The sequence below is a fragment of the Pseudomonas sp. UBA3149 genome (genome assembly GCF_002364655.1).
GTDB lineage: Bacteria > Pseudomonadota > Gammaproteobacteria > Pseudomonadales > Pseudomonadaceae > Chryseomonas > Chryseomonas luteola.
The window spans coordinates 228,692-286,362 of the sequence record NZ_DEYV01000030.1 but is presented as its reverse complement, the minus strand read 5'-3'; the positions used below and the strand labels follow the sequence as shown (position 1 = coordinate 286,362).

Sequence of the window (57,671 nt, the reverse complement as noted above, 5' to 3'; positions counted from 1 at the left end):
CTTGAGTTTTCTGCCTCGACTGATTGTCACGTTGTTGACGCTGATTGTCCTAGGGCCTTGGCTCACCCGTGAGCTGATGGAGTTCATGCGCAACATGATCACCAATGTTCCGATGTTGATTGGTTAAATCATGCTTGAGCTGAGTGATGCGCAGATTGGCGGCTGGGTCGGTACGTTCCTGCTACCTCTGTTCCGTATTGCTGCCGTCTTTATGACGATGCCTATCATCGGGACCAACATGGTTCCCGCGCGCGTAAAGCTCTATATGGCACTGGCCTTTACCGCTCTGCTGGTGCCTACGCTGCCCCCCATGCCGCAGGTCGATGCCGTGAGCGTACAGGCCTTGCCGCTGATTGCAGAGCAGATCCTGATTGGCGCTCTTATGGGTTTTAGCCTTCAGCTGTTCTTTCACGTCTTCGTGATTGCTGGGCAACTGCTCTCCACCCAGGCAGGACTTAGCTTTGCATCAATGGTCGATCCGGCCAATGGCATTTCGGTGCCGGTGCTGGGGCAGTTCTTCAACGTACTGGTGACGCTGCTGTTCCTGTCCATGAACGGACACCTGATCGTCATGGAAATCCTGGCAGAAAGCTTTACCACGCTACCGGTTGGTCAGTTGCTGTCTGTTGATCATTTTTGGGAGCTGGCCGGTAAATTGAGTTGGGTGCTTGGTGCTGGCGTATTACTGGTCTTGCCTGCTATTACGGCACTGCTGGTCGTGAACCTTGCTTTTGGCGTAATGACCCGCGCAGCGCCTCAACTCAACATTTTTTCCATTGGCATGCCCTTAACCGTAACGCTGGGTCTGATCATTATCTGGATTGGCACAGCGGATATCTTTTCGCACTACGAATCATTAGTCACTGAAGCGCTGCAATGGCTCCGAGAGCTGGTGCGAGCGCGATAGGCAGGAGGTCGCCATGTCGGACGAATCCAGCAGTGAAGACCGTACAGAGGAACCTACCGACAAACGTAAGCGGGAAGCGCGCGAGGAGGGGCAGTTACCCCGATCCCGTGAGCTTGGCACGCTGACGGTTGTGATGGGGGGGCTCATAGCGCTTCTGGCGTTTGGGTCGATCCTGGGAGATGCGTTACTGGATTTGATGCGTGGCAGTTTTTCACTAAACCGTGAAGCCGTTCTGGATGAGCGGAACATGGGGATCATGCTGCTAACATCCGGCAAGGCCGCCATGCTGGGCATGATGCCGGTTTTTCTCGTCCTTGTGCTGGCTGCCGTTATTGGCCCGATTGCACTGGGAGGCTTCTTGTTTTCCAGCAAATCCCTTCAGCCCAAGTTCAGTCGAATGAACCCTCTTTCAGGACTCAAGCGCATGTTTTCGACCCATGCGCTGATGGAGTTGGGCAAGGCGCTGGCCAAGTTCGTTCTGCTGCTCACCATTGCGATCATGGTGCTCTTGTCCGAGCGTGATGCGTTGCTGTCCATTGCAAAGGAGCCTTTGGGCAGTGCCATTATCCACAGTATAAAAGTGGCAGGGCATGCAGCGTTGATGGTGTCTTTAGGGCTATTACTTATCGCAGCTATTGACGTACCGTTCCAATGGTATAGCAACAAGAAAAAGCTGATGATGACCAAGCAGCAGATCAAGGATGAATACAAGGACAGCGAAGGCAAGCCCGAAGTAAAAGGGCGGATGCGCCAGATGCAGCGCGAAATGGCGCAACGTCGCATGATGACCGCCGTGCCAGAGGCCGACGTCATTATCACCAACCCAACACATTATGCTGTGGCGCTAAAGTATGACGCTGCCACCGGTGGGGCGCCGATCCTGGTAGCCAAGGGTAGCGACTTTGTGGCATTGAAGATTCGTGAGCTTGCCCAGGAGCACGCCGTTACGACGCTTGAATCACCCGCCCTGGCGCGAGCAGTGTACTATTCTACTGATATCGATAGAGAGATTCCGGCAGGGCTTTACATCGCTGTGGCGCAAGTACTGGCCTACGTTTATCAGCTCAAGCAGTACAAGGCCGGTCAAGGCCGGCGTCCAGAACAGCCGCATGAGCCACCTATCCCGCCGGATTTACGGCGTGATGAGTAGGTAAAGAGGGCCCCGCTGAACGGGGCCTTCTTGTTACTTGATAACCCCGCACGCCATCCGGGCTCCACCACCGCCTAGCGGTTTGGGATGATCCGAGTGGTTATCGCCACCTACGTGAACCATCAGAGCGTGGCCTTTGATTTCATTCAAGTCCTTCAGGCGCGGCGCCAGCACGGGCTGAGAGGCTGTTCCGTCGCTTGTGACATAAAGGGCGGGCAGATCACCTTTATGGCCGTCGCCCCAGGGAGCGTCATGCTTGCCGGTATTCTCAGGGTCCCAGTGACCGCCTGCGGCGCCTGCCGGCGTGTTCTTGCCATCGACTTCTGCAGCGTCACAGCTGGGTTTGGCATGAATATGGAATCCATGTGTCCCTGGCTCCAGCCCTTTTAGCTCAGGTGTAAATACCAAGCCGTAGTCAGTCTTTACGATGGTGACGCTGCCTACACTTTCGCCCGGACCTTTCTCTGTTGCGATATTTAATGGAACAGTCACGGCGTCATCCGCCTGGGCCATACCAGCGAGTCCTGCTGACATCAGCGTTACGGCAATCCATTTTTTCATCGGGTTCTCCTGTTATCCACTTTATGCGCGTCTTGTGAAGGGACCTCATATGCGTGTTCAGGTTTCCTTATTACGGTGCTCGTATCAACAGTGGCTAAAGGCCGGCCTCAAGAAAACAGTCGTGCAGGCCGATATAACAGGCGCAAACGCAACAAATTCAAACAAAAAAGGAACTTGGCCCGTTGCTTGCTGAATAGCCTGCATCAAGACGCTCTGACGTCAAAAGATTGATATGCAAGGCATTCAAGAGGAACGACTGTGAAAGTTAATCACGGGCAAATGTTGACCAATGTTCGCAGCCTGAGCCGCGGTAACCTGGCTGTACCGATATTGGTTCTGGCCATGCTCGGCATGATGACATTGCCGATCCCGCCGTTTCTGCTGGACGTGCTGTTTACCTTCAATATCGCGCTGTCGATCGTGGTATTGCTGGTAAGCGTTTATGCGCTACGGCCTTTGGACTTTGCGGTGTTTCCGACGATCCTGCTCGTGGCCACGTTGCTGCGCTTGGCATTGAACGTGGCGTCTACACGTGTCGTTCTTTTGCATGGTCATGATGGCCATGCCGCTGCCGGTAAGGTGATTCAGGCCTTTGGTGACGTAGTGGTGGGTGGTAACTACGTTGTCGGTGCGGTCGTGTTCGCCATCCTGATGATCATCAACTTTGTGGTAGTGACCAAGGGTGCTGGTCGTATCTCCGAAGTATCCGCGCGTTTCACCCTGGACGCCATGCCTGGTAAGCAGATGGCCATCGACGCTGACCTGAACGCCGGTGTGATCGATCAGGCCGAAGCAAAGAAGCGTCGTGCCGAGGTAGGTCAGGAAGCTGACTTCTACGGCTCAATGGATGGTGCCAGCAAATTCGTTCGCGGTGATGCGGTTGCCGGTCTGCTGGTACTGTTCATTAACCTGCTCGGTGGTATCGCGATCGGGATGATGCAGCATAACCTGAGCATTGCCGATGCAGGCCGTATCTATGCACTGCTGACTATTGGTGACGGTCTGGTTGCCCAGGTGCCTTCGCTGTTGCTGTCTGTTGCGGCTGCCATCATGGTAACGCGTGTGTCTTCTTCCGAAGACATGGGGCAGCAGGTCAACCGTCAAATGTTCGCCTCGCCAAAGGCGCTTGCTGTCTCTGCGGCCATCATCATTGCCATGGGTCTGGTGCCCGGCATGCCGCACGTGCCGTTCTTGGGTTTGGGCTTCATGGCTGCTGCCGGTGCCTATTTCATCTGGGATCGCCAGCGCAAGGTCAAGCAAGTGGCCGAGCAGGAAGCTCAGCGTCAGCAGGAGCTGGCCCCCGTACAGCGCCCCGCTGAAACCAAGGAGCTGGGCTGGGATGACGTAACGCCTGTCGACATGGTTGGCCTGGAAGTAGGTTATCGCCTGATTCCTTTGGTGGATCGCAACCAGGGCGGTGAGCTGCTAACGCGTATCAAGGGTGTTCGCAAGAAGTTGTCCCAGGATCTTGGCTTCCTTATGCCCGCTGTACATATTCGCGACAACCTGGAACTGATGCCCAATGCTTATCGTTTGACGTTGATGGGCGTGAATGTTGCGGAAGCCGAAATCTATCCGGACCGCGAACTGGCTATCAACCCGGGTCAGGTATTCGGCACGTTGAATGGTGTGATTGCCAAAGATCCGGCGTTTGGCCTTGATGCGGTTTGGATTGACGTCAGTCAGCGTGATCAGGCGCAGTCCCTGGGCTATACCGTGGTCGATGCCAGCACGGTCGTTGCGACCCACCTCAACCAGGTTCTCCAAAAGCATGCCCACGAGCTGTTGGGGCATGAAGAAGTGCAGCAATTACTGCAGCTTCTGGCCAAGAGTTCGCCCAAGTTGGCCGAAGAACTGGTGCCAGGCATGATTTCCTTGTCTACGCTTCTTAAGGTATTGCAGCAATTGCTGCAGGAGCAGGTCTCGGTACGTGATGTTCGTACGATTGCTGAGGCTATTGCGAATGTGGCGCCGCGTAGTCAAGATCCCGCCGTCATGGTTTCGTCGGTTCGTGTGGCGCTGTCCCGTGCAATCGTCCAGAACATCATTGGACTGGAGCCCGAGCTGCCTGTTATTACGCTGGAACCGAGATTGGAACAGATGTTGCTTAATGGTATGCAGAAGGCCGGACAGGGTGTTGAAGATGGCATGTTCCTGGAACCAGGAATGGCCGAGAAATTGCAACGCTCTCTGGTAGATGCAGCACAGCGTCAAGAAATGATGGGTAAGCCAGTCGTGTTACTGGTAGCCGGTGCGATTCGCGGGATGATGTCCCGCTTCGCGAGAATGGCAGTTCCCACGATGTCTGTGCTGGCTTATCAGGAAATTCCGGATAACAAACAAGTCACCATTATCGCAACGGTTGGCCAGAACGGCTGAGGTTTGAACCATGCAAGTTAAACGCTTTTTTGCTGCTGATATGCGTCAAGCCATGAAAATGGTTCGTGACGAACTGGGTGCAGATGCCGCGATCCTGAGCAATCGCCGTGTTGCCGGTGGCATTGAGCTGACCGCTGCCCTAGATTATCAAGCGCCGACTCCCACTGCGCCGAATGCTGCGCTGGAAGCCGAGCTGCGTAAAACCCAAGTGCGTATCGCCGAAGCCCACGCTGAACTGGCCATTCGCTCGCCTAACCAGGGTGTCGCTGCGCCGCAAGCCAACGCTAGTCAACTCTTTGGCAGTGAGCAGATCAGCGCTCGCCAGGAACCTGTTATCTCCGAGCCCAAAGTTGCCCAGCCAGCACCTGCCGTTGCCGCCGCGCCTTCTGCCGAAGAGCGCCGTGCGCTGGATGCCATGCGCTCCGAGATCACCGGGCTACGTGAATTGATTGAAGTGCAGCTGGGCTCTATCGCCTGGGGCCAGATGCAGGACAAGCGTCCTGATGAAGCAAACTTCTGGCGCCGCCTGCAACGCATGGGACTTCCGGCTGATCTGTGCCGTGACCTGATGGCGCGTGTGGCAAGTGTGAACGAGCCCCGTCAGGCCTGGCGTATGCTGTTGGCCCACCTGACCCAGGCAATCGACACGCCCCAGGTTGATCTGCTGGAAGAGGGCGGTATCGTCGCGTTCGTCGGTCCCGCCGGATCGGGTAAGACCACTACGCTGTCCAAAATGGCAGCGAGCTATGTTCTGAAGTATGGCGCGCAAAGTCTTGCGCTGGTCACCATGGATAGCCATCGCATCGGCGCCCAAGAGCAAATCAAGACGTTGGGTCATATTCTCGATGTGCCGGTTACCGTTGTAGATCCACGTCAGTCGCTGGCTCAGGCGCTTGAGCCACTGGCTCGCAAGCGCATGGTCCTGATCGATACGGCAGGTATCCCGGCCAATGACCCCGCCCTGCGTCTGCAACTGGAAGCGCTGGCTAATGAGAAACTGAAGATTCGCAACTATCTGGTCATGGCAGTAACCAGCCAGAGCCAGGTGCTAAAAGCGGCTTATCACAACTACAAGGGGTGCGGTCTGGCTGGTTGTGTTCTGACCAAACTGGATGAGTCCGCGACGTTGGGTGAAGCGCTCGGTATAGCCATTAGCCATCATATCCCGGTAGCCTATCTCTCCGACGGTCCTCGCATCCCTGACGACCTGCATATTGCGCGCAAGCATCAGCTGGTTAGCCGTGCAGTCAATCGTCAGCTGACCGAGGAGCCTGCAGAGGAAACCATGGCGGATATGTTTGCCGAGCTCTATCAAAAGCCGGCCAAGCGCGTCGGTTAAGTTACAGTTTTTTGCAAGTTGGGTAAGGTTTTTGCAATAGAAGGTTTACAGGCGTCGTAGTGTCAGAAAGCAGTACACGCTTCAGGTTTAGTGCCAGCTGGCTCGTTAGCACAACGATCTGGCTACACCATAAGTGCCCTCTACGGGCTGGCTGGTTTTTCATAGGTGTACAGCAATGGGTATGCATCCCGTACAGGTAATTGCAGTGACAGGCGGCAAGGGAGGCGTTGGGAAAACCAACGTTTCGGTAAACCTTTCGCTAGCGTTGGCTGAACTGGGCCGACGTGTCATGTTGCTCGATGCCGACTTGGGCTTGGCAAACGTCGACGTTTTGCTCGGGTTGACTCCGAAGCAGACACTCGCCGATGTGATCGAAGGTAAATGTGATCTTCGCGACGTGATTTTGCAAGGCCCTGGCGGTATCCGGGTCGTTCCGGCCGCTTCCGGTGCGCAAGCCATGGTGCAGTTGTCGTCTCTTCAACATGCCGGTCTGATCCAGGCATTCAGTGACATCAGCAACGATATCGATGTGCTTGTTGTCGATACGGCTGCTGGCATCGGTGATTCGGTTGTGAGCTTTGTACGGGCTGCCCAGGAGGTGCTTCTGGTGGTCTGTGATGAGCCTACTTCGATCACGGACGCTTATGCGCTTATCAAGATGTTCAACCGCGATCATGGAATCACGCGGTTTCGCGTACTGGCGAATATGGCATTGACGCCCCAGGAAGGTCGCAATCTCTTTGCTAAGCTGACCAAGGTAACTGACCGTTTCTTGGATGTGGCTCTGCAGTATGTGGGTGCGGTTCCTTTTGATGAATGTGTACGGAAAGCCGTCCAGAAGCAGCGGTCCGTATACGAAGCATACCCGCGCTCCAAAGCCGCTCTGGCTTTCCGGGCCATTGCCCAGAAGGTGGATGCTTGGCCCTTGCCGGCCAACCCACGCGGTCACTTGGAGTTTTTCGTCGAACGATTGGTGCAACCCACTGTAGGGCCAAATGTATGACAGCGTCCAGCGGTCTCCGTATGTACAGTAAATCTCAGACCCATTCACAGCAGGAGCAACTGATCAATCAGTATGCGCCGCTGGTCAAGCGCATTGCCTATCACCTGTTGGCGCGTCTGCCTGCCAATGTACAGGTGGAAGATCTCATGCAGGCCGGCATGATCGGCCTGCTCGAGGCCTCCAAGAAGTACGATGCCGGCAAAGGTGCAAGCTTTGAAACCTATGCCGGTATCCGTATCCGCGGAGCCATGCTGGACGAGGTTCGCAAAGGTGATTGGGCACCTCGTTCGGTGCATCGTAACAGCCGTATGGTGGCCGATGCGATTCGTGCTGTTGAAGCAAGAACGGGTCGTGACGCTAAAGATCCTGAAGTTGCTGCCGAACTTGGTGTAAGCCTTGAAGAATATTACGGCATTCTCAATGACACATTGGGAAGTCGCCTGTTCAGCTTCGATGACTTGATGGAAGAGGGTGAGCACGGTCTCGAAGAGAGCGGAGCCCATGATTTCGAGCCAGGTCGAGGACTGGAAGATGATCGTTTCAAGCAGGCCCTGGCGGAAGCCATTGCCAATCTTCCAGAGCGTGAGCGTCTCGTCTTGTCGCTGTATTACGACGAGGAGTTGAACCTAAAGGAAATCGGAGAGGTGCTTGGGGTAAGTGAATCCCGAGTCTGTCAACTGCACAGTCAGTGCGCAGCACGTCTGCGGGCTCGTCTGGCTGAATGGCGTTCGCGCTAAGGCAAAACACTAAGCATGTATGGCATGCCTTTGAAAAGGCATGTCTGGGGTAAGGATGGAGGTCGACTTGGACAAAGATATGAAAATTCTCATCGTGGACGATTTTTCCACCATGAGACGCATCATCAAGAATCTGCTGCGAGATCTGGGGTTCACCAATACTACCGAGGCCGACGACGGCTTGACGGCGTTGCCGATGCTGCAAAGCGGCAACTTCGACTTCCTGGTAACGGACTGGAACATGCCGGGTATGACCGGTATCGACCTGCTACGGGAAGTCCGTGCCGATGCACGCCTGAAGAACCTGCCTGTTCTGATGGTAACGGCCGAAGCCAAGCGCGAACAAATTGTCGAGGCAGCTCAAGCGGGTGTGAATGGTTACGTTGTGAAGCCGTTTACTGCCCAGGTGCTCAAAGAAAAGATCGACAAGATCTTTGAGCGGGTCAACGGCTGATAACCATCTCGAGGATGTTATGGACCTTGGCAGTAAATCATTCGAAGACCTGGAATCGACCCTGAAAAAGCATGCCCAAGAGCTGGTTGCCAGCCTTGAAGATGGCAATTTCAGCCAGGCAGTGCAGCTCATCAATGAGCTCAATCAGGTGCGAGATCGTGGTCTGTATCAGGAAATCGGCAAGCTGACGCGTGAGTTGCACAACGCGATCGTCAACTTCCAGATCGATCCCCAGGCGTCCTATGCCAATGAAGTCACAAACATTGCAGACGCCACCGATCGCCTAAGCTACGTTGTGGAAATGACGGAGCGTGCTGCCAACCGTACCATGGACTTGGTCGATGCCAGCACACCGCTTATCGAATCATTTGGTAAGGACGCTCATGACCTCCACGCCGAGTGGGGCCGCTTTATGCGGCGCGAGCTCAGTGCCGAGGAGTTCCGCGAGCTGGCCAAGCGAGTCGGTGCGTTTCTGGGGCGCAGCGATGAGGACGCCCACAAGCTGTCTTCGTTGCTGAACGATATCCTGTTGGCGCAGGACTATCAGGATCTTACCGGTCAAGTCATCAAGCGTGTGACGAACCTTGTTACACAAGTCGAGCGCGATCTCGTCAAGCTGGTCCGTATGGCCGGTCAGGTGGATCGTTATGCAGGAATTAGCCACGACCACGTCAAGGCCATCGAAGAAATTCAAAAAGAAAAGTCTTCGAAGGGTGAAGGTCCGCAGATTCATGCCGATAAAAGAGAAGACGTCGTATCCAGCCAGGATGACGTAGATGACCTTCTGTCCAGCCTTGGTTTCTAAACCTGGCCTTTTTGGAGAGTGCATGAATGAGCTTCGACGCCGATGAAGAAATCCTCCAGGATTTCCTGGTAGAGGCCGGCGAGATTCTCGAATTGTTGTCCGAGCAATTGGTGGAACTCGAAAGCCGCCCGGATGATATGAATCTTCTCAACGCCATCTTCCGTGGATTCCACACGGTAAAGGGAGGGGCAGGCTTCCTCCAGCTGCACGCCCTTGTTGAGTGCTGCCACATTGCCGAAAACGTGTTCGACATCCTGCGTAAGGGTGAGCGCCGCGTTGATGCCGAGCTGATGGACGTTGTCCTTCAAGCTCTGGATACGGTAAACGAAATGTTCGGCCAGGTACGTGAGCGTACTGAGCCGACACCGGCTACTCCTGAGCTGCTGGCTGCCTTGGCACGTCTGGCGGAGCCTGAAGGCGCCGAACCTGCTCCCGCTGCTGTGGAGCCGGTTCAGGTCCCTGTGGTTGCTGTCCAGGCACCTGCTGCCAGTGATGTAAGCGACGATGAGTTTGACCGACTCCTCGATGCAATCGGGAATGAGCCGGCACCTGTGGCAGCCGTTGGCTCGGCCGTACCTGCATCTGGCGACGAAATCACTGATGACGAGTTTGAATCTCTGCTGGATCAGCTGCACGGCAAAGGTAAGTTTGATGCTGCTGTTGCAGCGCCGTCCGAGCCTGCCAAGGCTGCTGCTCCGGTAGCCAAGTCAGGTGACGAGATCACGGATGACGAGTTTGAATCTCTGCTGGATCAGCTGCACGGCAAAGGTAAGTTTGATGCTGCTGTTGCAGCGCCGTCCGAGCTTGCCAAGGCTGCTGCTCCGGTAGCCAAGTCAGGTGATGAAATCACGGATGACGAGTTCGAATCTCTGCTGGATGAGCTGCATGGAAAAGGCCGTTTCGATGGTGGTGTTGCGGCTGCTCCTGTAGCACCTGCACCCGCTCCGGTTGCCAAGGCGGCATCTGCTCCTGTGGCGAAGCCCCAGCCTGCAGCGGCCCCAGCACCGGCGGTCAGCGCAGCACCGAAGGCTGAACCGCGTGCGGCGGCTGCCCCGGCAGGCGAGAAGCCGGCCAGCGAAGCTGAAACAACCGTGCGTGTGGACACCGCCCGTCTCGACGAGATCATGAACATGGTCGGCGAGCTGGTGCTGGTGCGTAATCGTCTGGTTCGTCTTGGGCTGAACAGTGGCGATGAGGCCATGGCCAAGGCTGTATCAAACTTGGACGTTGTGACAGCGGATCTTCAGACCTCGGTCATGAAGACGCGCATGCAGCCAATCAAGAAGGTATTCGGACGCTTCCCGCGTCTGGTCCGTGACTTGGCGCGCAACCTGAAGAAAGAAATCAACCTTGAGCTTGTGGGTGAAGAAACCGATCTCGACAAGAACTTGGTAGAGGCCTTGGCTGACCCGCTGGTGCACTTGGTGCGCAACGCGGTCGACCATGGAATCGAGGAGCCTGCCGAGCGCGAGAAGAATGGCAAAGCCCGTGCGGGCCGTGTCGTTCTGTCTGCGGAGCAGGAGGGCGATCATATCCTGTTGGCCATTTCCGACGATGGCAAAGGGATGGATCCCAACGCTCTGCGCGCCAAGGCTGTTGAAAAAGGCCTGCTTGACAAGGACGCGGCGGAACGTTTGACCGATCTTGAATGCTACAACCTGATCTTTGCACCAGGCTTTTCAACCAAGACCGAAATCTCCGATATTTCCGGTCGTGGTGTGGGCATGGACGTGGTGAAGACCAAGATTACACAGCTTAACGGCACGGTAAACGTCTTCTCCAACAAGGGGCAGGGCTCCAAGATTGTGATCAAGGTCCCGCTGACCCTGGCGATCATGCCAACCCTGATGGTAATGCTGGGCGATCAGGCCTTTGCATTCCCATTGGTCAACGTGAACGAGATCTTCCACCTGGATCTCTCGCGCACCAATGTGGTCGACGGTCAGGAAGTGGTCGTGGTTCGCGACAAAGCACTGCCGCTGTTCTACCTCAAGCGCTGGCTGGTCAAGGATGCGGCTTACGATGAGCAGCAGCAGGAAGGTCACGTTGTTATCCTGTCGGTCGGTACGCAACGCATCGGTTTTGTTGTGGATCAACTCGTAGGTCAGGAAGAAGTAGTCATCAAGCCATTAGGCAAGATGTTGCAAGGAACGCCGGGTATGTCGGGAGCCACCATTACAGGTGATGGCCGGATCGCATTGATCCTTGACGTACCGAGCATGCTCAAGCGCTACGCGCGCCGCGGTATTTGAGTCGAAGCCCCGCCGTTAGGAGTGTCATATGGCTGTAAGAGTGTTGGTGGTGGATGATTCGGGTTTCTTCCGCCGCCGTTTGACTGAAATCCTGGCGGGTGATCCCAATATTACGGTCGTCGGTACGGCGACCAATGGGCGTGAAGGGATTGATCAGGTGATGGCGTTGAAACCCGACGTCGTTACCATGGATTATGAGATGCCCTTCATGGATGGCATTACGGCCGTTCGGCACATCATGCAGAAGTGCCCGACGCCTGTTCTGATGTTTTCGTCGCTGACGCATGAAGGCGCTCGGGTTACGCTCGATGCGCTGGATGCGGGTGCGGTAGATTATCTACCCAAGAATTTCGAGGATATTTCCCGCCATCCCGAGAGCGTAAAGCGCTTGTTGTGCGAGAAGATCCATACCATTGCGCGCAGCAACCGCCGGTTGTCGTCTGGAAGTGTGTCGGCCCATGCGCCTGCACCCACCTCAACAACCCCTCGCCCGGCGGCGCGGACTGCTTCGGCACATCCGGCAGGCTCCTCGGCTTCAGCGTCGGTGACCGGTGCTGCGCCACGGCGCAAGAATTACAAGCTGGTGGCCATCGGTACGTCGACCGGTGGTCCTGTGGCGTTGCAACGGGTACTGACCCAATTGCCTGCCAACTTTCCAGCGCCAATCGTGCTGATTCAGCACATGCCTGCCGCCTTTACCAAGGCGTTTGCAGAGCGTCTGGACAAATTGTGCAAGATTTCTGTCAAGGAAGCTGAGGATGGCGATCAGCTTCGTCCTGGGCTGGCGCTACTGGCGCCTGGCGGCAAGCAGATGATGCTGGACGGGCGTGGCGGCGTGAAGATATTGCCGGGCGATGAGCGGCTGAATTACAAGCCCTGCGTCGATATCACCTTTGGCTCGGCGGCCAAGATTTTCCCGGACAAGGTATTGGCGGTGGTGCTGACCGGCATGGGCTCTGATGGCCGTGAGGGTGCTCGCCTGCTCAAGCAGGGTGGTAGCCAGATCTGGGCGCAGGACGAGGCCAGCTGCGTGATTTATGGCATGCCCATGGCCGTGGTCAAGGCAAATCTGGCAGATGCCGTCTACAGTCTTGACGACATCGGTCGACACATTACTGACGCGTGCATGTAATGGTACCGCTCTTGCTAGGCAGGAGCGGCGCCGGATTTGAATTTGACAGGTTTTGGCTTGCTGCCATGCCTTAGGGAGATGATGTGTGGATGTCTTGAGCCTGATTGGCATCCTGTTGGCCTTTATTGCCATCATTGGAGGTAATTTTCTTGAGGGCGGCACCATCGCCGCTCTACTCAACGGGCCTGCTGCCCTGATCGTACTGGGCGGCACATGCGGTGCGGCCATGCTGCAGACGCCTATCCGTGTTCTCAAGCGCTCCCTAACAATGCTCAGTTGGGTTTTCCTGCCGCCAAGAGTCGACATGCCAGCCGGTATCAATCGCATCATTGGCTGGAGCATGTCTGCCCGTAAGGAAGGTCTGCTGGGGCTTGAACCGCTCGTGGATGCCGAACGTGATCCATTCGCTCGCAAAGGCCTGCAGCTGCTGGTCGATGGTGCCGAGCCTGAAGCCATTCGCAGCATTCTGGAAGTCGATATGTATGGCCAGGAAGATCGTGATATCCAGGCGGCCAAGCTGTTCGAGGCCATGGGTGGGTATGCGCCTACCATTGGGATTATCGGTGCCGTGATGGGGCTTATCCATGTCATGCAGAACTTGGCAAACCCTTCCCAGCTGGGTAACGGGATTGCTGTTGCATTCGTAGCCACAATTTATGGGGTTGCATTCGCCAACCTGCTATTACTTCCGATTGCCAACAAGCTCAAAGGCATGGTGCTGCGTCAAACTCGCTATCGGGAGATGCTTCTGGAAGGTTTGCTGTCTATTGGCGAAGGTGAAAACCCTCGTTCCATCGAACTCAAGCTGCAAGGCTTCATGGAGTAACCGATGCGTCGCCGTCGACACGAGGAGCATGAAAATCACGAACGCTGGCTGGTGTCCTACGCGGATTTCATCACCTTGCTGTTTGCCTTCTTTGTTGTGATGTATTCCATCTCATCCATCAATGAGGGCAAGTACAAGATTCTATCCGAGACGCTGACCGGTATCTTTACAGAGCCGGATCGCTCCATGAAACCTATTCCCATTGGAGATCAGGTGCCTCGCAGCGTTCAGCCTACCATCGAGCAGAATACGCCTGCATCGGATAACGCGCCGGCGACTACTCAAGCAGTCGATCCGCTTGAGCAGATAGCAACCAGTATGCAGAACGCCTTTGGCGATCTCATCAATTCAGATCAGATGACTCTAAGGGCAACCGAGACCTGGTTGGAAATCGAGCTGAATTCCAATCTGCTTTTTCCTAGCGGGGATGCCATTCCAGGCGATCCAGCCTTTGGCTTGATGGCGAAGGTTGCCAAAATTCTGGCACCTTACAAGAACCCGATTCAGGTAGAAGGGTTTACTGACAATATTCCCATCAGTACGCCCCAATACCCCACCAACTGGGAGCTTTCAGCGGCGCGATCCGCCAGTATTGCTCGGCTGCTGATTGGTGATGGCGTTACACCCGAACGGCTCGCCGTGGTCGGGTATGGCAGCTATCAACCAATAGCAGATAACTCCACCCCTGAGGGCAGGGCGCGGAACCGTCGGGTGGTGTTGCTCATTTCACGAAATGTCGACATTCACCGTGGCGTGAGTGGTTTTCAGGAGCGCTCCGCTTCCGGCAGAAATGGCACGCAAAGTGCACCTGCTCCCTCCAAGTAAGCGATAGAACCAATCGCTGTCAAATCTTCGCCGCTGGTATATCCAGCGGCTTGGCCTTGGCAATGCAGTACGCTGCCTGGGGAGGGTAGAACGTGAGAGTTTGGGCAATAGCCAATCAAAAGGGCGGAGTAGGCAAGACAACAACGTCTGTTTCGCTGGCAGGGCTTCTGGCTGACTCGGGCAAGCGTGTCCTGATGGTCGATCTTGACCCCCATGGCTCTTTGACGAGTTATTTTGGACAGGACCCGGATCGACTGGAACGCAGCGCCTTCGAACTGTTCCTGCATCAGGGGCAGGTTCCGGACGGGCTACCCAAGCAACTTCTGCTACCGACCAGCCATGAGCGCATCTCAATGCTGCCGGCCAGTACGGCGCTGGCGACCTTGGAGCGGCAATCGCCGGGGCAGAATGGCATGGGGTTGGTGATTTCCAAAAGCCTCGCGCAGTTGTGGAATGATTTTGATTATGCGCTGATCGACAGTCCGCCCTTGTTGGGCATTCTGATGGTCAATGCATTGGCGGCAAGCCAGCAGTTGGTCATTCCTGTGCAAACGGAATTTCTGGCGATCAAAGGATTGGAGCGCATGGTCAATACATTGGCCATGATCAACCGCTCCAGAAAACAGGCGCTTCCTTACACGATCGTACCGACGCTGTTCGACCGGCGTACCCAGGCTTCGCTGGGGACGCTCAAATACCTCCGAGACAATTACGTCGAGCATCTGTGGCAAGCGTTCGTTCCCATTGATACCAAGCTGCGGGATGCCAGCCGTGCAGGGATAACCCCCTCGCAGAACGATGCGAATAGTCGTGGTGTCATTGCATATAGGGCGTTGCTTAAGCATCTGCTTGATATGCAGCCTGCCTCAATGAACGTCGCGTGAAGACGTAGTGATGCAGTACTCAAGTTTTTGCGGTATCCAGCCGATAGTTTCTTCAATCTTGAAGTGTGATACGTGACATGAGCCGTTCTACTAGCACTGAAATTCGTCCACAGCTGGCTTTGCAGTCCTATCTGGATGCGCTGCTGATGGAGGCGACACTCGAGCTGCCGGTAGAGACGCCTGCCGCCCTCCAGCATGAGGCGGTTGTCGTCTCGTTGGTTGAAGTGGTGTCCGTGGCTGCGCCTGATCCTGTTGCGCCTACGGTCCAAAGCGTGTCTTTGGACGAGTTCGAGGCGGCTGTACGTGAGGAGAAGGCACGCGATGCCCAGGTCAGGGAAACGCCTGCCCAGAACAGCCTCCCTGTGGTGCCGGTTGTTAAGCCTGTAGTGGCAGAGCCGGAAAAAGTTGTCGATACCGTTATTCCGTTAAGAACTGTTCAGGCTGTCGAGCAGCAGGTGCAGCCTTTCAAGGTAAGCGACGACGGAAGGCCGGAATGGGCTGAAGAGCCGTTTGAATGTCTGTTGTTCGACGTGGCGGGGCTGACCCTTGCTGTGCCGCTGATATGTTTGGGAACGATTCATTCACTGGAAGGCCGCGAGCTGACGCCATTGTTTGGTCAGCCCGATTGGTTCCTGGGCATCCTGCCCAGCCCGCAGGGTAATTTGAAGGTATTGGATGCCGCGCGCTGGGTCATGCCAGAGCGCTACCGCGAAGACTTCAAGGAAGGCCTCCGGTTCGTTATCTCGGTTGAAGGGTATGACTGGGGAATTGCGGTACACCAGGTCAGCCGTTCGATACGTCTGGACCCTGCCGAGGTCAAATGGCGAACGCAACGATCCCAGCGGCCATGGCTGGCGGGAACGGTAATTGAGCATATGTGTGCCTTGCTGGATGTATCGGCGCTTGCGGCGCTGATTGAAAGCGGTGCTGCAAAGCAAAGGAAACAATAGAAGGGTTGACCTACGCTTAAGGGGTCGATTCTGGATCAACCAAGGCGGGAAGACCGCCAAGACCGCCAAGGCGGTATCAACGAGGCTGGGAAAATGAAGAAAACGTCTGCACAAGGTTCCGAAGATCCAATCCTGCAGTGGGTAACCTTCCGTCTGGACAACGAGACGTACGGTATCAACGTCATGCAGGTTCAGGAAGTGCTGCGCTATACGGAAATAGCTCCGGTGCCAGGTGCTCCAAGCTACGTGCTGGGTATCATCAACCTGCGCGGTAACGTCGTGACGGTAATTGATACACGTCAGCGTTTTGGCCTGGACTCTGCCGAGATCACGGATAACACCCGTATCGTGATTATCGAGGCCGACAAGCAAGTCGTTGGTATTCTTGTCGACAGCGTGGCTGAAGTCGTTTATTTACGTCAATCTGAAATCGAAACCGCGCCAAACGTGGGTAACGATGAGTCCGCCAAGTTTATCCAGGGCGTTTGCAACAAGAACGGCGAGCTGCTGATTCTTGTCGAATTGGATAAGATGATGAGCGAAGAAGAATGGTCTGAGTTGGAAAGTATCTAATGTTGGCAGCGTTGATCGTGCTGGTGTTCATTTGCCTTGGGCTGGCGGGTGCCTGCTTTCTGCTATGGCAGGAGCTTAAACGGCAGGCGTCAAAGCTTGCCCAGCATGAGGAAACAACCGAAAAGCGCTTGAGGGCTCTAGCCAAGCGGCTGGAAACCTATCAGGCCGGCACGGTCCGTATGGGGGAGCAATTGCATGAGATCAATGAGATGGTTGCACCCCTGCCTGACAGGCTGACTCGTATCGAACAAAGCGATCCGGCCAGCCTGTCGTTCAGTCAGGCTGCGCGCCTTGTGGGGTTGGGTGCCAGTGTCGATGATCTGACTCAGTCCTGCGGGCTTTCACGGGCCGAGGCCGAACTGATCAGTAAGATGCATAAGGCGCGTCAGCAATCCTGACAAAGTGCATCTCGCAAGCCTGCCACAGATCTTGTGTCATATCCGGCAGGCCTTGCATTTCTTCATTTCCCGGAAAGCCATCAGTCATGCACTGATGGCTTTTTTGTGCTCTCGATAAGATGTTTCAGCATTTTCCGGATAGCGCCGATAGGATGGGATCATCCTGCCTGCATGACAGGCTCTGCGGATGCTTACCCTTCAGATACCAGGCGAACGCGATGATTTCGGCAATCGTGCGGTACAGCGCTTCAGGAATGGCATCGCCAAGCTCAAGGCGTGCCAGCAGGCGTACCAGGTCAGCGTTCTCATAGATAGGGATTTCGTGCTCTCTGGCCAATGCCAGAATGGCTTCGGCAAGATCTGCATCGCCTTTGGCTGTTAGGGTGGGAGCGGTCTGGCCGTCATAGACCAGTGCGATAGCCTGCTTCGAAGTAGTCATGCGCTTTCATCTATCCAGCGTTCTTCAATGTGCGTGCGTAGTCCACGCACCGGTTTTCCCAGCGTGCATTGCAGCTCGCCTACCAGAAGCCCGGCCTCCAGCAATCGCTCCTTGAAATGCTCCAGCTCATGGGTAATGAGCGCGGCGGTTTCCTTCTGCTCGGCCCAGAACTGGCTCGAAAGCGTACCGCGAGCAAGTTTGGCCTCGACCTGCATATTGCCGAGCGGCTCAAGATCAAAGGCAAGGTCGAGCTTCCAGATGCTGTCACGCAGTTCGCCAGCGCTTTTGGAAGGGCGTTCCTCCTGCAGCTTGTATTGCAGGCAGGTGATGCGCTCACCGTTACGCATGGGGAGTTCCCCTTGCCAGGTAAGCAGCATGGACCCGTCCGAGTAGTGCTGTGTCTGTTCAACGCCAGACAGCTGGTGAGTTTGCAGGCGTGATAGGGCTGCTGTTGCCAACTTGAGCAATTCTTCAAGCTCCATGCCTTCCTGCAGCAGCGAGCTAACTATCCGTGACGGCAGAGGAAAGCTCAACGCAGCATGCTTAGGGTTCCCTTGGCCCAATGCCGTTAGGGCATTGCGCAGGCTTCCTGGCAGGTTTGGCACGCCGGCTTGAGGAGGAAAAGTGGTCGAAGTCGTTGTAGTCTGGCTCAGTTGACTGATTAGGCGGAGCAGGAGCGTCTTGTAATCCTGCGGCAGCCGTTCAGTCTCACCTGAAGTAAGGTGTCGCTCCAGCAAAATGCCGCTTCGCTCGAACAGGGTTTTTACGACATCCGGGTTCTTGAGTTCTTCAACCTCGGGTACGGAGGCGAGCAGCTGACCAAGCGTATCGCGCAACACGCCGGGCGTGGCGGGCGAGTCCGTTAGTAGCGGCAGAGCTTGAAACAACTGGGCCAGCGAGCCTTGTCGTTGGAACTGAGCCGTCAACTGCTGTCCCAGCTCAATCTGATCGAGTCTTCCGCTGGAGGGCACCAGAGCAACCTGCTGTGCATCGCGTACCGCAACCGTTATCAGGCTGCCGGGCTTAAGGGCATTTAGCGATTCGATTATCAGTTGTTTGCCTGCAAGGGCACCGTTGAGCAATGTCACAACGGATTTGAAGGATATCTGCCCCTCAGAGGCGTCGGCTGGTTGACTGCTGACCACTCGCGTCTGCAGCAGGGTGCCTGGCGGAAGCGCTTTGGTATCCAGGCTTTTCAAAGGCGTCTCTGCCTTGGCCTCGATCTGTACAGCCAGGCGGGTAGACGATAACGCCATGATGTTTAGTAGCGAACCGGTTGGCAGGGGTGAAGTGCTTTCCGCCGGTAGGGTAAGTTGACGTCCATTGGCAAGCGTCAACTGCAGCAATAACTGAAAACTCTGCAGGTTCTGCTTAAGGGCAACAACTTGCGCCTGGGCTGTTTCGCCGGGCAGCAGAGGGCTTTCTGTCGGCAAGGTAATCCGCACGGCCGGCTCGGCGGGTAACGCTGCCCGCGTTGGGACAACTGGGGCAGAAGCGGGGCGGATAGTGCCTATGTCAGCCATGTAGCCACTCTGATAGTTTCATGCAGTCGGTCGTCCAGGCTGGCGTGATGTGTATAATGCTGGCCAATTGACGGGCTTGGTCTTGTTTCCAGCCTACTATAGCGGCCGATTCCGTTCCGACTTGATGCCAATGGTTGCGTGTAGTGATACCCCCTTGTCTTGAAGCCGTTGCGCTCACCTGTGAGCGTGACGAGCGCGTGCTGTTCGAGCAGCTGGATCTTGTGCTCGAATCTGGTGAAATGCTGCAGATAATGGGGCCGAATGGCAGCGGTAAAACCAGTCTGCTACGTCTTCTGGCAGGGCTTATGGCTCCAACGGCCGGTGAGGTGCGTCTGGCTGGTAGGCAGCGACACGAGCCGTTCAGGCAGTTACTCTGGCTTGGCCATGCGACTGGAATCAAGGGACTCCTGACTGCCGAGGAAAACCTCACATGGTTGTGCGCCTTAAACAGGCCCGCCACTCGGGAAGCAATCTGGCAGGCTCTGGACAGCGTAGGGCTGTCTGGCTTCGAGGATGTTCCCTGCCATACGCTCTCTGCCGGACAACAGCGTCGTGTCGCATTGGCTCGCCTGTATCTTGGCCCTCCTGCCTTGTGGATACTCGATGAGCCGTTTACGGCTCTCGACCGCCAAGCGGTGGAGCATCTTGAGCGGCATTTGAACCAGCACTGTGAACAGGGTGGAGCAGTGGTGCTTACTACGCATCATCAAATGACGCAAACGCCGACGCGCTATCGCCAGCTAGAGCTAGGGCAGGGGGGCTCATGAGCGGGCTCTTCGTGCTTCTGCTTAAACGTGAAGCGCTACTGCTATGCCGACGCCCGGTGGAGCTGGCCAATCCCTTGGTGTTCTTTGCGATCGTGATTGCCCTGTTTCCCCTGGCGGTGGGACCTGAAAGCCAGCTGTTGAAAGAGCTGTCGCCAGGGTTGATTTGGGTCGCTGCCTTGTTGGCGGTATTGCTTTCACTGGACGGCCTGTTTCGTAGCGATTTTGAGGACGGCTCACTTGAGCAATGGGTGCTCTCGCCGCACCCACTCTTTGTTCTGGTATTGGCCAAGGTGATGGCGCACTGGGTGTTTACCGGGCTGGCGCTAATCGTGCTCTCGCCTGTCCTGGCGCTCATGCTGGGGCTTCCTGTCCAGTGTTTGGGGGTGCTGCTGCTATCGTTGCTGCTCGGTACGCCTGTGTTGAGTTTACTGGGTGCTGTAGGTGCAGCGCTGACTGTAGGGCTCAAGCGGGGCGGGTTGCTGCTGGCTCTGCTTATTCTTCCGCTTTACATTCCGGTGCTCATTCTAGGCAGCGGTGCATTGCAAGCCTCTCTTCATGGAATGCCCGCCGCAGGACAGCTTTTGTGGCTGGGAAGTTTGATGGTTTTATCGCTGACGTTCTCTCCGTTCGCTATTGGCGCTGGGTTACGGATCAGTGTGGGTGAATAATGTGGAACAGTCATGAAGTGGACGTTTTTTCATAAACTGGGCTCGCCCAAATGGTTTTACGAGATCAGTAGCCGGTGGTTGCCCATCCTGGCGTGGGCGGCGGCATGCTTCGTTATAGTAGGCATGGTATGGGGCCTGGTCTTTGCGCCGCAGGATTATCAGCAGGGTAATAGCTTTCGCATCATCTATATCCATGTACCTGCTGCATTTTTGGCGCAGTCGGGGTATCTGCTTCTGGCAATTGCCGGGGTAGTAAGCCTGGTCTGGAAAATGAAGCTGGCCGATGTCGCACTCAAATGCGCAGCGCCCGTAGGCGCCTGGATGACTTTTGTTGCGCTGGTAACCGGGTCGATATGGGGCAAGCCAACCTGGGGTGCCTGGTGGGTGTGGGATGCACGGCTGACTTCCATGTTAATCCTGCTGTTCCTGTATTTCGGCATCATTGCGTTGGGGCAGGCTATTTCCAATCGGGAAAGTTCGGCCAAGGCCTGCGCGGTACTCGCCATCGTAGGTGTTATCAACCTGCCAATCATTAGATACAGCGTTGAATGGTGGAACACCCTACATCAGCCTGCCACGTTCACGCTTACCGAAAAACCGGCAATGCCCATCGAGATGTGGCTTCCGCTTCTAATAATGGTGGTTGGTTTTTATTGTTTCTTCGGCGCTGTTGTCCTGATGCGCATGCGTCTTGAAATCTTACGCCGCGAATCACGAACGTCTTGGGCCAAGGCAGTGGTTGAAGAGAGCCTTGGTAAAAGGGGTAAAGCATGACGTTTCATTCGATAGGCGAGTTTCTGGCCATGGGTCATCACGGACCTTATGTGTGGTCAGCTTACGGAATCACTGCACTGGTCCTGATAATCAATATCGTGATGCCACGGCTGGCACACCGTCGTTATCTGCAGAGCGAAGCACGCCGCCTGCGTCGGGAGATGAACCCGTGAATGCTGTCCGTAAAAAACGTCTTTTGATCATTCTGGCGATTCTGGCTGGCGTTGGGGTCGCCGTGGCCCTGGCTTTGTCGGCATTGCAACAGAACATCAACCTGTTCTACACGCCCAGCCAGATCGTTTCGGGTGAAGCCCCCGTGGGCACTCGTATCAGGGCGGGCGGTATGGTCGAGCGGGGCTCTCTCCAGCGATCGGCCGACTCGCTCGATGTACGCTTCATCGTGAGTGATGGCGTTCAACACATTTCCATCAGGTACCATGGCATCCTGCCGGATCTGTTTCGCGAAGGGCAGGGGATCGTCGCGTTAGGCAAGCTCGATGCATCCGGTGTGCTCAATGCCGACGAAGTGTTGGCAAAGCACGACGAAAATTACATGCCGCCTGAAGTAACCAAGGCCCTCAGGGACAGTGGCGCCTACCAGCAGTTTAGTAACCAGAAGGGCAGCTGATGCTGCCGGGCTCTGCATTTTTGTTTTTAGTGTAATGCGAGAAATTCATGATTCCTGAACTAGGCCACCTGGCTCTGATACTTGCGCTGTGCATGGCTGTGGTCCAGTCGACGTTTCCCTTGCTGGGCACATGGCGAGGCAACCGGCAATGGATGGGGCTTGCGCGGCCGGCGGCCTGGGGACAATTCGCTTTCCTTCTTTTTTCATTTGGCTGCCTGACCTGGTCATTCCTGACGAATGACTTCTCAGTGACCTATGTGGCGGAGAACTCAAACAGTCTATTGCCCTGGTACTACAAATTCAGTGCAGTCTGGGGTGCGCATGAGGGATCGCTGCTGCTATGGGCTCTGATCCTTGGCGGCTGGACGTTTGCTGTTTCCATCTTCTCCCGGCAATTGCCCGAAGACATGCTGACGCGGGTTCTGTCCATCATGGGAATGATCAGCTCAGGCTTCTTATTGTTCCTGATCATGACGTCCAATCCATTCTCACGCCTGCTGCCCCAGTCGCCTGTGGATGGAAATGACCTGAATCCCTTGTTGCAGGATGTTGGGCTGATTGTGCACCCGCCTATGTTGTATATGGGCTACGTGGGATTTTCCGTTGCCTTTGCCTTTGCCATCGCAGCCTTGCTGGGCGGGCGTCTGGACGCGGCATGGGCCCGCTGGTCCCGGCCCTGGACGCTGGTGGCCTGGACATTCCTGGGTATCGGTATTGTCCTGGGTTCCTGGTGGTCCTATTACGAGCTGGGTTGGGGTGGCTGGTGGTTCTGGGACCCGGTAGAAAACGCATCATTCATGCCGTGGCTGGTCGGGACAGCACTTATCCATTCGTTGTCCGTCACGGAAAAACGTGGGGTCTTCAAGAGCTGGACGGTATTGCTGGCAATTGCTGCGTTTTCCTTGAGTCTTCTGGGTACGTTCCTGGTTCGCTCAGGCGTGCTGACCTCTGTCCATGCGTTTGCTTCAGATCCCACCCGTGGGGTGTTTATCCTTGCCTTCCTTCTGGTCGTGGTAGGCAGCTCGTTAACCCTGTTTGCCCTGCGGGCACCTGTTGTTAAAAGTCAGGTTGGATTTGAGTTGTGGTCTCGGGAAACGCTCCTGCTGATCAATAACCTCATTCTGGTCGTAGCGGCGTCCATGATCCTGCTGGGTACGCTGTATCCGCTGATCATTGATGCGCTAAGCGGTGCCAAGCTGTCTGTTGGTCCGCCTTATTTCAATGCCCTGTTTGTACCGCTGATGGTCATACTGATGATTGCACTGGCAATCGGCGTACTGGTGCGCTGGAAAAGCACCCCTGTGCGCTGGTTGCAGGGCATGCTCATGCCAATACTTATTGTCAGCGTTGTTCTCGGCGTGCTGGCAGCGTTCATGCTGGGCGACTTTCATTGGGCGGTGCTGGCGGCGTGCTCGTTGGCGTCTTGGGTTGTACTGGCTGGCCTTCGCGATCTGCAGGACAAGACGCGCCATAAAGGTTGGCTCAAGGGTATTCGCAGCCTCGGTCGCAGTTACTGGGGGATGCAGGCTGCCCATCTGGGGCTTGCGGTGTCGGCATTAGGGATAGTGCTCTCTACCCAGTTCTCCGCTGAGCGCGACCTGCGCATGGCGCCAGGGGAGTCGGTCGAGCTGGCAGGTTATCACTTCATTTTCGATGGCACTCAGCATTTCGAGGGGCCTAACTTCAAGTCGGACTATGGCACTCTGCGGGTCTCGAAAGGCAATCAGAATGTTGCGGTTCTGCATCCGGAAAAGCGTCTTTACGTAGTACAGCGCTCGGTCATGACCGAGGCAGGCATCGATGCAGGGCTTATGCGTGATTTATACGTGGCGCTTGGTGAGCCGTTGGAAGACGGGGCCTGGGCAGTCCGCATCCATATCAAGCCATTCGTACGCTGGATCTGGCTGGGGGGCGTGCTGATGGCGCTAGGTGGACTACTTTCCATGTCGGACAAACGTTATCGACTCAAGGTGCGTCAGCGTGCCAGTCGGTCCCTGGGGCTCAAGGAGGCGCAGGCATGAAGCGTCGCCTGGTTCTGCTGATTCCACTCGTCCTTTTTCTCGCCATGGCTGGCTTTTTGTTCAAGGGCCTGTATCTGAATCCATCTGAGCTACCGTCCGCACTGATCGACAAGCCATTGCCGGGGTTTTCATTGCCCGCTGTTGACGACCCCGGCCGAACCCTGACTCAAGTTGATTTTCAAGGCAAGCCAGCCCTGGTCAATGTATGGGGCACCTGGTGTGTCGCATGCCGGGAGGAGCATCCCGTTCTGAATACGCTCAAAGAGCAGGGCATCGCCATCTACGGTATCAATTACAAGGACGATAATGCCAGCGCATTGAGGTGGCTGAAGGAATTCCACAACCCTTATCAGCTCAACGTTCGCGACGACAAAGGCAGCCTGGGCCTGGACTTGGGTGTATACGGCGCACCAGAAACCTATCTGATCGATAGCAAAGGCGTCATCCGTTACAAGCATGTAGGCATTGTAAGCCAACAGGTGTGGCGTGATGAGCTGGCGCCGCGTTACCAGCAGCTCATGGAGGCGCCATGATCCGCCGGATAGGAGCATCATTATTATTGCTGTTTGTATGGATAGGCGTTGCACAGGCCGCCATCGAAACCTTCGCGTACACAAACGATGCCGAGCGCGAGCGCTTTCAAGCACTGACGCGTGAATTGCGCTGCCCGAAGTGCCAGAACCAGGACCTTGCCGACTCGAATGCACCCATCGCCGCTGATTTGCGAGGAGAGATTCATCGTCTGATGAACGAAGGTAAAAGCGATGAGCAGATCATCAACTATCTGGTGGCGCGATATGGTGAGTTCGTCATGTACAGGCCGCCTGTTGAACAGCGGACCTGGCTGCTCTGGTATGGGCCGGCTGCGTTTTTAATCTTAGGATTCTGTATCATCCTGATCATCGTTCGACGTCGCCAGCAACAAACCTTGCCATCCAATGCTCCATTGTCTGCCGATGAGCAGGCACGCCTTGCATCACTTCTGAAAAAGAAAGATTCCTGATGATCGATTTCTGGCTCGCCATAGGGCTGCTGCTGCTCGTTGCCTTGGGCTTCCTCCTGATTCCTGCGATACGCCGTCAGCACGTTGCCTCTGGTAAAGACCGTGCCGTCGTCAACGTTGAGCTTTACGAGGAGCGACTGACAGAGCTCTCCCAGCAACACGCTGCAGGCTTGCTGACTGCTGAGCAGTGGGAAGAAGCCCGCTCCGAAGCTGCCCGTGAGCTGCTTTCCGACACTCAGCAGGCAGACACTGACGCCACAAGCGCTAAAGGCGGGCGCGCTGCGCCGTTGATCGTGGCGTTAATCGTTCCGCTCGTTGGACTTGGACTTTACCTGCATTGGGGTGCCAGCGACCGGGTCGAGCTCACTCGCGAGTTCAGCCAGCCGCCGCGCTCCATGGATGAAATGACTTCCCGGCTAGAGCGCGCGGTTGCCGTCCAGCCTGAGTCTTTTGAAGGCTGGTATCTGTTGGGTCGTACCTATATGAGCCAGGAGCGTTTCAGCGAGGCTGCTCATGCGTTTACCCAGGCAGTCCGGCAGGCCGGGCGTCAACCTGAGCTGCTAGGGCAGCTGGCGCAGGCGCAGTATTTTGCGGACGGTAAAGTCTTGACCCCGGAGGTCAGGACGTTGGCTGACGAAGCGCTCAAGGCCAATCCCAAGGAGGTGACTACGCTTGGGCTCTTGGGCATAGCGGCGTTCGAGCAGAAGGATTACGCCGGTGCAATCACTCATTGGCAAACCTTGGTCGATCAGCTGCCTACTGGTGATCCGTCCCGTAAGGCTATTCAAAGTGGTATCGAGCGGGCCCGGCGCTATATGGGCGCTAGCGGCGAAGCTGCATCTTCAGCCAGTTCTACTCAATCAGCTACCCTGAGTGTCACGGTAAGTCTTGATCCAGGCGTGAGCTCACATGTCAAGGCGAGTGATACCGTGTTCGTGTTTGCCCGCGCTGTATCAGGGCCACCCATGCCATTGGCAGTAAAGCGTCTGACAGTAGCGGACCTGCCTGCCAGTGTATCGCTGAGTGATGCAGATGCGATGATGCCCCAGCTCAAGCTGTCAGGGTTTGATCAGGTTCAGCTGGTTGCGCGTATCTCTCGGCAGGGAAATCCGACGTCAGGTGAGTGGGTTGCGCTTGGCAAGCCGATTGCGGTGAAAGATGCCCAGCCGCAGCAGTTGAAAATAACGCAGCCCGACGCCAAATAGAATATTTGCATGGCTTCTTGCAGGAGGGGCCATGCCTTGCCGGATGGCTGTACGCAAGCATTCGCCTCCCGCTACACTTAAGCCTTTATTTGCCGGTATTTCTACTTACCAGGAGCGGGAGCATGTCCACACCCTTTGCCCAAATGCTCGATAACATCACGCCGGAAATCTACGAGAACCTAAAACGCGCCGTAGAAATCGGTAAATGGCCGGATGGCCGCAAGCTGACGCGCGAGCAGGTCGAGCTCAGTTTGCAGGCAGTCATTGCCTATGAGGCCAGGCATGTCCCGGAGGACCAGCGAGTCGGCTACATGGGACCACAGGAATGCAGTTCAAAGTCCGAGCCGATTCCCAATCTTCTCTTCAAGTCCGACGCGATTCACTGATCTTCGCATCACCGCAGCTCCAAGCGCCGCGGCCCTACAGCCGTGGCGCTTTCATTTTAAAAGGTAGTGCAACACCATGGCAGAGTTAGGGCGCGGCGCGCTAAGCAAGATGACGGTGCGTCTCGGCGAGCCCGTGCAGTACTCGTTTCGCCTGGGCGAAACAGAGATTCCCGTCAATCCGCTGATTGGCGAAAGAATCCGTCTGGAGTACCTGGGTGAAATCTATTGCACCCATTGTGGCCGCAAGACCAAGAAGAGCTTCGGTCAGGGTTACTGTTATCCCTGTTTTACCTCCCTTGCCCAATGCGATAGCTGCATGATGAGTCCTGAGAAGTGCCATTTCGAGCATGGCACCTGTCGCGAACCGGAGTGGGGAGAGTCTTTTTGCATGACGCCCCATATCGTCTACCTGGCCAATTCCTCAGGGCTTAAGGTCGGTATTACGCGTGCCAATCAGATCCCTACTCGCTGGATTGACCAGGGTGCTCATCAGGCGCTAGCCATCTTGCGTGTGGCTACACGACAGCAATCGGGCTTGGTAGAGGATCTTTTCCGTAGTCAGGTAGGGGATCGCACCAACTGGCGCGCTATGCTGAAAGGCGAGGCTCAGCAAGAGGATCTCATCGCGCTACGTGATCGTATACTGGATGCCTGTGCTGAAGGCATGCAGACTCTTCAGGAGCGTTTTGGCCTGCAGGCAATCCAACCAATAGTCGACATGGAGCCGCTTCAGATTCATTATCCGGTTACGGTGTATCCCACCAAGATTGTCAGCCACGATCTGGAGAAGACGCCTGTAGTAGAAGGCACACTGCTTGGTATCAAGGGTCAATATCTGATGTTTGATACCGGGGTCATTAATATTCGCAAATACACAGCTTACCAGCTGGCCGTGCATCATTAAGCCGCCGCGGTACAACCGCCGTCGTGAATTAGCATAAGGGTTACGTCATGCGCACCGAGCAACCGAAGACGATACATCTCAAGGACTATCAGGCCCCTGAGTACCTCATTGACGAGACGCATCTCACGTTCGAGCTGTTCGATGACCATACGCTCGTTCATGCCGAGTTGCATATGCGGCGTAACCCTGACCGAGGCGCCGGTCTGCCACCCCTTGTTTTGCAGGGGGAAGAGCTTGAGCTGTTGAGCCTGTCGGTCAATGCCGAGCCCCAGACGCCTAATGAGTATCAGGTCGAGTCCGATCACCTGACGATCCAGCCCTGTGGCAACAACTTCACTCTCAGCACCACTGTACGCATCCATCCGGAAACCAATACGGCGCTGGAAGGCCTGTATACCTCTGGCAAGATGTTCTGTACGCAGTGCGAGGCCGAGGGTTTCCGCAAGATCACCTACTACCTCGACCGCCCGGATGTGATGAGCGTATTTACCACAACCATCAAGGCGGACAAGGTCAAGTATCCGATCCTGCTTTCCAATGGCAATCCGATTGCCAGCGGTGAGGAAGAGGGCGGACGTCACTGGGCGACCTGGGAAGATCCCTTCAAGAAGCCGTCTTATCTGTTCGCGCTGGTAGCCGGTGACCTGTGGTGTATTGAGGATACATACACCACAGGAAGCGGATGCGACGTAGCCCTGCGGATCTATGTGGAGCCGGAAAACATCGGCAAGCTGCAGCATGCCATGGACAGCCTCAAGCGCTCCATGCGCTGGGATGAGGAAGTCTATGGCCGCGAGTACGATCTGGATATTTTCATGATCGTTGCGGTGAACGACTTCAACATGGGCGCCATGGAAAACAAAGGGCTGAACATTTTCAATTCCAGCGCTGTTCTGGCAAGCCCGGACACTGCCACAGACGCCGCGCATCAGCGGGTCGAGGCTATCGTTGCCCATGAATACTTCCATAACTGGTCGGGTAACCGTGTCACTTGCCGTGACTGGTTCCAGCTGTCCCTGAAGGAAGGCTTCACCGTATTCCGTGATGCCGGATTCTCCTCCGACATGAACTCGGAAACAGTCAAGCGTATTGAGGACGTGGCTTTTCTGCGGACCAATCAGTTCGCAGAGGACGCCGGTCCGATGGCACACCCGGTGCGCCCGGATTCCTTTATCGAGATCTCCAACTTCTACACCTTGACTGTCTATGAAAAGGGTGCTGAGGTGGTGCGCATGCTGCACACCCTGTTAGGTGCAGATGGTTTCCGCAAGGGGACCGATCTGTACTTCGAGCGCCATGATGGCCAGGCGGTCACTGTCGAGGATTTCGTCAAGGCCTTGGAAGATGCTAACGACGCCGACTTCACTCAGTTCAAACGCTGGTACAGCCAGTCCGGTACACCGCGTCTGGAGGTGGCTGAAGCCTTTGATGAACAGGCCAAAACCTATACGCTGACCTTCCGCCAGAGCTGCCCGCCAACCCCTGGCCAGCCCACCAAGGAGCCGTTCGTAATTCCGGTCAAGTTAGGGCTGTTGGGAGGGCAAGGGCAAGAACTGCCGCTACGCCTTGCTGGTGAGACGGAAGACGCTGTAACAGATCGCGTGATTGCCGTAACCGAGGCTGAGCAGTCCTTTACGTTCGAAGGTATGAAGGAAAAACCGCTGCCCTCATTGCTGCGCGGATTTTCCGCACCGGTCAAGCTTAGCTTCCCCTATACGCGTGAGCAGCTGATGTTCCTCATGCAGCACGATTCCGACGGGTTCAATCGTTGGGACGCTGGTCAGCAACTGGCTGTACAGGTCTTGCAGGAGCTGATCGTTCAACAGCAGAAGGGTGAGGTGATGGTACTCGACCAGCGTCTTGTCGAGGCGCTGCGCACGGTACTAGAAGACGAGCGCCTGGATCAGGCTATGGTGGCAGAAATGCTGGCGCTTCCAACGGAGGCGTATCTGGTCGAGTTGTCTGAGGTCGCCGATATCGATGCTATCCATGCTGCCCGTGACTTCGCTCGTGATGAGTTGGTTAAGGCGTTGTATGAGCCGCTGTGGAAGCGCTATCAGGCGAACCGCGAAACCTCACGCAATACGCCGTATGTTGCCCAGGCGGATCATATTGCCCGCCGCAGTTTGCAGAACATCGCACTAGGCTATCTCATGCTGAGCCGCAAGCCGGAAGTGGTTGCAGCGGCTCAGGAGCAGTTCGACAACTGTGACAACATGACGGAACGCCTGGCGGCGCTGTCAGCCTTGGTAAACTCTGACTTCGAGGCGGAGAAGACCGAGGTGCTGAAGCGCTTTGCCGAGCGCTATAAGAATGATCCGCTTGTCATGGACTCCTGGTTCAGTGTGCAGGCGGCCAGTTACCGTCCGGGTGGTTTGGACCGCGTCAAGGCATTGATGGGGCATCCTGCCTTCACCTTGAAGAACCCCAACAAGGTTCGTGCACTTATCGGAGCCTTCGCCAACCAGAACCTGATCAATTTCCATCAAAAGGACGGCAGCGGTTATCGCTTCCTGGCTGATCAGATCATTACGCTCAATGCCTTGAATCCGCAGATTGCATCCCGCCTGCTAACGCCGTTGACCCGCTGGCGCAAGTACGATGAAACCCGCCAGCAACTCATGCGTGGAGAACTGGAGCGGATCATGGCAAGCGGTCAGCTCTCGAGCGATGTGTATGAAGTGGTAAGCAAGAGCCTGGCATAACGTAAATGCTTGGGTAGCAGGCCTGAAGGATAGGCCTGCTACTTCCGGCTTATTTCTATAGAGTGGTGAGCAGGCGGGCGCTTTTCGTGATAGTTCGGAAGGGGCCGCTGCTTGCACGCTTCTGTCATGAGTGATGTTTGTTCTTTCCTGGCATTCTGGTCGCGCGGACTTTCCCTGGTGTCGCTCCATAACGCTTGGGTATCAACATGAGATACCTTTGCGCCAATCGGCGTACAGCTGACCCGTCAGCGGGGCTGATTGCAATCTGTTCGAAACCGCAAAAACCTGTAGGACATACGTGTAAGAAACGCTTCCTAAAGGAATCGTGCTTCAGTCACTGCTCCCGGATGTGCGCCCAGCGGATAGCCAGACGTTTGAAAAAAATAAAATGATCACGAGTGGCGCTCGGTTCGTGTGAGCGCCACTGGACGGTAATGCCCGGCAGCATGGCTTAGTCAATAAAGCGAGGCGTCGGCCCCTGGATTCTTAACGTACTCAATCCGTTGCCCTGTTTGCATACCTGCACCTGGACAGGAATACGCTCATGCATTTCCTGGACATGGGAAATGACAGCAACCTTGCGGCCTTGAGCTTGAAGTCCGTCTAATGCGTCCATGGCAAGCTGTAGCGAATCAGGGTCAAGGCTGCCAAAGCCCTCATCAATAAACAGCGACTCGATCTTCAGGTTAGTCGACGCCATGGAGGCGAGACCCAGGGCCAGTGCCAGTGAAACGAGAAATGTTTCTCCACCGGACAGAGAATGTACCGAGCGCAGCTCATCGCCCATTTCGGTATCCATAACCAAGAGCCCTAGCGCACTGCCGCCTCGCTTGAGCCGATAGCGGCGGACCAGCTGCTGGAGTTGAGCATTGGCATGCTGGATCAGCAGATCCAGATTGTAGCCTTGAGCAATCTTGCGGAAGGTATGACCATCGGCAGAGCCGATCAGCTCGTCCAGCCTGGCCCAGCGAAGATACTCCGCGCGGGCGCTCTCGATCGCGTTCAGCAACTCAGCGCTTTGTGTGCGCCGACGGTTGTCTTCAGCGATTTCAGCCCGTAGTTCGGCATGGCGTTCCTGAGAGGCCTGGTTGAGTTGGCTCAGCTCTGTCCAGCGCTGCTCCAGCGTCTCCGGCTCAGGAAGGTCGGCCCGCTCGGTCCGGTGGGCTGCCAGACGTTTTTCACGCTCTTGAACGACCACGTCAGCCTCATTGACAGCCCGTTCCAGGGTCTGCAACTGCTGGCGCAAGGCAGTGTGCTCACGGTCATCGATACCCAGCAGTCGAGTCAGCAGTGTCTCGTCAAGCGTACTGTGCTGGACCCGCCAGGCGTCAAGCTCGACGAGAAGTAGACGATGTGCGGAGTCCAGCTTTTGCGCTTCGCCTCGCTTGAGCTCAACAGTATGGCGTAATTGCTCATGGTTCAGATTGACCTCATTCCAGGCTTCCCTGGCTTGACTTTCTGCTTGGCGTGCCTGTTCAACGGATTGGTTCAATGCCTGTTGCCAGGCATGGGGGCTGGCATGTTCACCCAATGTTGTCTGAAGGCGCAGCTGACCGCTCGTCAATTGTTCTTCCAGTGTTGCCAGCAGACTGGAAAGCTTTTCGTGCTGCTGAAGTCTGGTCTGCTGTTGATAACGCTCACGCTCAAGATCGGACGTGCAGGTCGTCAACGTCTTTTCCAGCTCCTGTTTCCGTAGCAGGTGATGGTGTCGGGCTTCTATGAGCGCTTCCAAGCGCGTAAACGTAGGCTGGGGCTGCTGTTGCCAATGTTCCAGCCAGGGTGCAGGCAGTAGTGCAGTGAGTTCAGCCAGCTCCTGAGCGTGTCGAAGCTCATCCTGCTGGATGGCTTTCAGGTGTTCTTCCAACTCCCATGCGGCCTGCTGGCTACGCTCGCGGGCGGTTTGCCAGCGCTCCTGTAAGCCATCGATTTTTTGCTGGTGATTCAATAGGAACTGCAGGCGCGTTTCTTCGGTCTGGATGCGCTTGCTGAGTGCTGTCAATTGTTCGTTCAGCCAGAAAGAGCGATGCTCCTCAGGTTGGGCGAGAAGTGTCTTGCCTTCCGGGTGGCCTCGCAGCTGCTCATGTATTCCCAACTGCTGTGCGGTCAGCTGTTCTTCTTGCTGCTTGAGATCCTTGAGTCGTTCATTCAGACCGGCAACAGCGCTTCGTAGACCAATCAGGCGTTCGTACAGCTGTTGCACATGTAGTCGAGCCTGCTCTTCTTCCCGAGCTTCATGGGAGGCTATAGCCTTTGCCAGAACACTCTCCTGATGAAAAGGATGCTCCTGGCTGCCGCACACAGGGCAGGGCTCGCCTTCTACGAGTTGGGCACGCAGCTTTTCCACGCTTACGCTGCGCATCAGCCGTTGCCGCTCAAGTATGGCAAGGGTGACCTTGAGGTCGCGCTCGGCTTCGGCGTGCTCTGCAGCGGCGCGCTTACCCTCGGCTATGGTGTGGGCCCGCTCCTGCAAGAGCGCTGTCTGCTTTTCCTGATTACTGAGCCAATAGCCTTCGAGCTCTTCTCCTTGTTGCCAGAGATAGATGAGTCGTTCCAGTGAGCTGAGCAGGGGGCGGCTGGCCTGTTGCTGTTGCGTCAGCGCCTGGATTTGCTCGCTCAGGTTGCCTTCCGCGCCGGATTCCTGCTGGAGCGTCTGGATGGCTGTCTGATAAGTATCGGCCTCTTCCTGGGCTTTTTTTACAGCAGCCTGTAACTGGGGAATGCGCAGGCGGGACCCCGCCAAGCGCTCGCCGAGCTGCAGGTTCTGCTGAAGGCGAGGGCGGTAGGCTGACCAGGCATCACATAATGCTGACAGTGCCTCGCTTGCCTGAAGCTGTGTGGCTATCTGCTCCAGTGCCTGACGTTGCTCCACCTCGGTAGCCGCCAAGGCATTGATCCTTGCCAGGGACTCGCGTTGAAACGAGTCTTCTTGACGCCACGCCTCGCGGGTTTGCTGGACATCGATCTTGAGGCGGCTGAGGTCGTTCTCTTCCTGAAAAGCCTGTTGCAGTGAGTCGGCACTTTGATGCAGGGCTTCTTCCGCAGTTTGGCGACGGGTTTGAGCGTGCTGCTGGCGTTCTGTCAGCTCGTCCAGGCGTTGTTCAAGCGCTTGTTTCTGCTGTTCAAGCTGTATGAGGTGGGCCGTCAGCTGGTCCATGTCATGCTCAAGCTGCGCCTTCTGCTGATAGCGATGACGCTGTGGTAGCAACTGATCAAGCCAATGAAGCGTCTGGCGCGCCTCTGTATGCTCATCGTGTTGCTGCCGCACTGTTGTACGCGCTGTCTGGGCCTGAGCAAGTTCCTGCTCCAATCGCTTCAAATCCCTTAACCAGCGCCGCTGCTGTTCGACCTCACCAAGCTCGGCCTGAATGCGGGTCAAGGCTTCCAGCGTGCTCTGGCATTGGGTTTCGAGTGCTGTGCGGCCAGCGTCCTCTAGGGGGCGGATACCACCTGCTTGCTGTTCCAGTTGATTAAGGGACTGCCGAGCCTGTTTCACCCGTTCGAAGGCGCGTCGGCCAAGCTGGCTATAGATCGCAGTATCGGTCAGTTTTTCCAAGAGTTCGCTGCGGCCGTTGTCGTCCGCTTTCAGAAAGGCGCTGAACTCGCTTTGCGCCAGTAGCACTGCGCGGGTGAACTGTTCAAAGGTAAGGCCCAGGCGCTGCTCAAGCTGGGTTTTGAATTCGGCTTTCTTGTCGGCTGCCAACAGCTGCTGCGTGTCCAGGTTCCGCAGGCTCTGGCGGCTGGGCTGAAGTTTTCCATCCGCTCTGTCTCGAGCGCGATTGGCTTCCCAGCGTGCACGGTAGCGATAACCGTCGATACCCAGGAAGTCCACTTCAGCATAGCCTGCACCGCTACCGCGGCGAAGAAGGGTACGTGGATCGCCTGTAGCAATTTCGTTGTCGCCGTCTGGCACCTTGGCTTCCTTGCGCACATTGCTAAGGCGTGGCACTTCACCAAACAGCCCTAGCGAAAGGGCATCCAGCAGTGTGCTCTTGCCTGAACCGGTTGGGCCGGTAATGGCAAACAGGCCGGTGCTGGCAAGGGGTTCAGCGGTGAAGTCCAGCTCATGCGGGCCGGCAAGAGAGGCGAGGTTTTTCAGGCGAACGGCCAGAATCTTCATGCCTGTTCTCCCAGTGCGATGTCTTCAAGCAACTGGGCAAAATCGTCCAGTGTGGACGATTCTGGCATTTGCCCATAGGTATCCTGCCAGGCACGGCTGAAAAGCTCTTGTGGCGTCAGTTGCTCCAGCGCCACCAGCTCCGGCGACTCGTTGGAAGTACTGACGGCTCCCGCGTATTGCACGCCGATCCGTACGAGGCGCAGCGATTTTCTTTCAAGAGCAGACTCCAGCCGCTGCCGTAGATCGGGTTGGGGTGCGTCGAGTATGACTCTGACTTCGAGCCAGGGAGCCAAGTGGCTTTCGGGTGTATTGAAGAGGTCGATTTCGGATTGGCTTTTGAGATGCTCAAGGATATCTGCCAGTGGTGCAGGGCCCAGGCGCACCATGTCCACGGCTCGCGGGATCCGAATGCTCTCGACAGTCTTGAGCGCTTCCCCTTCGAACTGAACATCAAGAATCTGGTGAGGATAGTCCACTTCCGCGAACGAGAGGGGAAGGGGAGATCCGCTGTACCGGATACGCTCCTGCTTGGCTACCTTTTGCGGCTTATGCAAATGACCCAATGCCACGTAGGCAATGCTTGGTGGAAACAGAGAGGCAGGTTGAGCTTCGGCATTACCAACAATAATATTGCGCTCTGAATCCTCCGATACCTGGCCTCCCGCCAAGTGTGCGTGGCTCATGGCAATAAGGGCCTGGCCTGGTGTGCGAAGTGTTTCAGCGTGGACAATCAGCTCTGCGTGTACCTTGGCGATACCCTCCATATAGGTACCATCACTTCCCCCCGTTACTTCTGCCGGTCGTAAAAAAGGCAGGGCTAGGCACCAGGCTCTAATCGCGCCGTTTGCATCGGTAAGCGGAACCATTAGCCGCCTGGCATCCAGCGAGCCGTCATCCAGCCAAAGCACTCGGCCTAACGCATGGGTCCGCAGGCTGCGCATGAGCGGAGCGGGAAGTTCGATCCGGGCTCCGGAGTCATGGTTGCCTGCAATCATCACCACCGTTAGCGTAGGAAGCGCCAGGTGCGCCTGTACGATAAAGTCATAGAGGCGCTCCTGCGCCTTGACCGGCGGGTTGATCGTGTCGAAGACGTCGCCAGCGATGAGCAGGGCATCGGGGCGGCGCGTCTTGAGTTGTGCCAACAGCCAATTGAGAAAACAGGCGTGCTCGAAGTCGCGATCCTGACCATGAAGAGTCTGGCCAAGATGCCAGTCGGAAGTATGAAGAATACGCATGGTGTTCCTGTTCAGGCGTGTGGTCGAGGCGTTGCGCCCGGACCATCAGCGCGGGTATAGCGGTGGCAGTGAGCCAGGCTCCTGTTGTACGGGCTGCGTAGAGGGTGGTAAAGCCTGGAACGCCTGCCACAGTGTCTCGCCTTGCCAATGCTGTCCGCTTTCGCTGTAAAGCGCGCCGTTAAGGTCATCCAGAGCGACAGAAAGCGGATCGAAGCGGGCTGCTATTTCTGCCAGGGTTTCTGGCTGTTGTCGAGCCCAGGCATCGAGCGCCTGACGCGTGGCATGCGGATCGTTAGCCTGGCAAGCGCGTCGCAAATCATCGAGCAGCGTGCGTGGGTTCGGGCCGGCAGGAGCCATTTTAATAATGGCGGGCAGTTGGCGGGCTCGCCACCATAGCCCGAAACCCAACAGTGTGGTCAGAAGCAGAATAAAACTGGCCAGCTGCCATGGCCAGAGAAGTAGTCGCTTCCCGTTCACACTGGTAGAGGCCTGCCCTAGGGACGGTGGCATTAGGGCCGGGTCGGCAGCGACAGTAAGGGTATGGGCAGGTAGCTGTGTACGCTCAAGTTGGTCGTTCCGAGTGTTCCACCAGACAACTTCCAGAGCAGGTAGAGTGATGTCGCCGCTCCGGTTGGGTACGAGCGCCTCCCGCTCCTCGCGACTGCCGACCAGGCTTTGATCCTGCACGTCATTGGTCAGCTTGGCCTGGTCTGGATAGCGGCGAAGCCCGTCTACAATCGGCTGCGGCAGAGGCGGCAGCTGTGCACTGGACAGGCCTTCTGCCTTGAGAAGAAGGTGGCGTGTCAATACGGCGCCCTGGCGCGCTTCTTCCGGCTGGGGATTCCACGCTTCGCTCAGCTCGATATGACGTGCCGGTAGCCAGGGTGCGTCAGCAGGATAATCGGCAGGCTTGGCTTTGACCTGAATGGGAATCTCGCTGGTATCCACGCGTATTACCCGACCCGGCCTTGAGCTGAACGGAGACGACTGCTGACCACTGGTTGAGGTATCAACCGCCGTGGCACTGAACGACAGGCTGGGAATGCGTAATGGACCGCTTTGCTGCGGAAAAATGGCATAGCGGATCTCGATAACACCATGTCTCACGCCGCCGATGGTCTGCTCATACGTCCTGGGCTCCCCCAAAGGCTCGACGCGCGCTGATGGCATGCTCAGCGTACTGAGGTTACTGTCATCGTAAAGCGGTACGGAGTGGAGGATGCGTAGCGTCAGGACCAGCTGCGCCTGCACATAAACGGTTTCCTGATCCACCGTAGCATCGATAAAGACCGGCTCCAGGTTTTGGGCGCTGGGGGTGAGTGTCGAAGTTTCGTTGACATGCAGCGTAATCGGCTGGCTTCGCACCCCACTAAGGGTCAGCGGGGGAATCACTACGATTCCGCGCTGCCGCGGTTGAAGCGTTACGATCCAGCGGGTGATAGGCTCGCTTTGATCGGGACCCGTACTCAACTGGTTGATCTGGCGTGTGCCGAGAATATCGAACTGGGGCTCCAGAGGAGACAGATCCGGTTTGCCGAAAAGCGTCGGATCGCTTGATTCGAGGACAAGCTCGAAGGTCTCGCCAGGTACGAGTTGGGTATGGTCCACGCGAGCCGTAAAGTCTGCCCCCCAGCCAGGCAGACTGACCAGCAGAAGCAGGGTGAGCGCAATACGGACTAGGCTCATGGTGTTCTATTTTCCTGTTTTTGTTGCTGCTGATGCCAGAACTTGCGGCGTAACAGCTCTGCGGGATCGTCTGGTATTTCCCTTAGCCATTGTTCCAGTGACTGCCTGCGTTCCTCGCTCAGTACGTTCGAGTGAGGCTGGGACAGAAGGTCGTCGTTCTCTTCCTCGGTCTCGACGGCCTCGCTATTGCTGGCTTCGCCTGGAGTTTGGCCAACGGGTTGCCCTGATTCGTCATGGTTCGACGCAGCCCTTGGCTCATCAGTGGCGTCACTGTTTTGCGGTGAGGGTTGGGCTTGGGTGTCGGACTGACCGTGCTGGTCGTCACTTCCTGCTTCATTGGGCGTGGCGTCCTGAGCGGTTGCCTGTTCCTGTTGCTGTTTGAGCAAGGCTTCTACCAGGGCTCTGTTATGGAGGGCCTCGGGAAAATTGCTTTGCAGCCTGAGTGCTTGGTCATAAGCTTCCAGCGCGCCAGTCAATTGACCGGCTTTGGCCAGGGCGTTAGCGCGGTTGTAGTGATCTACTGCACTGTTGCCCTGGGCAAAGGTTTTGGCAGCCTCTTCATATTGACCTGCTTCGTATTGGGCGACACCACGCCATTCACGATTCTCGAACCGTCGAGCGGCTTCGTCAGGACGTTGCGCTTCAAGCAAGCGGGCGCCTTGCTGATCCTTGCGCAACCAGAGATCTTCGAACGCAAACGCGTGAGCGGGAGGTGGCATGACAAACAGCAAAAGCGGTATACACAAGAGCCAGCCTTTTCGCCCTGCGCATGCAGCCAGAATCAGCACGGGGATAAGCAGCCAGTAGCCTTGGTCGACCCAGGCATCCAGGCGTACCTGTTCCTGTCGCTCGGCTACAGTGTCCGGTGTGTCGAGCAGACCCAACGCGCGGAGGTCACGCTCATCAGGCTGTTGGCGCTGATACTGCGCACCCACCGATTGAGCGAAGCGGAGCAAGGTAGCCTCATCCAGGCGTGACAGCAGAATATTACCTTGATTGTCGGTCAGATAGCCGCCTTCTTCCCGCGCCATCGGCGCACCTTCAAGTGTCCCCATACCCAGCATAAGCAAGGGAACCCGATAGCTGGACAGCGCTTCACGTATGCCTTTCTGTTCCTGGGTGCTGAGCTGGCTGGTTATCAGTAAGACTCGTCCTCCTGTACCGCTGCCTTGCCGGAGTAGCAGCAGTGCTTGGCGTACCGCTAAGTCCGCACGCTCGCCGGCTTCTGGCATGATCGCCGGACGCACGGCTTCCAGCAGGTTTTGTGCTGTATGCAGATCGTTGGTCAGCGGGACCAAGACATGACTGCTGCCGGCATAGACGACAATGGCAGTTTCAGCATCCCGACGTGCCGCCAACAGGTCCAGAATAGTGTGCTGGGCCTGAATGAGGCGAGAAGGGGAAACGTCCGAAGCCAGCATGTCCGGCGTCATGTCGAGCACGATAACCAGCGGATCGGTACGTATATAAGCCGGCTGCTCTGCGCGCTGCCAGCTGGGGCCGCTCAATGCCAGGATTGCCAGCGCAGCGCCAAGACCAAACAGTAACAACGGCAGGCGTTGGGTATCTCTGGATGGCGTGGTCAGCAGCCATTCGTGAAATGCCGTTGGCAAAAGCCGTTGCCAATGTCCTACGCGACGCGGACGATGCCACAGCTTCCAGAGTAGCCAGAGCAGCACGGGGAACGCCAGAAGCCAGAGAGGACGCGACAGGTGTGGAATCAGCGACATCATGTCTGCCTCCTCCCGCGCGCCTGTGCGTAGGCACGCAGCCGGGGAATACGCCGCCAGGGTTTCGGCCAGATATGCAAGGCAGCGGCGATCAGGCTGGTCAGAAGGGCAAGACTCAGTGGCCAGTAAAAGAGCGCTTTGGCTGGACGTACACGGGTGGGCTGTTGTGCAATCGGCTCGAAGCTGTTGAGTTCATTCGAGATGGCAGACAGCTCTTCCTGCGAACGGGCACGGAAATAGCGGCCTCCGGTTTCCTTGGCAATGGCTTTTAATGTGTCCTCATCCAGATCCAGGCTGCTGAAACCGAATAGGCTCGAGAGACTGGCCTGTTGTGGGTCGGCACCAATCCCGATGGCATAGATCCGTACATGCTCTTCGGCGGCCAGGCGAGCAGCGATCAGTGGATCGACGCGGCCACCGTTATTGGCGCCATCCGTAATCAAGACCATGACTCGACTATTTTCCGGACGCATCCTCAAATGCTTTACCGCCAGGCCAATGGCATCACCGATAGCGGTGTTCTTGCCTGCAATACCTACCAGGGCCTCATCGAGCAGGGCATGAATCGTCCGGCGATCAAAGGTGAGCGGCGCCTGCACATAAGCTTGCGAACCAAAGAGGATAAGACCGATGCGATCACCCGTGCGGCCTTCGATAAAATCGCCGATCAGATGTTTTACCAGGGTGAGGCGGCTGATGTCTTCTCCCTTCCAGGTCATGTCGGGATAATCCATGGAGCCAGACACGTCAACGGCCAGCAAGATGTCTCTGCCACTGGTAGGAAGCGGAAGGGGTGAACCCACCCATTGGGGACGAGCTGTTGCTGCCAGAAGCAGCACCCAGATCAATACAAACGGCAACTGCCGCTTCAGGGCAGGCAGACGTGTATGGGCGCGGTGTCCTGCAAGGTGCTCAAGTTCTTTCAGAAAACTGACCTTGAGTGCTGACTCCTGGCTTTGCGCAGGCGGCAATATCAGCCTGGCCACCCAGGGCAAGGGTGCCAGGAAAAATATCCACGGCCAGGCAAATTCAAACATGTTTGCGAATCCATATGCTGACCGCGGCGTAAAGGCCATCGATGGTCTTGTCGTCCAACCGGCAGTCCGGGCGATAAGCGCCTTCTACCAAGACCATCCAGCGTGTCAGGCCAGCTGCCGTACACCGGGTGTCGAGAAAGGCCAGCCAGGCGCGCCCGCTCAATGTCTGGCAGTGGCTGTCGGGATAGCGGGTCATGCACAGCCGTTTGAGCAGGGCATTGAGACTTTGCAGCCAGGGTCCGGCGGATTCGCCATAGGGACGGGGCATTTGTGCCAGCTCAAGCAGTGCCGCCCGGCGAGGCCCCTCCAGTTGCTCTTCTTCTGAAACAGGCTGCTCCACAGACGTCTGGCGCCGATGCCGCCATACCATGAATGCTGCAGCAGGTACCGCCACTAACATGACCAGCGCTATCCACCAGCCGGGTGCCAACGGCCAGAACGAAACGGGCTCGGGCCTGACTAGAGGGGACAATTGATCGAGCGGGTTCATTGCTGGTAGCCAGGCTGATGCTGGTGCAGATGCTTACGCAGCTGCTCAATCAGGTCGTGGGAAGTAGAAAGCGGAAGCAGCGGGATACCCAGTCGCTGGCTTAGGCGTGTCCAGCGCTCCCGACGCTGCTTTGCCTGCTGCAGGTAGGCGTTCGACAGCGTGCCGTTCAGGGTGTCGATTTCAAGCTCGGTGTCGTGCTGGGCGAAGCGAAGAAATCCGGCTGCTGGCAAACGGTGGTCCAGCGGATCGGAGACCGGTAACAGAACCAGGTCCGTATGGCGAGACGCCAGGGCCAGTTGCTGCTCCGCGGCCTCGCTCAGGCCACGCTCATCGCATAGGATCAATGCCATGCTGCCTGGACGCAGTACTTCACGTGCGCGCCGCAGCACCAATGAAAAGGCGTCGCTCGGAAGTTTGGGTTCGGTCTGGTCCATAAGACTGTGATTGGCCTTGATCAGATGATCGAACAACCTCAGCAGGTTTTGCTTGCTGCGCCGGGGACGCACGTCGTGAAAGCCGTCATCACCAAAAACCATGCCGCCAATGCGGTCACTGTGACCCAGCACGGACCAGCCAATTAGGGCAGCTGCCTGTGCCACCAATACCGATTTGAACACGCGCTCCGAGCCAAAGAACAAGCGCTGGCTCTGTTCAATCAGCAGATAGACAGGGCGCTCACGCTCCTCATGAAACAGCTTGGTATGTGGCTCGCGGCTTCTGGCGGTCACACGCCAGTCAATGGTGCGGACGTCGTCGCCTGGTTGATACACCCGTACCTGATCGAAGTCCACGCCGCGACCCCGCAGGCGTGAATGGTGAACGCCAATGAGCGGGCTGCGTCGCCCGGCGGCCGCGAACAGTTTGACCTCTGGAACGCGGTGTCTCATGTCGATCAGCTCGGTCAGGCTGATACTGACGCTGCGCGGCGTGCCCATGGTGCTATGCAACGGCCACGACGTCGAGAATACGTTGCACAACGCGATCATGGTCGACGCCGGCCGCTTCGGCCTCGAAGGAGAGGATTATGCGGTGTCGCAGAACGTCGAACAGTACCGCCTGGATGTCTTCCGGACTGACGAAATCCCGCCCCGCAAGCCAGGCATGTGCGCGAGAGCAACGATCCAGCGCGATGGAGCCCCGCGGACTCGACCCATAGCTGAGCCACTGTGCCAGTTCGGCATCGAAGCGTGCCGGTGTCCGTGTCGCCATTATGAGCTGGACAAGATACTCCTCGACCGCGTCGGCCATATACAGCGAAACAACCTCCCGTCTGGCCGCAAAGATGGCCTCCTGCGTCACCTGATTAGGCGCCTTCGTTTCCCCGTGTAATGCCTCGCCTCGTGCCTGCGCCAGGATCCGTCGTTCAACGCTGGCATCCGGGTAACCAATCTTGACATGCATGAGGAACCGGTCGAGCTGGGCCTCCGGCAGCGGGTAGGTTCCTTCCTGCTCGATAGGATTTTGTGTAGCCATGACCAGGAACAACGGCGGTAAGTCATAGGTGGTGCGGCCAATACTGACCTGGCGCTCCGCCATGGCTTCCAGCAGGGCGGACTGTACCTTGGCCGGTGCTCGGTTGATCTCGTCTGCCAACACGAGATGGTGAAAGATAGGGCCGCGCTGGAATTCGAAGTTACCGCTGTCGGCTCGATAGATCTCAGTACCGGTAATGTCGGCCGGTAATAGGTCCGGAGTGAACTGGATACGATGAAACTCGGCTTCCAGTCCGTCGGCGAGATCTTTGATTGCCTTGGTTTTCGCAAGTCCGGGAGCGCCTTCTACAAGAAGATGCCCGTCGGCGAGCAGTGCGATCAACAAACGCTCGATAAGCTTTTCCTGGCCCAGGATCTGGCTGGACAGGTAATTGCGTAGCGAGATCAGCGTTTCACGGTGTTCCATTAATACTTCCTGGAAAAATGGCAAGGATGAAAGCCTCGGCAGAGCGTTACTTTAATCCATTCCCATGCACTACACCTAACCTCTAGCGGCGTTTGGCTAGCACACGGAAGATCAATGGTCTTGCAAAGGCTGCAGGCGGTATTTTGACGAAATTTTGATTCCTGATCCGGCATTCTTACGCTTTTTGAACGGGTTGCGTATCAATGACGCTGAATAGGCGCGCCGGAAAGCTGGCTGCTATTGCAGGTATTGCGCTGATTGCAGCGGCCTGCGTTCCACTTTGGAAACACTTCTTCCCTGTCCAGGCCGCTAATGGTTGGGAGTACTCAATTTACCGCCAGGATATTCCTCACGTCAGTGCGCTGATCAGGGATGAGGCAGGCACTCTGTATGTAACGGAAGAGTTCCAGGATGGAAAGGGAAGAATCATGACGCTTTCTCCCGATGGGATGCTAAATCCTTATGTCGAAGGTCTTTCCAAGCCTGATGGTCTGACCTTCTTTCAAGGGGGGGTGGTGTATAGCCAGGAGGCCGACCGACATCCCGTCATCTGGCAAAAGGGCGATCAAAGACGCGAGCTGTTCATGGGTAATGATGTCGAAGAAGTCTCAACCGACGGACACTACCTCTACGCCATCGAAGATTTGCATGGCAACGGGCGATTGCTGCGCTATGACCCAAGCACCCAGGCGGTGACCATTCTGCGGCAGGGCCTTGATCAGGCAGAAGCCGTCGCACCTTGCCCGGACGGTTCGCTGTTCTATCTCGAAAAGCAGAAGGGTGAAATCCACCAATGGCAAGCCGATGGCCAGGACCCTATAGTGCTCACCGGTTTGAATGCGCCTGGCTTCATGGTGTGCACCACGGAGGGTGTTTGGATTACGGAAGACGCCACGCACATGGCCCGGCTGCTGCTACTCGATCGGCAGGGCAGGGAGCATGTAATCCTGAGTCATCTTCGCTCTGCCCAGACCCTTCTGCCATCACCTGACGGCAGTTTTCTGCTATCCGAGCAGGGACGCAACCGCATCCTGAAACTCCAACGCACCAAAGAAGGCGCTTAAACAATGCAACAACCGGACGCCAAACGACCCGCTAATCCAGGACGCAGGCCTATACAGCCAACTATTGTCAGTCATCTGGCCTTTACGCTGGGGAGTGCGCTGGCCTTGCTGGTCATGTTCGCCCTGCTGCGGCTGGCCTTGCTGGCTTACAATCATGAATCCATTGGCGATACGCCTGCCGGCGAGTTCATCGAGGCGTTTATCAACGGTACTCGCTTCGACCTGCGCCTGATTGCATACATCTGTGTGCCGCTACTGCTTTCACTGCTCAGCGTGCGTGCCATGGCGGCTCGCCGTCTGCACTGCGTCTGGCTCACGGTCGCTGCAAGCCTTTGCCTGTTCCTGGGTGTGGTGGAGCTGAACTTCTACCGGGAATTTCATCAGCGCCTGAATGGCTTGGTGTTCCAGTATATGCAGGAAGATCTCAAGACCGTATTCAGTATGATCTGGTACGGCTTTCCTGTTGTTCGCCTTCTGCTGGCCTGGCTGGTAGCAGCGTTATTGCTGGGATGGATGTTTCATCGTATCGAGCGGGCGACGCGGCCGAAGGTTGTCGCTTCGGACAGCACGGGAGCCCGCCCGGTTGCTTCACCTGCCTGGTATGCGCGGGGCGCGGTATTCGTGGTCTGTCTGCTGGTGGCGGTCGTTGCCGTACGTGGCACGCTGCGCCATGGTCCACCGCTGCGCTGGGGGGATGCCTATACAACGGAGTCGATGTTTGCCAATCATCTAGGGCTCAATGGCACTCTGACGCTTATCAATGCGGCAGAGCACTCCTTCTCTGACCATCGGGACAACACCTGGAAAGCGACCCTGCCCGAGGATGAGGCGCTGAAGACCGTACGCAGCATGTTGCTCACACCTCGTGATCAGCTGGTGGATGCTGATACCGCTGCCATTCGTCGCGTCTATACACCGGCGCCCGAAGCCAGGCTGCCGGGTGTACGCAATGTCGTCGTCATTCTGATGGAGAGCATGGCGGGCCGATACATTGGTGCGCTGGGCAGTACGGATAACATCACGCCCAATTTCGATGCGCTAAGCAAGGACGGCCTGCTGTTTACCCGTTTCTTTTCCAACGGCACTCATACTCACCAGGGGATGTTTGCCACCATGGCCTGCTTCCCGAACCTGCCGGCTTTCGAATACCTCATGCGGATGCCGGAGGGCAGTAACAAGTTTTCTGGACTGCCACAGATGCTCAGCCCGCGCGGCTACAACGATGTCTATGTCTACAACGGAAGTTTCGCCTGGGACAATCAGTCTGGCTTCTTTAGCAACCAGGGAATGACCTCATTCGTAGGGCGTGACGACTTTGTCAATCCGGTCTTTATCGATCCGACCTGGGGTGTCTCTGACCAGGACATGTTTGCCCGCTCGGCTGAAGAACTTAGCAAGCTCGAAAAGCAGGGCAAGCCGTTTTATGCTCTGCTGCAAACTCTTTCCAATCACACCCCTTACGCGTTACCCAAAGACCTGCCGGTTGAGCGTGTAGCCGGACACGGTTCGCTGGATGAGCATCTGACAGCGATGCGCTACGCGGACTGGTCGCTGGGTCAGTTCTTTGCCGAGGCGCGCAAGCAGCCCTATTTCAAGGACACGCTGTTCGTCATTGTGGGCGACCACGGTTTCGGTGCGCCGGAACAGTTGACGGAAATGGATCTTTTCCGCTTCAACGTACCGCTGCTGTTGATTGGGCCTGGCGTACAGGAAACCTTTGGCAGCCGCCGCGATACGATTGGTAGCCAGATCGACATAGTGCCCACCATCCTCGGCCGCTTGGGCGAGCCGGCCCGCCATCAATGCTGGGGGCGGGATTTGCTGGACCTGCCAGCAGGCGATCCTGGTGTTGCGGTTATCAAGCCGTCAGGAGGCGAGCAGACCGTGGCCATCGTGTCGGGTGACGATATTCTGGTGAAGCCCAAGGATCTTGACGCACGCCTGTATCGATACGAGTTGGGCGCTATCCGCCGTGTGGAAGTGGTTAATGATGCGGACAAGGCCTCTGCCATGCAGCACAAGCTGGATGCCTTCCTGCAAACCGCAACCGACAGCCTTTTGAATAACACGACCGGTGTGACGCCGGCGACCCAGATTCCCTCCTCGAAGTAATCGCTCTGGCGCAGCGGCAAACGCTGCGCCAGTCCTTTCCCAAACCCCATCTGCAACAGGCATGAACGAAGATGTCGCGGCACCGAATGCAGCGGCGGCAGCTTCGTTTTAAGCTTTTACCCGGCTGAAGTCGCTGCTGCCAAAAATGTCAGGGACTTCAGTTGCAATAAAGTTGAACTCGAGCTGAACACCCTGGGTCCTCGTCCTTGTAGGTAGGCACCAGGCGTGCAAAAAACGAATAAAGCCCAGATGGAGTACAACCATGGCGTTTTTTACCGCTGCCAGCAAAGCGGACTTTCAACACCAGTTACACCTTGCTCTTGCTCAGCATGTGGACGAGCCAACGCTCTCCAGGCTGACACCCTTCGCTGACCAGTTCTTCGGAATTGTCGCGTTGGAAGAACTGACCCAGCGCCGTCTTTCGGACCTTGTTGGTTGTGTACTCTCGGCCTGGCGCTTGTTGGAGCGTTTCAATCCGGCTCAGCCGCAGGTCAATGTATTCAACCCTGAATACGAGCGGCATGGTTGGCAGTCTGCCCACACGGCGGTAGAGGTCCTGCATGCCGATATCCCATTCCTCGTTGACTCGGTCCGCATGCAGATCAATCGATCCGGACACAGCGTACATACCCTGCAGAACAGTGTGCTGAGCGTACGCCGTGATGAGACAGGCCGTCTGCTGGAGGTACTGCCCAAAGGTACCCAGGGAGAAGGAGTCAGCCAGGAATCAGTCATTTTTCTTGAGATCGATCGCTGTGCTTCAGCCAGCGACATGAAGGCGCTTGAATCAGCCCTGCTTGAAGTGCTGGGCGAGGTACGCCTGGCCGTGAACGATTTCAACCCCATGAAACAGCGTGTAGCGCATCTGCTCGATCAGCTGGACACCATGGCGGGGCCAAATGTGGCGGCAGAAGAGCTGGACGAGGTGAAGACCTTCCTGGCCTGGCTCAACGATAACCACTTCACGTTCTTGGGATACGAAGAATTTACCGTCGAGAACGAGGGTGAAGGTGGTCGTATTTTCTATGACGAGTCCTCTCTGCTGGGGCTTTCGCGGCAGCTGCGCATAGGCCTTACTGCCGAAGACGCTCATATCCAGACCGAGTCGCTGCAGTATTTCCGTGAGCCGTTGCTGCTCTCGTTTGCCAAAGCTGCGTTGCCAAGCCGTGTACATCGTCCGGCCTATCCCGATTTTGTCTCTATCCGTCAGTGCGACGAACAAGGGCATGTCATTCGTGAACACCGGTTTATGGGGTTATATACCTCCAATGTCTATAACCAGAGCGTCGAAGCCATTCCCTTTATCCGGCGCAAGGCGGCGGAAGTCAGACGTCGGGCCGATTTCGGTGCCAGTGCGCACTTGGGCAAGGAACTGGCGCAGGTGCTTGAAGCACTGCCTCGTGATGATCTCTTCCAGACACCGGTAGATGATCTTTTCGCTACGGCGATGTCCATTGTGCAGATCCAGGAGCGCAACAAGGTTCGCGTCTTCCTGCGCCGCGATCCCTACGGACGCTTCTATTACTGCCTGGCCTATGTACCGCGCGACATCTATTCCACCGAGGTCCGTCAGCGCATGCAGCAGATCCTTATGGAGCGCTTGCATGGCACCGACTGCGAGTTCTGGACCTATTTCTCCGAATCCGTTCTGGCGCGTGTTCAGTTCATCCTGCGTATCGATCCGGGCCAGAAGCCGGAAATTGATCCTTCGCGTATCGAAAAGGAAATGGTGCAGGCGTGCCGGTCCTGGAAGGACGACTATGCCAGCCTGATCATCGATACCTTGGGCGAGGCGCAGGGTACAGCTGTACTGGCCGATTTCCCTCAGGGTTTCCCGGCCGGTTATCGTGAGCGTTTCGCGCCGCATCTGGCGGTGGTGGACATGCGGCATCTGCTGAACCTGTCGGAAAGCCGCCCGCTGATCATGAGCTTCTATCAGCCGCTCGGTTACAGCGGCGGCGACAATGTCCTGCATTGCAAGCTCTATCATGCGGATACGCCGCTGGCCTTGTCGGATGTGCTGCCAATCCTTGAGAACCTTGGTCTGCGCGTATTGGGTGAGTTTCCTTATCACCTGCGCAAGAAAGATGGGCGCGAATACTGGATCCACGATTTTGCCTTTACCACGGTGGCGGGGTTGCATGTGGACCTGCAACAGCTCAACGACACCTTCCAGGATGCGTTCATCCATATCGTCAATGGCAGCGCCGAGAATGACTCCTTTAACCGGCTGGTCCTGACGGCCGGGCTGCCCTGGCGTGATGTGGCCCTGCTGCGTGCCTACGCGCGTTACCTCAAGCAGATTCGCATTGGGTTCGACGTTGGCTACATTGCCAGTACGCTGAACAATCATGTGGACATTGCACGCGAGCTGACACGCCTGTTCCGTATGCGCTTCTATCTGGCGCGCCGCATGAGTCCGGAAGATCTGGAAGACAAGCAACAGCGTTTGGAACACGCGATCCTTGCAGCACTGGATAACGTGGCAGTGCTCAACGAAGACCGTATCCTGCGTCGTTACCTGGATCTGATCAAGGCAACGCTGCGAACCAACTTCTACCAGCCAGACGAAAATGGCCAGCCCAAGGGCTATTTCAGCTTCAAGTTCAATCCGCGTGCGATCCCCGAACTGCCCAAGCCTGTACCGCGATTTGAGATTTTCGTTTACTCACCACGTGTGGAAGGCGTCCACCTGCGAGGCGGCAAGGTTGCTCGTGGCGGTCTGCGTTGGTCGGATCGGGAAGAGGATTACCGTACAGAAGTGCTGGGTCTGGTAAAGGCGCAGCAGGTCAAGAACTCGGTAATCGTACCCGTAGGGGCAAAAGGTGGATTTGTGCCGCGGCGTCTGCCTGTAGGCGGTAGCCGGGACGAGATCCTGGCCGAGGCAATTGCGTGCTACCGCATCTTCATTTCCGGTTTGCTGGATATCACGGACAACCTGAAAGAGGGTGAAATCGTTCCGCCAGCGGGTGTTGTGCGTCAGGACGATGATGATCCCTATCTGGTCGTGGCAGCCGACAAAGGCACGGCGACCTTTTCGGACATTGCCAATGGTATCGCAGCTGAATACGGCTTCTGGCTGGGTGATGCGTTCGCTTCTGGCGGTTCGGCAGGTTATGACCACAAGAAAATGGGTATCACGTCGCGTGGTGCCTGGGTCAGCGTACAACGGCATTTCCGCGAGCGGGGCATTGACGTCCAGAAAGACCCGGTCACTGTACTAGGGATCGGCGACATGGCCGGCGATGTCTTTGGTAACGGCCTGCTGCGCTCGGAAAGCCTTGAGCTGGTAGCGGCATTCAACCATCTACATATTTTTATCGACCCAAACCCTGATGCTGCCCGCAGCTTCGCCGAGCGCCAGCGTCTGTTTGACCTGCCACGCTCCAGCTGGACGGACTATGACGCCAGCCTGATTTCCGAGGGTGGCGGCATTTTCTCGCGTAGTGCCAAGCGAATTGAAATTTCGCCGCAAATGAAGGAACGCTTCGATATCCAGGCCGATCAGCTGACGCCTAACGAGCTGATTCATGCACTGCTCAAGGCTCCGGTCGATCTTATCTGGAACGGCGGTATCGGTACTTACGTCAAGGCCAGCTTCGAATCCCATGCGGATATCGGAGACAAGGCCAACGATGCGCTACGGGTGAACGGCAACGAGTTGCGCGCCAAGGTGGTAGGTGAGGGCGGTAACCTGGGCATGAGCCAACTGGCACGGGTCGAGTATGGTCTCACTGGTGGCGCATGCAATACCGACTTCATTGATAATGCCGGCGGCGTGGACTGCTCTGACCATGAGGTCAACATCAAGATTCTCTTGGGCGATGTGGTGTCCTCTGGCGACATGACCCTGAAACAGCGTAATCAGCTGATGGGCGAGATGACCGATGAGGTTGGTGAGCTGGTCGTCAACAACAATTACATGCAAACCCAAGCGCTGTCTCTGGCGGAGCGTCGTGCACGGACGCATCTCATGGAGTACAAGCGTCTCATCGTGGACCTGGAAGGTCGTGGCAAGCTTGACCGCGCACTGGAGTTCCTGCCCTCTGATGATGTTCTGGCAGAGCGCGCGAGCCAGGGCATAGGCCTGACCCGTGCCGAGCTTTCGGTGCTGATCTCCTACAGCAAGATCGATTTGAAGGAACAGTTGCTCAAGTCGAGTGTGCCGGACGATGAGTACCTTAGCCGCGACATGCATACTGCGTTCCCGCAGCGCCTGACTGAGGAATTTGGCGAGGCGATGCAGCGGCATCGTCTGAAGCGCGAGATCGTGAGTACCCAGATCGCCAATGATCTGATCAACCATATGGGTATCACCTTTATCCAGCGCCTCAAGGAGTCCACCGCCATGAGCGCGGCGGATATCACGCGTGCCTATGTTGTGATGCGGGATGTCCTGCATCTGCCTCATTGGTGGCGTCAGACCGAAGCGCTGGACTATAAGGTTCCGGCAGATGTTCAGTTGAGTCTGATGGATGAGTTAATGCGCTTGGGGCGTCGTGCGACGCGCTGGTTCCTGCGCAGCCGTCGCGGTGAGCTGGATGCTGCGCGTGATGTTGCTCACTTCGGGCCACGTGTTGCCGCGCTGGGCGTTCGTTTGAACGAACTGCTCGAGGGCGAGCCACGCAGCCAGTGGGAAGGGCGGTATCAACATTACATCGATCAGGGTACGCCGGAGCTACTGGCGCGTGTGGTGGCGGGTACGACGCACATCTATACGCTTTTGCCCATCATTCAGGCGGCTGACGTGACCGGGCATGATCCTATCCAGGTAGCCTCGACCTGGTTCGCTGTTGGCAATGCGCTCGACCTGACCTGGTATCAGCAACAGCTCAACGAGTTGCCGGTTGAAAATGCCTGGCAAGCATTGGCGCGTGAAGCGTTCAGAGATGAACTGGATGCACAGCAGCGCATCATCACGATTGCGGTTTTGCAGATGCCTGAGGCACCTGAAGATAACGCTGCGCGGCTGGCCCTATGGATGGAGCACAACCGTACCATGGTGGAACGCTGGAGAGGTATGCTCAGTGATGTGCGTGCCGCCAGCGGAAAGGATTTCGCCATGTATGCGGTGGCAGCCCGTGAACTAATGGACTTGGCTAGTCTGGGTTCTGCCACGAGTTCGACGATGTAAGTCGCACCATCGATAAAAAACCCCGCCTCGGCGGGGTTTTTTATGAGCTATTTAATTTCAGCCAATCCTTTGAGCAGCGCCTTGTGAAAGCGCTCGGGATCCTGGATTTGTGGTGCATGTCCCATGTCATCAAATTCGATTAGTGTGGCATGGGGAATTGTCTTGGCTGTCTGCTTGCCTAGGGTCGTGTAATCACCCAGCGCCTTCTGCACCTCTGGGGTGGCTGCGTCCTTGCCAATGGCGGTATTGTCCTTGGTGCCTATCATGAGCAGCGTTGGCATGCGCAGCTGATCAAATTCATAGACCACCGGCTGGGTATAGATCATGTCGTACAGCAGGGCCGAATTCCAGGCTACGACCTGCTTGCCTTCACCACGATACAGCCCGGCCAGCATATCGACCCAGCGATCGTATTCAGGCTTCCACTGGCCGGCGTAATAGGTGTTCTGTTCGTACTTGCGAATACCTTCGGCGCTTGTTTTGAGCTCCCGCTCGTACCATTGATCAACACTACGGTAAGGCACACCTTTGGTTTTCCAGTCTTCAAGGCCAATGGGGTTAACCATGACCAGCTGCTCGACCTGGCTGGGGTAGAGCAGGGCATAGCGGGTAGCCAGCATGCCACCGGTGGAATGACCTAAAACTGTGACCTTGTCTACACCCAGATGCTCAAGAAGCGCGTGGGTATTCACCGCCAGCTGCTGAAAGGTATATTGATAGTGTTCAGGTTTGGTGGATTTACAGAAACCAATCTGGTCCGGCGCTACGACCCGATAACCGGCCCCGCTCAGTTGGGCTATGGTCGTTTCCCAGGTTCCGGCACAAAAGTTCTTTCCATGCATCAACACCACGGTACGCCCGTTAGGTGTTGCGGTAGGCTTCACATCGATGTAAGCCATTTGCAGGCGTTGATTTTGGGATGTGAACTCAAACTCACTTACCGGGTAAACGTATTCGAAACCTTCCAGACGTGGACCATAGGCGGCATCGGCAGCCAACGCCGAATGTGTCAGGGTAGCTAGCAGCAAAGCAGGGGCGAGGCGCGCGAACATGGATAACTTGCTCCTTAGGATGATTCAGCCGTTTCGACTTACCCTAGGTAACTAATAGTTCCGCAGTCCACCAGCACTGTTTGACAAGACATGTACAACAGGAAAGCTCTAGCAGGCGGATCACAGATCTTTAGCGCTATCCCGATCAATCACACTTGTACAATAACGTACCTATGCAGGCACAATAGGCATAGATAAATTATCCATACGTAACAACAGGAGAGGATGCTTGGCCGTCGCCGACAATCCCAGTTCCTCGCTTCCAGCCAGCACGCTGACGGAATGTGCGAAAGAACCTATACACATTCCCGGTAGTATCCAGCCACATGGGTTTCTGCTGGCCCTGAGCGAGCCGAGCCTGACGATTACTCAGGTTAGCCAAAACGTACAGGATTATCTGCATGCCAGCCCTGCCGATCTGCTAGGGAAGTGCCTGAGTGATTTTCTGCCAGAAACGAATCTGTCCGAGCGGCTGAAAGAGCTGGTCATCGAGGACCACAATCCCTTCTATCTGGGTGACGTGGCCTTGCGGCTTGGCGATAACGGCTACTGTTTTGCCATGTTCGTGCATCGTTTCGATGATGTATTGATCGCCGAGTTCGAAGCGGCCGGCACGGCGGCAATGGCCTACACAACGATGTATCCGTTGGTGCGTACCTTTGTCGAGCAGCTGCAGCATGCCGAGTCCATTGAGGCGCTTTGCCTGCTGGCGGTACGAGAGGTCAAGCGCATTACGCAGTTTGGCCGAGTACTGGCATATCGCTTCGATCACGACGGCCATGGCCAGGTGATTGCCGAAGAGGCAGACGAGGGTTACGACCGTTACCTTGGCCATGTCTTCCCCGAGTCGGATATCCCGGCTCAAGCGCGTCGGCTTTATCTTGAAAACCGGATTCGTGTCATTCAGGACGCCCATTACGAGCCCTCTATCATCGAGCCTTCCGTCAACCCGGAAACGGGGCGCCCACTGGACTTGAGCTTTGCAATGCTACGCAGCGTATCGCCAGTGCATGTCCAATACATGCGTAACATGGGTACGCAGGCCTCGATGTCCATTTCCATTCTGGTGGATAACGAGCTCTGGGGGCTGATTTCCTGCCACGATGCCGAGCCAAAGTCAGTGAGCTTCCAGAAGCGCACTGGCTGCGAACTCCTGGGACGTATGCTGTCCTTGCAGATCGAGGCTGGTGAGTCTCACAAGTTATCCGATCGCCGCCTGTCGCTTCGGCAGATGATCGTGCAGTTGCTGGCCGCGATGGCTGACCGCGACAGTGTTATCGAAGGCATCGCTGAAGTACCCGATATTTTTCTCCGGTTCGCCAGTGCCTCGGGTGGCGCTATCGTATCGGCTGAGCGCTGCGACCTGATTGGCCAGACGCCCCCGCGCTCGGTCGTCGAGTCGTTGGTGATGTGGCTCTCGACGCATGTTGAAGATGATTTCCATACCAACAATGTGACGCGTGATATTCCCGAACTGGAGTTGGGCGGCTATGTTGCCGGTCTGCTGGCAGTGCCGATCTCCGAGCTTCACTCCCATTACCTGATCTGGTTCAGGCCTGAGCAGGTTCAGGTCGTCAACTGGGCCGGGCCGCCGCATAAGGCGGTGCAGGACGACGGAATGCTCAATCCCCGCCTGAGCTTTAGCACGTGGCAGGAAACCGTCCGAGGCTTCTCACTGCCGTGGGACCCGCTGGAGGTCGAGGGCAGCATCGAGCTGCGTAATGCCGTTCGCGGTATCGTCTTGCGCAAGGCTGAAGAGTTGGCCGAGCTGGCAGAAGAGCTCAAGCGAACCAATAAGGAACTTGAAGCCTTTTCCTACAGCGTCTCACATGACCTGCGTGCGCCTCTTCGGCACATTGCCGGTTATGCAGAATTACTCAATGACTTCGAGGGCGACAAGCTCTCTGATCGCGGCGCACGCTTCCTTGAGAATATCGGCGTTTCAGCACGGTTTGCCGGAACCCTGGTTGACAACCTGCTGAGCTTTTCCCAGATGGGAAGGGCTGCGATCCGCTATTCCGATGTCAATGTCGCAGCCTTGATCGAAGCGATTCGTCAGGAGATGGCGCCTGACTTTGCCGGGCGCAACATCGAGTGGAAGGTCGAGCCATTGCCGATGGTCATTGCAGATGCGGCTTTTATTCATCTGGCGCTCCGCAACCTGATTTCCAACGCGATCAAGTACACCCGCAACCGCGAGCAGGCGGTTATCGAGATCGGCTCAGAATCAACCGACAAGGAAGACATTTTCCATGTCAGGGATAACGGGGTCGGATTCAACATGGATTACGTGGGCAAGCTGTTCGGCGTCTTCCAGCGACTGCACCATATGGACGAGTTCGAAGGCATCGGTATCGGCCTTGCCACTGTCCGCCGTATCATAGAACGCCATGATGGCAGGGTCTGGGCTGAGGGCGAGCCGGGCACAGGTGCCACGTTCTATTTTGCTTTACCGAAACAGCGCCCCCTTTCCACACAGAAACGTTGAGACTCCTTCTATGCTTAAGCCGATTCTTCTGATCGAGGATAATCCGCACGATCTCGAGCTGACGCTGGTTGCGCTTGAACGGAGCCAGTTGGCCAACGAGGTCATTGTTCTGCGCGACGGTGCCGAGGCGTTGGACTATCTCATGCGCCGGGGCGCTCATGCTGAGCGACTTGAGGGAAATCCGGCGGTAATGCTGCTGGACTTGAAATTACCCAAGGTCGATGGCCTTGAGGTGCTCAAAGAAGTGCGTGATACCCCGTCATTGCGCAGCATACCGGTTGTAATGCTGACCTCTTCTCGCGAGGAGCCTGATCTGGAGCGGGCCTATCAGCTCGGTGTCAATGCTTATGTGGTAAAACCTGTTGAGTTTCGTGATTTCGTAGCGGCCATCAGCGACCTAGGCATCTTCTGGGCTGTGCTCAACGAGCCGCCACCCGGTTCGTTCCGTCTAACCCGTCGCCCCGGCTCATAGTGAGGTCCTTATCAAATCCTATACTGCAGATGATCCGAACGGCCTGATTTCACGTTCCATGCTCGTGGAACCTGCTCGGCGAAGCAATATGTCCTTACCGAAACGCATCAAGATATTGTTGGTCGAGGATAGCAAGCTCGACGTCGAGCTGATCCTTATCGAACTGGAGCGCAACGGCTTTAGTCTTGAGCCGACGGTTGTGTATGACCGAGCGGGGCTTGACGCAGCACTGTGCGGCCAGCCGTTCGATCTTATTCTGTCGGATATCATCCTGCCTGGCTTCTCTGGAGCCGAGGCGCTCAAAGTGGCGCGCGTAGCGGCTCCCGATACGCCGTTCATCTTTGTTTCCGGCATTTTTGGTGAGGCACATGCCGTTGAGATGATGCGCCTGGGCGCGAATGACTACGTGCTCAAACAGAGTCTGGAGCTGCTTTCTACTTCTGTAGAGCGTGCACTGACTGTTGTGCATGAACGACGGGAGCGCCGCAAGGCCGAAGAGGCTCTGCAAACGCTTGAAGTGCGCTCCCGGCTGGCAATCGATGCGGCGCGCCTGGGCATGTGGGAGCTTCAACCCGAGACCAACTGCCTGCTGTGGGACGAGCGCTGCAAGGCTATGTTCGACTTGCCTTCGGACGCACAGGTCGATTTGGAGTTGTTTGCTCGACTGGGGCATCCGGACGAAGTCCAGAAAATGTTTGATGCGGTCCGCCGTGCTACCGAGCATAGCAATGACCAGGAATATCACGCGGAATACCGGATTTCTCTTCCTGCTGGAGAACAGCGCTGGATCGAGGCGAGAGGCAAGGCATTCTTCGAGGATGGCATCTGCACCCGCCTGCTCGGGGTAATGATGGATATCACCCAGCAGAAGCGGGCCACCGAAGCGCTGGAGCAACTCAATACCTTGCTGGGCGAACGTGTACAGGAACGTACACGCGAGCGCGACCGTACCTGGGATCTGTCACGAGACCTGTTGATCGTAACCGGATCACAAGGTCGTCTGTTGGCATTGAATCCGGCCTGGGCTGAGACCCTAGGATGGGATCGCCAGGCCTTGATCGACAAGCCGTTCATTGAGCTGGTGCATTGTGATGGTCGCAGCATTACCCAGGCTGAGCTGAACAGTGTCAGTAACGGCCGGATAACCAACCGGTTCGTTAATCGTATTCAGCATCGAGACGGCAGCTATCGCTGGATTTCCTGGACGGCTGTGCCCGAAGATGGAAAGTTGTATGGCTCGGGGCGAGACATCACCGCTGAAGTGGATGCCATGGAAGAGCTGGCGACAGCCAACCGGCAGTTGCGTGAGCAGATCAATGAGCGGGAGCGCGTAGAGGCGACGCTGCAGCAAATGCAGCGCTTGGAAGCCGTGGGTCAGCTTACGGCCGGTGTTGCGCATGACTTCAACAATCTATTGACTGTCATTCTCAGCAGTGCGGCGTTCATGGGGCGCGATCTGGAAAAGGGCACTTTAGAAAAGTTGCCTTCGCGTCTGCAGAACGTTCGCGAGGCGGGAGAGCGAGGCGCCAAGCTGATTGGCCAGTTATTGGCGTTTTCACGACGCCAGCGTCTTGCGCCAAAGCCTGTTGAGCTAAACGAGACGGTCAACAGCATGCTGGCCTTGCTGCAAAGCACCATGGGCGGCAGCGTGTGGATTGAGACCTCCCTGGAGCCGGGGCTTTGGCATGCCTTGGTCGATCCGACCCAGATCGAGTTGATCATCCTGAATCTGGCAATTAATGCTCGGGATGCCATGAGCGTAGGCGGGTCGCTGCGTCTGACCACGGCCAACCAGACGATTACCGCTGCACCTTCGCGGCCTGAAGAGCCAGAGCCGGGCGATTACGTCATGATGTCCGTGCGGGATTCTGGCACGGGTATGACAGATGAGGTGCTGGCCAAGGCATTCGAACCGTTCTTTACTACCAAGGAAGTAGGCAAGGGGTCTGGCCTGGGGCTTGCTCAGGTGTTTGGTTTTGCCAAGCAATCCGGTGGTGGAGTGCGCATCGAAACCGAATTGGGTGTAGGCACCGAAGTCAAAGTATTTCTACCTCGCGCCGAGGTGGAGTTGGATGATGCGGCGTCGGATACCCAGGCAGCCTCCGAAAGTCGCATGGATGGACCCAGACGTACGATCCTGCTGGTTGATGATGACAGTGCCGTTCGGGAGGTTACCTCAACGCTGCTTCAGGAGCTGGGATATAGCGTCATCGAGGCGCAAAACGGTTTTGCTGCATTGGCGGTGATAGAGCGTACGGCCAAGATTGATCTGTTGCTGGCTGACTTTGCCATGCCGGGCATGAACGGCGCCGAGCTTGCCCGAACGTTGCGCCAACGCCAGCCCGATCTTCCGGTAGTCTTCATTACCGGATACGCCGAACTCGGCGAGCTGGACGAGCAGGAATATTTCATCGTACCCAAGCCCTTCCGAGAAAATGACCTGGCGAACAAGGTTCATTCAGCCCTGAAAGGCTCCAATCCCTTGAAAGTAGTACAGCAGACATGAGTACGTCCTCTATTCGTGAGCGTTTACGACAGGCCGGTGGCGAATTACATCAGCAGGTGGACGCCTTGTTTTCGTCCTATCGACTAACGGATCTGGATGGCTACCAGACGTTTCTGGTTGCCCATGCATGGGCCTTGTTTCCCATGGAGGAGATGCTTGAGTCCTCCGGCATCGAAGCGATGATGCCTGACTGGAAGCAGCGTCGGCGTCGGTTTGCGTTGGCCGAAGACTTGGCCGTGCTGGGTGTGTCTGTACCTGAATATAAGCCTTTGCAGGCCTGCAGTAATGAGGCCACCCTTTGGGGATATGCTTATGTGCTTGAAGGGTCACGGCTCGGCGGCAAGATGATTGCCCGTTATGTGGCTGGTAGTGATGAACCATTGGTTCGGGCTGCAACTCATTATCTGAGTCATGTTCCTGACTCCGGGCCGGCCGGATGGCCTGCTTTTCT

The 57,671-nt window shown here is 56.5% G+C and carries 48 protein-coding genes (2 of these 48 running past the window's edge); 36 read left to right on the top strand and 12 right to left on the bottom strand.

Annotated elements, in window-relative coordinates:
- The 3 genes in view from fliQ to flhB are tightly spaced (at most 13 nt apart) and all read left to right on the top strand, a layout consistent with a single transcriptional unit that may run on beyond the window.
- Positions 1 to 127, top strand: the 3' portion of a protein-coding gene (gene fliQ, locus B3729_RS19305) for a flagellar biosynthesis protein FliQ (RefSeq protein ID WP_010797931.1). 143 nt of this gene lie to the left of the window's left edge; 127 of the gene's 270 nt are visible here — the last part of the coding sequence; its start codon lies beyond the left edge, outside the window; the stop codon is at positions 125 to 127.
- A 3-nt stretch (positions 128 to 130) separates the two neighbouring features.
- Positions 131 to 907: a flagellar biosynthetic protein FliR gene (gene fliR / locus B3729_RS19300; RefSeq protein ID WP_150347631.1), complete on the top strand. Its 777-nt coding sequence runs from the start codon at positions 131 to 133 to the stop codon at positions 905 to 907.
- 13 nt (positions 908 to 920) lie between these two features.
- Positions 921 to 2,057, top strand: coding sequence for a flagellar biosynthesis protein FlhB (gene flhB, locus B3729_RS19295; RefSeq protein ID WP_286788728.1), 1,137 nt, complete (start codon positions 921 to 923; stop codon positions 2,055 to 2,057).
- Positions 2,058 to 2,090: 33 nt separating this feature from the next.
- On the opposite strand, the gene sodC is transcribed toward flhB, so the two are convergent.
- Positions 2,091 to 2,618, bottom strand: a complete 528-nt coding sequence (gene sodC / locus B3729_RS19290; protein ID WP_074825257.1) for a superoxide dismutase family protein — start codon at positions 2,616 to 2,618, stop codon at positions 2,091 to 2,093.
- Between the two features lie 279 nt (positions 2,619 to 2,897).
- Between sodC and flhA the strand changes: the two genes are divergently transcribed.
- The 14 genes from flhA (at position 2,898) to B3729_RS19220 (ending at position 17,175) form a co-directional block, all read left to right on the top strand.
- On the top strand, positions 2,898 to 4,997 hold the full coding sequence (gene flhA / locus B3729_RS19285; protein ID WP_074825259.1) for a flagellar biosynthesis protein FlhA: 2,100 nt from the start codon (positions 2,898 to 2,900) through the stop codon (positions 4,995 to 4,997).
- Between the two features lie 10 nt (positions 4,998 to 5,007).
- Positions 5,008 to 6,336, top strand: coding sequence for a flagellar biosynthesis protein FlhF (gene flhF / locus B3729_RS19280; RefSeq protein ID WP_286788727.1), 1,329 nt, complete (start codon positions 5,008 to 5,010; stop codon positions 6,334 to 6,336).
- Positions 6,337 to 6,511: 175 nt separating this feature from the next.
- A complete protein-coding gene (fleN, locus tag B3729_RS19275) occupies positions 6,512 to 7,339 on the top strand; it encodes a flagellar synthesis regulator FleN (protein ID WP_010797937.1) in 828 nt (275 codons plus the stop codon).
- The gene (gene fliA / locus B3729_RS19270) at positions 7,336 to 8,076 is read left to right on the top strand and encodes an RNA polymerase sigma factor FliA (protein ID WP_010797938.1); all 741 of its coding nucleotides are present in this window, start codon (positions 7,336 to 7,338) and stop codon (positions 8,074 to 8,076) included. The genes fleN and fliA overlap by 4 nt, the downstream gene beginning before the upstream one ends.
- Before the next feature lie 79 nt (positions 8,077 to 8,155).
- Positions 8,156 to 8,530, top strand: a complete 375-nt coding sequence (locus tag B3729_RS19265; protein ID WP_173869067.1) for a chemotaxis response regulator CheY — start codon at positions 8,156 to 8,158, stop codon at positions 8,528 to 8,530.
- 19 nt (positions 8,531 to 8,549) lie between these two features.
- On the top strand, positions 8,550 to 9,335 hold the full coding sequence (locus B3729_RS19260; RefSeq protein ID WP_010797940.1) for a protein phosphatase CheZ: 786 nt from the start codon (positions 8,550 to 8,552) through the stop codon (positions 9,333 to 9,335).
- Between the two features lie 26 nt (positions 9,336 to 9,361).
- Positions 9,362 to 11,587, top strand: a complete 2,226-nt coding sequence (locus tag B3729_RS19255; protein ID WP_286788726.1) for a chemotaxis protein CheA — start codon at positions 9,362 to 9,364, stop codon at positions 11,585 to 11,587.
- 28 nt (positions 11,588 to 11,615) lie between these two features.
- Positions 11,616 to 12,719: a protein-glutamate methylesterase/protein-glutamine glutaminase gene (locus tag B3729_RS19250; protein ID WP_286788725.1), complete on the top strand. Its 1,104-nt coding sequence runs from the start codon at positions 11,616 to 11,618 to the stop codon at positions 12,717 to 12,719.
- An 85-nt stretch (positions 12,720 to 12,804) separates the two neighbouring features.
- Positions 12,805 to 13,545, top strand: coding sequence for a flagellar motor protein (locus B3729_RS19245; RefSeq protein ID WP_010797943.1), 741 nt, complete (start codon positions 12,805 to 12,807; stop codon positions 13,543 to 13,545).
- A gap of 3 nt (positions 13,546 to 13,548) precedes the next feature.
- A complete protein-coding gene (gene motD / locus B3729_RS19240; RefSeq protein WP_010797944.1) occupies positions 13,549 to 14,370 on the top strand; it encodes a flagellar motor protein MotD in 822 nt (273 codons plus the stop codon).
- A 92-nt stretch (positions 14,371 to 14,462) separates the two neighbouring features.
- Positions 14,463 to 15,254, top strand: a complete 792-nt coding sequence (locus tag B3729_RS19235; protein ID WP_150347625.1) for a ParA family protein — start codon at positions 14,463 to 14,465, stop codon at positions 15,252 to 15,254.
- A gap of 77 nt (positions 15,255 to 15,331) precedes the next feature.
- Positions 15,332 to 16,204 carry a CheW domain-containing protein gene (locus B3729_RS19230; RefSeq protein ID WP_074825276.1) on the top strand — a complete coding sequence of 291 codons (873 nt, stop codon included), beginning with the start codon at positions 15,332 to 15,334 and terminating at the stop codon, positions 16,202 to 16,204.
- Between the two features lie 93 nt (positions 16,205 to 16,297).
- Positions 16,298 to 16,777, top strand: coding sequence for a chemotaxis protein CheW (locus B3729_RS19225; protein WP_010797947.1), 480 nt, complete (start codon positions 16,298 to 16,300; stop codon positions 16,775 to 16,777).
- Complete coding sequence (locus B3729_RS19220; protein WP_010797948.1) at positions 16,777 to 17,175, top strand: DUF2802 domain-containing protein; 399 nt, start codon at positions 16,777 to 16,779, stop codon at positions 17,173 to 17,175. The genes B3729_RS19225 and B3729_RS19220 overlap by 1 nt, the downstream gene beginning before the upstream one ends.
- Positions 17,176 to 17,299: 124 nt before the next feature.
- Here B3729_RS19220 and B3729_RS19215 read toward each other — a convergent pair whose 3' ends face one another.
- Both B3729_RS19215 and B3729_RS19210 read right to left on the bottom strand, forming a co-directional pair.
- Positions 17,300 to 17,614 (bottom strand): EscU/YscU/HrcU family type III secretion system export apparatus switch protein, encoded by a 315-nt coding sequence (locus tag B3729_RS19215; protein WP_286788724.1) that lies wholly within the window; start codon positions 17,612 to 17,614, stop codon positions 17,300 to 17,302.
- The gene (locus B3729_RS19210) at positions 17,611 to 19,137 is read right to left on the bottom strand and encodes a flagellar hook-length control protein FliK (RefSeq protein ID WP_286788723.1); all 1,527 of its coding nucleotides are present in this window, start codon (positions 19,135 to 19,137) and stop codon (positions 17,611 to 17,613) included. The genes B3729_RS19215 and B3729_RS19210 overlap by 4 nt, the downstream gene beginning before the upstream one ends.
- A 143-nt stretch (positions 19,138 to 19,280) precedes the next feature.
- On the opposite strand from B3729_RS19210, the gene ccmA reads away from it, so the two are divergent.
- From ccmA to pepN, 12 genes are all read left to right on the top strand, one after another.
- Entirely contained in the window at positions 19,281 to 19,904 is a 624-nt protein-coding gene (gene ccmA, locus B3729_RS19205) for a cytochrome c biogenesis heme-transporting ATPase CcmA (RefSeq protein ID WP_286788722.1), read from the top strand.
- Positions 19,901 to 20,572 (top strand): heme exporter protein CcmB, encoded by a 672-nt coding sequence (gene ccmB, locus B3729_RS19200; protein WP_010797952.1) that lies wholly within the window; start codon positions 19,901 to 19,903, stop codon positions 20,570 to 20,572. Before ccmA ends, ccmB begins: the two co-directional genes overlap by 4 nt.
- A gap of 12 nt (positions 20,573 to 20,584) precedes the next feature.
- Entirely contained in the window at positions 20,585 to 21,346 is a 762-nt protein-coding gene (locus B3729_RS19195; protein WP_286788721.1) for a heme ABC transporter permease, read from the top strand.
- Positions 21,343 to 21,519: a heme exporter protein CcmD gene (gene ccmD, locus B3729_RS19190; RefSeq protein WP_019365132.1), complete on the top strand. Its 177-nt coding sequence runs from the start codon at positions 21,343 to 21,345 to the stop codon at positions 21,517 to 21,519. The genes B3729_RS19195 and ccmD overlap by 4 nt, the downstream gene beginning before the upstream one ends.
- Positions 21,516 to 21,974 (top strand): cytochrome c maturation protein CcmE, encoded by a 459-nt coding sequence (gene ccmE, locus B3729_RS19185; RefSeq protein WP_010797955.1) that lies wholly within the window; start codon positions 21,516 to 21,518, stop codon positions 21,972 to 21,974. Before ccmD ends, ccmE begins: the two co-directional genes overlap by 4 nt.
- A gap of 47 nt (positions 21,975 to 22,021) precedes the next feature.
- On the top strand, positions 22,022 to 23,995 hold the full coding sequence (locus B3729_RS19180; protein WP_286788720.1) for a heme lyase CcmF/NrfE family subunit: 1,974 nt from the start codon (positions 22,022 to 22,024) through the stop codon (positions 23,993 to 23,995).
- Positions 23,992 to 24,528: a DsbE family thiol:disulfide interchange protein gene (locus B3729_RS19175; protein ID WP_286788719.1), complete on the top strand. Its 537-nt coding sequence runs from the start codon at positions 23,992 to 23,994 to the stop codon at positions 24,526 to 24,528. The genes B3729_RS19180 and B3729_RS19175 overlap by 4 nt, the downstream gene beginning before the upstream one ends.
- Positions 24,528 to 24,998 (top strand): cytochrome c-type biogenesis protein, encoded by a 471-nt coding sequence (locus B3729_RS19170; RefSeq protein ID WP_376749600.1) that lies wholly within the window; start codon positions 24,528 to 24,530, stop codon positions 24,996 to 24,998. The genes B3729_RS19175 and B3729_RS19170 overlap by 1 nt, the downstream gene beginning before the upstream one ends.
- The gene (gene ccmI / locus B3729_RS19165; protein WP_286788718.1) at positions 24,998 to 26,203 is read left to right on the top strand and encodes a c-type cytochrome biogenesis protein CcmI; all 1,206 of its coding nucleotides are present in this window, start codon (positions 24,998 to 25,000) and stop codon (positions 26,201 to 26,203) included. The genes B3729_RS19170 and ccmI overlap by 1 nt, the downstream gene beginning before the upstream one ends.
- A 122-nt stretch (positions 26,204 to 26,325) precedes the next feature.
- On the top strand, positions 26,326 to 26,589 hold the full coding sequence (locus tag B3729_RS19160; protein ID WP_010797960.1) for a YeaC family protein: 264 nt from the start codon (positions 26,326 to 26,328) through the stop codon (positions 26,587 to 26,589).
- Between the two features lie 76 nt (positions 26,590 to 26,665).
- Complete coding sequence (locus B3729_RS19155; RefSeq protein ID WP_286788717.1) at positions 26,666 to 27,493, top strand: DUF2797 domain-containing protein; 828 nt, start codon at positions 26,666 to 26,668, stop codon at positions 27,491 to 27,493.
- Positions 27,494 to 27,540: 47 nt separating this feature from the next.
- Positions 27,541 to 30,198, top strand: coding sequence for an aminopeptidase N (gene pepN, locus B3729_RS19150; protein ID WP_286788716.1), 2,658 nt, complete (start codon positions 27,541 to 27,543; stop codon positions 30,196 to 30,198).
- A 451-nt stretch (positions 30,199 to 30,649) separates the two neighbouring features.
- Here the strand turns inward: pepN and B3729_RS19145 are convergent, their stop codons facing one another.
- From B3729_RS19145 to B3729_RS19110, 8 genes are read right to left on the bottom strand one after another with little or no spacing between them, the layout of a single operon-like run.
- Positions 30,650 to 34,315: an AAA family ATPase gene (locus B3729_RS19145; protein ID WP_286788715.1), complete on the bottom strand. Its 3,666-nt coding sequence runs from the start codon at positions 34,313 to 34,315 to the stop codon at positions 30,650 to 30,652.
- On the bottom strand, positions 34,312 to 35,550 hold the full coding sequence (locus tag B3729_RS19140; RefSeq protein WP_286788714.1) for an exonuclease SbcCD subunit D C-terminal domain-containing protein: 1,239 nt from the start codon (positions 35,548 to 35,550) through the stop codon (positions 34,312 to 34,314). The genes B3729_RS19145 and B3729_RS19140 overlap by 4 nt, the downstream gene beginning before the upstream one ends.
- Before the next feature lie 45 nt (positions 35,551 to 35,595).
- Positions 35,596 to 37,236 carry a BatD family protein gene (locus tag B3729_RS19135; RefSeq protein WP_286788713.1) on the bottom strand — a complete coding sequence of 547 codons (1,641 nt, stop codon included), beginning with the start codon at positions 37,234 to 37,236 and terminating at the stop codon, positions 35,596 to 35,598.
- Positions 37,233 to 38,966 (bottom strand): VWA domain-containing protein, encoded by a 1,734-nt coding sequence (locus B3729_RS19130; RefSeq protein WP_286788756.1) that lies wholly within the window; start codon positions 38,964 to 38,966, stop codon positions 37,233 to 37,235. The genes B3729_RS19135 and B3729_RS19130 overlap by 4 nt, the downstream gene beginning before the upstream one ends.
- A complete protein-coding gene (locus tag B3729_RS19125; RefSeq protein ID WP_286788712.1) occupies positions 38,966 to 40,003 on the bottom strand; it encodes a vWA domain-containing protein in 1,038 nt (345 codons plus the stop codon). The genes B3729_RS19130 and B3729_RS19125 overlap by 1 nt, the downstream gene beginning before the upstream one ends.
- Complete coding sequence (locus B3729_RS19120) at positions 39,996 to 40,493, bottom strand: DUF4381 domain-containing protein (RefSeq protein ID WP_286788711.1); 498 nt, start codon at positions 40,491 to 40,493, stop codon at positions 39,996 to 39,998. Before B3729_RS19120 ends, B3729_RS19125 begins: the two co-directional genes overlap by 8 nt.
- The gene (locus B3729_RS19115) at positions 40,490 to 41,428 is read right to left on the bottom strand and encodes a DUF58 domain-containing protein (protein WP_286788755.1); all 939 of its coding nucleotides are present in this window, start codon (positions 41,426 to 41,428) and stop codon (positions 40,490 to 40,492) included. The genes B3729_RS19120 and B3729_RS19115 overlap by 4 nt, the downstream gene beginning before the upstream one ends.
- Positions 41,429 to 41,432: 4 nt before the next feature.
- Positions 41,433 to 42,392 carry an AAA family ATPase gene (locus B3729_RS19110; RefSeq protein WP_286788710.1) on the bottom strand — a complete coding sequence of 320 codons (960 nt, stop codon included), beginning with the start codon at positions 42,390 to 42,392 and terminating at the stop codon, positions 41,433 to 41,435.
- 203 nt (positions 42,393 to 42,595) lie between these two features.
- Between B3729_RS19110 and B3729_RS19105 the strand changes: the two genes are divergently transcribed.
- The 3 genes from B3729_RS19105 (at position 42,596) to B3729_RS19095 (ending at position 50,702) form a co-directional block, all read left to right on the top strand.
- Entirely contained in the window at positions 42,596 to 43,456 is an 861-nt protein-coding gene (locus B3729_RS19105) for a hypothetical protein (protein WP_286788709.1), read from the top strand.
- Positions 43,457 to 43,459: 3 nt separating this feature from the next.
- Positions 43,460 to 45,568 carry an LTA synthase family protein gene (locus B3729_RS19100; protein WP_286788708.1) on the top strand — a complete coding sequence of 703 codons (2,109 nt, stop codon included), beginning with the start codon at positions 43,460 to 43,462 and terminating at the stop codon, positions 45,566 to 45,568.
- 262 nt (positions 45,569 to 45,830) lie between these two features.
- A complete protein-coding gene (locus tag B3729_RS19095) occupies positions 45,831 to 50,702 on the top strand; it encodes an NAD-glutamate dehydrogenase (protein WP_286788707.1) in 4,872 nt (1,623 codons plus the stop codon).
- Between the two features lie 47 nt (positions 50,703 to 50,749).
- Here the strand turns inward: B3729_RS19095 and B3729_RS19090 are convergent, their stop codons facing one another.
- A complete protein-coding gene (locus tag B3729_RS19090; RefSeq protein ID WP_286788706.1) occupies positions 50,750 to 51,754 on the bottom strand; it encodes an alpha/beta fold hydrolase in 1,005 nt (334 codons plus the stop codon).
- Between the two features lie 229 nt (positions 51,755 to 51,983).
- Between B3729_RS19090 and B3729_RS19085 the strand changes: the two genes are divergently transcribed.
- From B3729_RS19085 to B3729_RS19070, 4 genes are all read left to right on the top strand, one after another.
- Positions 51,984 to 54,242, top strand: coding sequence for an ATP-binding protein (locus B3729_RS19085; RefSeq protein WP_074825321.1), 2,259 nt, complete (start codon positions 51,984 to 51,986; stop codon positions 54,240 to 54,242).
- Between the two features lie 10 nt (positions 54,243 to 54,252).
- Positions 54,253 to 54,714, top strand: a complete 462-nt coding sequence (locus B3729_RS19080) for a response regulator (protein WP_073449641.1) — start codon at positions 54,253 to 54,255, stop codon at positions 54,712 to 54,714.
- Between the two features lie 88 nt (positions 54,715 to 54,802).
- On the top strand, positions 54,803 to 57,220 hold the full coding sequence (locus B3729_RS19075; RefSeq protein ID WP_286788705.1) for a response regulator: 2,418 nt from the start codon (positions 54,803 to 54,805) through the stop codon (positions 57,218 to 57,220).
- On the top strand, positions 57,217 to 57,671 hold the 5' portion of the coding sequence (locus tag B3729_RS19070; protein ID WP_122042823.1) for a biliverdin-producing heme oxygenase. Its footprint extends 127 nt past the window's final position; 455 of the gene's 582 nt are visible here — the first part of the coding sequence; its start codon is at positions 57,217 to 57,219; its stop codon lies off the right edge, out of view. Before B3729_RS19075 ends, B3729_RS19070 begins: the two co-directional genes overlap by 4 nt.

Excerpts from the sequence above, each read along its gene's own strand:
- fliR (WP_150347631.1), top strand. The coding sequence starts at position 131 with ATGCTTGAGCTGAGTGATGCGCAGATTGGCGGCTGGGTCGGTACGTTC.
- flhB (WP_286788728.1), top strand. The coding sequence starts at position 921 with ATGTCGGACGAATCCAGCAGTGAAGACCGTACAGAGGAACCTACCGAC.
- sodC (WP_074825257.1), bottom strand. The coding sequence starts at position 2,618 with ATGAAAAAATGGATTGCCGTAACGCTGATGTCAGCAGGACTCGCTGGT.
- flhA (WP_074825259.1), top strand. The coding sequence starts at position 2,898 with ATGTTGACCAATGTTCGCAGCCTGAGCCGCGGTAACCTGGCTGTACCG.
- flhF (WP_286788727.1), top strand. The coding sequence starts at position 5,008 with ATGCAAGTTAAACGCTTTTTTGCTGCTGATATGCGTCAAGCCATGAAA.
- fleN (WP_010797937.1), top strand. The coding sequence starts at position 6,512 with ATGGGTATGCATCCCGTACAGGTAATTGCAGTGACAGGCGGCAAGGGA.
- fliA (WP_010797938.1), top strand. The coding sequence starts at position 7,336 with ATGACAGCGTCCAGCGGTCTCCGTATGTACAGTAAATCTCAGACCCAT.
- B3729_RS19265 (WP_173869067.1), top strand. The coding sequence starts at position 8,156 with ATGAAAATTCTCATCGTGGACGATTTTTCCACCATGAGACGCATCATC.
- B3729_RS19260 (WP_010797940.1), top strand. The coding sequence starts at position 8,550 with ATGGACCTTGGCAGTAAATCATTCGAAGACCTGGAATCGACCCTGAAA.
- B3729_RS19255 (WP_286788726.1), top strand. The coding sequence starts at position 9,362 with ATGAGCTTCGACGCCGATGAAGAAATCCTCCAGGATTTCCTGGTAGAG.
- B3729_RS19250 (WP_286788725.1), top strand. The coding sequence starts at position 11,616 with ATGGCTGTAAGAGTGTTGGTGGTGGATGATTCGGGTTTCTTCCGCCGC.
- motD (WP_010797944.1), top strand. The coding sequence starts at position 13,549 with ATGCGTCGCCGTCGACACGAGGAGCATGAAAATCACGAACGCTGGCTG.
- B3729_RS19230 (WP_074825276.1), top strand. The coding sequence starts at position 15,332 with ATGAGCCGTTCTACTAGCACTGAAATTCGTCCACAGCTGGCTTTGCAG.
- B3729_RS19225 (WP_010797947.1), top strand. The coding sequence starts at position 16,298 with ATGAAGAAAACGTCTGCACAAGGTTCCGAAGATCCAATCCTGCAGTGG.
- B3729_RS19220 (WP_010797948.1), top strand. The coding sequence starts at position 16,777 with ATGTTGGCAGCGTTGATCGTGCTGGTGTTCATTTGCCTTGGGCTGGCG.
- B3729_RS19215 (WP_286788724.1), bottom strand. The coding sequence starts at position 17,614 with ATGACTACTTCGAAGCAGGCTATCGCACTGGTCTATGACGGCCAGACC.
- B3729_RS19210 (WP_286788723.1), bottom strand. The coding sequence starts at position 19,137 with ATGGCTGACATAGGCACTATCCGCCCCGCTTCTGCCCCAGTTGTCCCA.
- ccmB (WP_010797952.1), top strand. The coding sequence starts at position 19,901 with ATGAGCGGGCTCTTCGTGCTTCTGCTTAAACGTGAAGCGCTACTGCTA.
- B3729_RS19195 (WP_286788721.1), top strand. The coding sequence starts at position 20,585 with ATGAAGTGGACGTTTTTTCATAAACTGGGCTCGCCCAAATGGTTTTAC.
- ccmD (WP_019365132.1), top strand. The coding sequence starts at position 21,343 with ATGACGTTTCATTCGATAGGCGAGTTTCTGGCCATGGGTCATCACGGA.
- B3729_RS19180 (WP_286788720.1), top strand. The coding sequence starts at position 22,022 with ATGATTCCTGAACTAGGCCACCTGGCTCTGATACTTGCGCTGTGCATG.
- B3729_RS19175 (WP_286788719.1), top strand. The coding sequence starts at position 23,992 with ATGAAGCGTCGCCTGGTTCTGCTGATTCCACTCGTCCTTTTTCTCGCC.
- ccmI (WP_286788718.1), top strand. The coding sequence starts at position 24,998 with ATGATCGATTTCTGGCTCGCCATAGGGCTGCTGCTGCTCGTTGCCTTG.
- B3729_RS19160 (WP_010797960.1), top strand. The coding sequence starts at position 26,326 with ATGTCCACACCCTTTGCCCAAATGCTCGATAACATCACGCCGGAAATC.
- B3729_RS19155 (WP_286788717.1), top strand. The coding sequence starts at position 26,666 with ATGGCAGAGTTAGGGCGCGGCGCGCTAAGCAAGATGACGGTGCGTCTC.
- pepN (WP_286788716.1), top strand. The coding sequence starts at position 27,541 with ATGCGCACCGAGCAACCGAAGACGATACATCTCAAGGACTATCAGGCC.
- B3729_RS19145 (WP_286788715.1), bottom strand. The coding sequence starts at position 34,315 with ATGAAGATTCTGGCCGTTCGCCTGAAAAACCTCGCCTCTCTTGCCGGC.
- B3729_RS19140 (WP_286788714.1), bottom strand. The coding sequence starts at position 35,550 with ATGCGTATTCTTCATACTTCCGACTGGCATCTTGGCCAGACTCTTCAT.
- B3729_RS19135 (WP_286788713.1), bottom strand. The coding sequence starts at position 37,236 with ATGAGCCTAGTCCGTATTGCGCTCACCCTGCTTCTGCTGGTCAGTCTG.
- B3729_RS19130 (WP_286788756.1), bottom strand. The coding sequence starts at position 38,966 with ATGTCGCTGATTCCACACCTGTCGCGTCCTCTCTGGCTTCTGGCGTTC.
- B3729_RS19125 (WP_286788712.1), bottom strand. The coding sequence starts at position 40,003 with ATGTTTGAATTTGCCTGGCCGTGGATATTTTTCCTGGCACCCTTGCCC.
- B3729_RS19120 (WP_286788711.1), bottom strand. The coding sequence starts at position 40,493 with ATGAACCCGCTCGATCAATTGTCCCCTCTAGTCAGGCCCGAGCCCGTT.
- B3729_RS19115 (WP_286788755.1), bottom strand. The coding sequence starts at position 41,428 with ATGGGCACGCCGCGCAGCGTCAGTATCAGCCTGACCGAGCTGATCGAC.
- B3729_RS19110 (WP_286788710.1), bottom strand. The coding sequence starts at position 42,392 with ATGGAACACCGTGAAACGCTGATCTCGCTACGCAATTACCTGTCCAGC.
- B3729_RS19105 (WP_286788709.1), top strand. The coding sequence starts at position 42,596 with ATGACGCTGAATAGGCGCGCCGGAAAGCTGGCTGCTATTGCAGGTATT.
- B3729_RS19100 (WP_286788708.1), top strand. The coding sequence starts at position 43,460 with ATGCAACAACCGGACGCCAAACGACCCGCTAATCCAGGACGCAGGCCT.
- B3729_RS19095 (WP_286788707.1), top strand. The coding sequence starts at position 45,831 with ATGGCGTTTTTTACCGCTGCCAGCAAAGCGGACTTTCAACACCAGTTA.
- B3729_RS19090 (WP_286788706.1), bottom strand. The coding sequence starts at position 51,754 with ATGTTCGCGCGCCTCGCCCCTGCTTTGCTGCTAGCTACCCTGACACAT.
- B3729_RS19080 (WP_073449641.1), top strand. The coding sequence starts at position 54,253 with ATGCTTAAGCCGATTCTTCTGATCGAGGATAATCCGCACGATCTCGAG.
- B3729_RS19075 (WP_286788705.1), top strand. The coding sequence starts at position 54,803 with ATGTCCTTACCGAAACGCATCAAGATATTGTTGGTCGAGGATAGCAAG.